A 56951-nucleotide genomic window follows, 5' to 3' on the forward strand; every position below is an offset into this window, starting at 1 on the left:
TGCACAACCCCCCCTGGACCGGGGCCTACTACAGCATTCCCTACCCCCGAGCCCCCACACCCCCGGTATTCAACCGCTGTGGGGGGCCCCCGGGGCCGCCCCGGCCGCCCCCACACTGCTGTTCAATCCCGGTGTGTGCGCTTGTTCCCTCGGTCAGACGGATGCGGGGGTACCGAGCATCGCGGATGCTTTCTGAACCGCATCCAGGGCGCGGACGGGTGCGGCCTTGGGAAGGGTGCGGCACGTGAAGCCGAGCTGGGCCATGGCACGGAGGACCTCGGCGGCGGTGAAGTCACGGCGGTCCTGACGGGTGATGACCTGGCCGACCTGCTTGACGGGGTAGTGGCGGCGGCCGACGATCACAGATTCGCCGGTGCCCGGCTCGGGCTTGATGCCCTTCATCGATTCCAGCACGCCGCTCTTGGTGAGCTCGAAGGGGAAGCGGGCGATGACGCAGCGCATGTGGCCTCACAGGGAGAAGTAAGGGGGGACGGTCCGACCAGGGTGAGACGGTTCAGCGGGAGAGGGCGAGGACGCCCAGGGCGCGGCCTTGCTCGTCGACCACCGGCACGGCACCGAGCCGGAGGAAGCGCATCGTGTGCTCGGCTTCGGCCGCAGCGGTCACCGGCGACACGGAGGAGCCGTGGTCACCGAGGATGTCGCGCAGGCGGACGCGGTCCGTGTAGGCGGAGCTGTCGCGGATGGCGACGAGTTCGGTCTGGGTGACCAGGCCGGTGCACTCACCGTCCTGGTCGCAGACGAGCAGCCGACCCGTGCGGGCGGCGGCCATCACGGACAGCGCCACCTCGACGCTCATGTCGTCACAGACCTGCGGTCCGCCCGTCTCCATGACCTCAACCACCGTCCCACGCGTGAGGTCGGCGCTTGCCGACCGGGACTGCATCTGAATCAGCGTCACAAGGTGCCTCCTGCAGAGATGCGTCAGTTTCGATCGGTCCCCACGGCCGGCGGGTCTCAGCACGCTGTTCGGCGGTGCGGGCGAGCAGCGCGGGGGTGATCGTCGTGGGGAGCGCGAACTCGCCCTGCCTCGCAGCGGGCCGGTCCTGAGCGGCGGCCGCCGATTCCGGCACGGAACATCCCCAAGGAACCTCCGCGGCAATGGGCACCGCAGAGAATTACTGATATGAGCCGACAGTAGAAGAAAACAGCTCCGGTCGGCGGAAAAGATGCCCGGGATTCCTCAGCATTGTCCCGCAGGTGAACCGCGGCGGAAATGCGTGCAGCTGGGGCCCGCACCCCGAAGGATGCGGGCCCCAGCTACGAAATGTGCGTCAGCGTCAGGCCGGAACGATGTTCTCGGCCTGCGGGCCCTTCTGGCCCTGCGTGACGTCGAAGCTGACCTTCTGACCTTCCTGGAGCTCGCGGAAGCCCTGGGCGGCAATGTTCGAGTAGTGGGCGAACACGTCAGCGCCGCCACCATCCTGCTCGATGAAGCCGAAGCCCTTTTCCGCGTTGAACCACTTCACGGTGCCAGTAGCCATGTCATATCTCCTTTGGGGCAGTACATCGGAATCCGCACTGCGCGGACACCGTGTCGCCGCGATGATTACCCCGTCCGGAATGACCGGAAATACAAAAGTGCTCCCACCCGGTAAGAACCGAGGGGCACACTTGGAGTTCTGGGAACCACAACTGCAACAACTGAGATCGACAGTAGCACGCCGCAACGGCCTGCGTACGTCGAGCAATTCCGCTCCGGCCGCAGCTGCAATAACTCTCACCGCACGGCCCGTAAGAACTCTCCCCTCACCGGCACAGATATTGGTGCACAGCCCGACGAAGGAAACCTCGGTCTCGGCACGGCCCGACGTTCAGGTCAACTGGTCTTTCCCACAACGCCGCCCTCAGCAGCGTTGCCTCTGTGAGGGCGGCGTCGCGATGTCGTACGCGGCCGCGTATTCGGAGGAGATCTGGTAGAAGCCGGGTTCGTGGACGGTGAGGCGAGTGAACTCGCCCTGCTGCCGCAGGCATCCGCCGTTGTCGGCGTGGAGCCATGGCGAGTAGGCGATCCGTACGGTCACCGAACCCGGCCTCGGCAGGTGGACGACGGTGTACGCCTCCGATGCGCTGACAACCTCCGCGGGTCCGGCCACGAGCGGCACCGCGTCCCGTACCCGGTACAAACGCCAGTGCGCGTCGCTCCACACCGGCTCCAGCCAGGCCGGTCCCGCACGCACCAGACGCGCCTCCGCTGCCCCGTACCGGTCGGGCTCGGCGTCGGAGACGGCCACGTAGCCGACGGCCCACCGGTTCAGCCAAGCCCGGTAGGTCGTGGCGGTGAGGGTGCCGTCGTAGAAGAGCCGACCGCGTTCCATGTCCAGCTGAGTGTTCCAACCGCGGGCCATGTTGACGTGTGAGGACAGCAGGGCGGCCTCGCGGTGGTCCTCGGCCGGGACGACCTCGACCCGTGAGCGGTTCGCGTCCAGCCTGTCGAGCGTGCGGACGAGCCCGTGGGTGTCGGCGGCCCATGCCGGGACGGCGCCCGAGCTCCGCAGGAAGGAGACCGGCGTGCCCGATGCCAGCCAGAACAAGGAACCGGCCACCGCCAGGGCGAGAGCCCCGCGTCGATAGCGGGCGGGCCGCTCCACGCCGAGCAGGGCGGCCAGCAGTACGGCGGGAGCGAACAGCAGCGCCAGGCGCTCGACGTTCGAGCCGATGGGGGAAGGGGTGAAATAGGTGAGGGCGACGCCCGCCGCGTACACGGCACCGCCGCAGCGGACGACCCGCCAGCCACGCGGTGCGCACATCGCCACGGCGAGCCCCAGCAGCGCGGGCCACCAGATCCGCCCCGCGGCCATCGGCTGCTCGCCGTCGAACGGAAACAGCAAGGTGGTCGCCCCGACGACCACGAACGGCGGGACCGTGAGCACGGCGGCCCGCCCCCAGTCGCGGACAAGGCCGTAGGCCGCACCGGCGACGACCAGGAACAGCCCTGCCACCGGACTGGCCATGGTCGCCAGCATGGCGTACCCGGCGGCCAGCGCCAGACGCCGTTCGCCCACCAGCAGCACACACGCGGCGAGCGCGAAGGCGACCCCCAGGGCGAACGTCACCCGGCCCGCGGCGATGTCCACCCACAGCCCGAACGCGGCCAGCAGCGCCGGTGCCTGCGGACGTCGTATCCCGGATCGCACGAACAGCACCGCGGCCAGCCATCCGGCGGCCAGCCCGGAGGCCACAGCGATCGTCCGCACGCCGAAGAAGCCCATCAGATACGGCGAGAGCAGACTGTAGTTCGCGGTGTGCAACCCGCCGAACCAGAACAGTCCGTACGCCGAGTCGCCGTGCTCGGCGGCGAAGCGCGCCCAGGTGTCCTGGGCCGCGAGGTCTCCTCCGCCGTTGGCTCGGAAGAACGCCCACACGAGATACAGCGGGAGCGTTGTCGCCGTGGCGAGCAGCGGTACGCGATGGCGGTGCAGCCAGCCGGTCAACCCCCGGTGGCCTCTCGGTCGCCGCACAGGGGCACGGCTGCGGACGTCGGCGGGCGGGGCGACAGCGACCTTCATGGGGGCGTCTCCGTTCGGCGATGGGCAAACTCGACGGCGACACGCGGGCGGGCGGGGCGAGGGAAGGGGTGGAGGCGTGGTCTCGGCGGGATCGGCACCGCGAGCGCCGTGCGGGATGTCACCGGCCGTCATCCGAATTCTTCGCTGGAGCCCCAGTCGCGGACATCAGCCGTTCGACCGAGCTATCGGCGCGAAACCCACGCGGGAACCGGCAATACGGCCGATGCGTGGGCGGCCCGGGCGGAGGCGGCGCGAGGAAAGCCGCTGCGGGAGCGGCTCTGGCGAGGGCGATGGCTCAGCGTTGCTCCGGCGGAGAACCGGCGCGGAGGGAATCAGCCGCGGGGCGCCAAGCACCGGGTCGCCCACACGCTGAGGGAATCACCCCTGTTCAGCGAAAGCTGCTCGCGCACTCCACGCGCGGCACCGAGGGGAACCCCAGCCGACGCGCGGCTGGGGTTCCTCAAGGCGGTGCGTATCGGTCAGCAGGTGGAGTCGCCCGTGCCGTAAACCGCTCGGCTACGCGTCGGCGGACCGCACGACATCGCGATCACCGTGGATCAGTCGGGTCAGCGCTGCAGAGTGAGGAGGCCCGGCCGGTACGGCAGTTGCAGGTAGCCGGTGTTCGGCGGCGTGTTGGTGGCATAGCCCTGGTAGAGGAACTGCAGGTTGCAGGGGTCGACGGTCATGGTCTGGTCGGGGTTGTTGCGGACCAGGTCCCCGTGGCTGATGCCGTTGGTCCAGGTGGCACCGCTATTGGCCTTGCCCGCGAAGGGGTTGCTCTCGGTGGCGGCCTGGGGGGTCCACGAACCGTTCAGGCTGGAAGCCGTGAACGAGCGGAAGAAGCGATCCTCATTGGCACCCCGAGCCTCAACAATCATGAGGTACTGGTTCTGCCCCTGGACCTTGTAGACCTCCGGCGCCTCGAACAGGTTCTTCACCGTGTCGCTCATGACCGTCGTGTACGACGAGCCGAAGCTGGCCGGGAAGTTCCCGAGCGGCATGGTCGAACGGTAGATCTTGCCGTTGTCATCGGCGAAGAACAGGTACATGTTCTGGTCGTCGGCGATCATGGTCGGGTCGATCGGGGTGCCTCCCGAGCCTTCGGGGAGGCTGCCGGTGAACAGCGGCTGCGGGGCGGACCAGCCGTTGGGATTGGTCGGGTCGCTGGACGTGCGGTAGGCGAAGGGCCAGTTGGTACCCCACCCGTTTGAGGCCAGTACCCAGATGTTCTTGGTGGAGAGGTAGAACAGTTTGGGCGCCACCGTGAGCTGGTTCATCCCGGTCTGAGTGGCTGTCGCCATGTCCGACCAGTTCGTGAAGGGACTGAACCCCATCGAGCCCCACGACGATCCGTTGGAGGTGGTCCCGTAGACCAGGTGCCTGCCGTTGTACGTCACGGTGGTGAAGTCCTTCAGCGCGAGCTGCCCGTTCGCCGGCTGCGCCAGCGGACCCGTCGAGGTCCATCGGTAGGTCGACGGAAGAGCGCACGTGCCGCCCGTCCCGGACAGGCCGGTCCACTTCTGGTTGGTGCCGCCGTGGCACGACCAGAGCTGCACCGCCGTGCCGTTGGCCGTACCGCCGCCCGAGACGTCCAGGCACAACCCGGACTGCACGCCGACGATCGTGCCGTCGGAGTTCACCCGCCACTGCTGGTTCGCACCGCCGTTGCAGGTGTAGATCCGCACCGGGGTACCGGACGTGGCGCCGCCCGGGACGTCCAGACACTTGGTGCCGTACACGGTCAGCTGGTTGCTGTCCGTCGACGTCCACTGCTGGTTGGTTCCGCCGTGGCAGTCCCAGATATGCACGTTCGCGCCGTCGGCCTGGCTGTAGCCCGCCACATCGAGGCACCGGCCGGAAGCCACACCGCGCACGTCGCCAGTGGTGGCCGCCTGAGCCGGGCCGGCGACAAGCAGGGCCGCCAGCGCGGCCAGGGCCGCAACCGCGGCGGCGAGCGCCGCGGACGGATGTCTGCGACTGAAACTACGTCTGCGCATAAGGACCTCGTCATCCTTGAGCAAGCGGCTCCGGTTCGCCCCGTCCGGGGCTATCCCGATGTCGGTGTGAGCGGCCCCAGATGTTCGACATTCCGAACGAGGGTCGACGTATCGATCAGGATCATAGGGTTCCGATGATCAGCGTCAATACCTCTCGCAGAATCCGCGAGCCGGAACGCTCACAGGACCAGCTGCCCTCAAGTTCCTTCGCTGTACGCGCCTTTGGCGTGAACAGCCGACCCGGGCCGGACAGGACATCGCCACTCTCAAGCCCACACCGCGACGGTCAGCGTCACGCCCCCGCCGCCCCGAAGGGAAGGAGCTCGCCGGAGCGCAGGTGCTCCCTCAGCCACTGCTCGGTGTTGCTCACGTGCAGCAGCGCGGCGGCCTGACTGAGGGCGGAGTCACGGGCGGACAGGGCATGGAAGATCGCCTCGTGCTCGGCGAGAGTGCGGCCCGCGGCCTTGTCGTCGACCAGGCCGCGCCAGATGCGGGCACGCAGGGTGCGGCCCGAAATCCCTTCCAGGAGGGTGAGGAGGGTCTCGTTGCCCGTGGCCGATACGACGGCGCGATGGAAGGCGGCGTCGTGGGCGTTGAGCTGTTCGACGTCGTCGCGAGCCTCGCGCATGGCGTCCAAGTGCCGCTGGACCTCGGCCAGTTGGGTGTCGGAAATTCGGGTGGCGGCAAGTGCCGTGGCCATGGGTTCGAGGAGCCGCCGTACCTCCATGAGGTCCTGCAGGGCGACCGAGTCCCCCTGGAGCAGTTCCACCGCGCCGCCGAGCCCCTCCAGCAACAGGCTCGGCTGAAGGCTGGTCACATACGTGCCGTCGCCCCGCCGGACCTCCAGGACCCGGGCGACGGCGAGCGCCTTGACCGCCTCGCGGGCGAGGTTGCGGGACAGTCCCAGCTGAGCGGCCAGGTCCGGCTCCGGTGGCAGCTTCGACCCCGGAGGCAGGGCACCGGTCTGGATCAGCTCACGGATCTCTTCAATGGCCTTGTCCGTCAGAGACACCGCTCACCCCTCCCCCACCGTGCCCCGTGAGCACGTTCGACCTGATCAGCCCCTGAGCGCGGCGATCGCCCCCCAGTGACCGTCCGGGATGCACTGATCATGCAGTTCACGTTTCGTCCGACCTGCTCCGGCGGGCCAATGCCGACAGTAGCGCCGATGATAAAGCGATGCGTGCGGTGGTAGTCGATCACGGCGGGAGTGGGTGCCGTGCGCCGCGCAGACCGCATCGATGGCCCGAGCGCGGACCGGTCGCGGGAGAGCAGTCCCGAGTCGCACTCCCCCACCGGCGAAAACATGCCATGTTTACGCGGTTGCAATGCATGCCATACAGGGCATATCCGGCAACTGTCCCGACAGCATGGGCACTTTCATCCCTGCACGCTGGTTGACATCCCATGACGGCATGGCCCACCTTCATGCGTGGCCCTGCATTCCCCCTGCCCCCCTTCCGTATCAGGGATGTGTCCATGCCGAGCTCGATCAACAGACGTCAGCTCCTGGCCTCCGCAACCTGCGTGGCCACGGCGGCCGTCGCCGGAGACGTGGTCGGTGCCGGTGCCGCCCAGGCGGCTCCCCTCGCGTACACGCCGGACTGGGACTCGGTCGACCAGCACCCGCCGGCTCCGGAGTGGTTCCAGGACGCCAAGTTCGGGATCTACTTCCACTGGGGCGCCTTCAGCGTTCCCGCCTACGACAACGAGTGGTACCCGCGCAACATGTACCAGGCCGGCAGCAACGCGAACCGGCACCACATCGCGACCTACGGCCAGCCGTCGGCGTGGCCGTACCACTACTTCATCGACGGGGCGAAGGATCTCGCGGGCAACACCGTGAAGTTCGCACCGAAGCTGAAATCGGCCGGCGGGAAGTTCGACCCCGAGGAGTGGGTTCAGCTGTTCGTCGACGCGGGCGCCAGGTTCGCCGGCCCGGTCGCCGAACACCACGACGGCTTCTCCATGTGGGACAGCCAGGTCAACGAGTGGAACTCGGTGAACAAGGGCCCGGGTCTCGACCTGCTGCGGCTGTTCTCCACGGCCATCCGCGCCAAGGGTCTCAAGCTGCTGGTGGCCATGCACCACGCGTACAACTTCACCGGTTTCTACGAGCACGCCCCCGCCCAGACGGACGCCAGTCTCAAGAAGCTCTACGGGCAGCTGGGTTCGACCGCGGAGAACCAGCTCTGGTACGACAAGCTCAAGGAGGTCGTCGACCGCGCTCAGCCCGACATCCTGTGGCAGGACTTCAACCTGGACGCCGTCGACGAGCAACGACTCCTGAACTTCCTTGCGTACTACTACAACCAGGCCGACAGCTGGGGCCGTGAAGTCGTCGCCACCTACAAGGACGGCATGCACGCCAAGGGCGCGGTCTTCGACTACGAACGCGGCGGCCCGGCCGATCTCACCGACCCGTACTGGCTGACCGACGACAGCATCTCCAGCAGCAGTTGGTGCTACACGCAGGGCATCGGCTACTACAGCGTCCAGCAGATGCTGCACTCGTTCCTCGACCGGGTCAGCAAGAACGGCAACGTGCTGCTGAACATCGCGCCGATGGCCGACGGCACCATCCCCCAGGCCCAGAAGGACATCCTGCTCGGTATCGGCGACCACCTGAGGCGCTTCGGCGAGTCGGTGTACGCGACCCGGGCATGGACGGCATACGGCGAGGGCCCGACGAAGATGGGCGGCGGATCGTTCACCAATCCGACCGCCGGCACCCCGCAGGACATCCGCTTCACCCGCAACAAGGCGAACAACGTCCTGTACGCGACCGTCCTGGGCTGGCCCGGCGGCTCGCTGACGATCAAGACCCTCGCCTCGGACCGGATCGATCTCTCGTCGCTGACGTCGGTGAAGCTCCTCGGCCCCACCTCGGGCACCTACATCGATCTGCCCGCACCGACACAGAGCGCCTCCGGCCTCACCGTCACCCTGCCGTCCTCGGCGCCGTACAGCGCGGGCGCCTTCGTCCTGAAGCTGACCTTCTCCGGCACGATCCCGGCCCTGCGGCCGCTCGTCGGCGCCACCGTCTTCACGGACGTCAACTACACCGGCAGCGCCGCCGTTCTCGCCCTCGGCGACTACACCGCGGCCGACCTGACCGCAGCCGGGCCGGGCCCGCGCACCCTCTCCTCCCTCCGGCCGGCCCCCGGCTACCAGGTGATCGGCTACTCCGGGGACAACTACACCGGCACCGCCTGGACCTTCACCGCCGACAACCGCGACCTCCGTGTCACCGGCAACAACGACCTGATCACCTCGCTGAAAGTGCAGTTCAACCCGGCGACGTACTTCCGGATCACCAACGCCACCAACGGACTCGCCCTGGACAGCGGCGGCGACGTGGCATCCGGCTCCAACCTCAAGCAGTGGACCTCGGGCGGCAGCACCAACCTGCAGTGGCAGGCGGTGGCGGTCGCCGGCGGCTACTACAAGCTGGTCAACCGCACCAACGGCATGGTCGCCGACGGCTGGGGAACCACCACCGATGGCTCACCCGCCCGGCAGGCCCCCTGGAACGGTGGCACCAACCAGCAGTGGACGATCACCCACCGCGGCAGCGGCCGGTACTCCATCGCCAACCGCACCACCGGACTGGTCCTCGACGGAGGCGGCAACGTCGGCTCCGGCTCCGTCACCAAACAGTGGACCTACGACACCAGCACCAACCTGCTGTGGACCTTCATCGCACTGTGACCGACCGATCCCGCCGCCACTGACGCGGCGGCGCACAGGCTTCAGCGCACTGCCGCAGCCGCGCAGCCGTTCTCCATGGATGCCAGCGCCACGGATCGTGGCGCGTGGCGGCCGCCGGCAACGCACCCTGCCGCCGAGGACCTGCGCAGCGACGTCGCCCAACGGCCCTCATTCTCAACGTGTTTGTGCCTTGCCTCAGCGGGGCGAGTCGGGGGTACCGTCCACGCTCAGCGAAAGGCCACGAGCACGAAGGGGTGACATGTATACGACATTCAATGCGTCGTCGTGGGGACGCTTGAGGCGTGCGGGGGCGCCGGCCACGGTGACTGCCTTACTGGCGGCGCTGGTCACGGGACTGGGCGCCACGGAGACGGCGCGGGCGGCAAGCGTGGACGGCGTCGAGGTCGTGCAGTTCGCCGACCCTGGCGGAGCCATCCAGCAGGGGCAACTGGTCCGCGCGACAGGGGTGCTGGCACGAGTGCACACCGCGGGGCGGGTCAAGGACACCGGAAACACCGTGCAGTACAGCTGGCCCGGCGTGTACTTCGAGGGCCGCGTCCGCGGCACCGGCGTGGGCATCAGTCTCAACGACTCGGCCGCCGACTACGACGTCCAGATCGACGGAGCCACCGTCGCCACGCTCGTCACGCCCGGCAACACCACGCACTGGATCAACGGCCTGTCGAACAGGACACACACCGTCCGACTCGTCAAGCGCAACGACACCCCATGGGACACCAGCGCATTCGGAGGCTTCATCGCCGCGCCCGGCGGTGCCGTACTGAGCAGACCGGCCGCCCGCAACCGCCAGATCGAGTTCATCGGCGACTCCCTCACCGTGGGCTACGGCAACCTCTCGACCTCTCGCACCTGCACCTCGGACCAGCTCAAGCGGAACACCAACTCCGATGTGAGCTACGGCGCCCTCACCGCCCGGCGGCTGAACGCCGACTACCAGATCAACGGCTACTCGGGCCTCGGCATGGTGCGCAACTACAACGGAGGCCGGTCGGACGTCACGTACCGGACCTTCTACGACCGTGCCCTGCTCAACGTGTCGGGCGACGCCTGGCAGAACCCGGGTACCTGGCGCCCCCAGGTCGTGGTGATCAACCTCGGCACCAACGACTTCTCGACCGCCCTCAACCCCGGCGAGCCGTGGACACCGGAGAGCCTCGCCGCCGGCTACCGCAGCGCCTACGGCGACTTCGTCCAGAAGCTGCGCACGCGCTACGGGGCCGGCACGACCATCGTGGCGGTGGGCGCCGGCCAGTACGCCGCCCACGTCCAGCAGGTGGTCAAGGCGCGCAACGACGCCGGCGACAGCCGGGTCCGCTACTGGTTGCTCGACGACTCGGGCCTGGACTTCCTCGGCTGCGACTGGCACTACTCGGCTCGCGACGACCGGCTCATCGCAGACCGGCTCACCTCGTTCATCGGCGGTCTGCCGACAGGCTGGTGAAGGCCCCGCCCGCCCACGAGCACCACGGTGACCCGCGTCCAGCCCTGTTGATCTGGCAATCACTCGCAGAAGAGGACAGCCTGCATGAGAAGACCTTGGCTTCTCCCCCTGATCGCACTTGTCGTTGCCGCGCTCGCCATGACGGCGGCTGGTGTGACGCCTGCTTCCGCCGCCTCGACCACGCCTTTGCGGGTCATGCCGTTGGGTGACTCGATAACCTGGGGTGTGGGAAGCAGTACGGGCAACGGCTACCGGGCTCCGTTAGGGAACACGCTCGCGACAGACGGCCATCCGCTGGACTTCGTGGGCACGGGGCGGGCCGGTTCGATGTCCGACCCCGACAACGAAGGTCACTCCGGATACAAGATCCATCAGATCGCCGCGCTCGCCGACGCCTCGCTGACCCGCTACCGGCCCAACGTCGTGACGCTGATGATCGGCACCAACGACCTCAACGAGAGCTACCAGGTCTCCACCGCCACCGCCCGGCTGAAGTCGCTGGTCAACCAGATCACCGCCGCCGCTCCCGACGCAACCGTCCTCGTGGCCTCTCTGGTCGTGTCCACCAGCGGCTCGGAAGAGCAGTACCGTGCCGCGTACAACCAGGCCATCCCCCAGATCGTGAGCGAGGCTCAGGCCGCGGGCAAGCGTGTCGCATACGTGGACATGCGCAGCCTGACCACGGCCGACCTGGCCGACGCCCTGCATCCCAACGACTCGGGCTATCAGAAGATGGCAGACGCCTTCCACCGCGGCATCCAGTCCGCGGACAACGCCGGATGGCTGAGGAACCCCGCCCCCGCCCCCGCACGCGTGCAGTCCGACCTGGCCGGCAAGTGCCTGGATGTCAACGGCGCCGGCACCGCCGACGGGACCGCCGTTCAGATCTGGAGCTGCGGGGGCGGTGCCAACCAGCTCTGGTCCGCCTACACGGACGGCACCCTGCGCTCCATGGGCAAGTGCCTCGACGCCGCCGGCGGGGGTATCGCCAACGGGACCAAGGTGCAGATCTGGACCTGCCACGGCGGCGCCCAACAGGTCTGGCAGCCCTACAACGGCGGCTACCGCAACCCCGCCTCCGGCCGCTGCCTCGACATTCCGGGCTACTCCACGACCGATGGCACACAGCTCCACCTGTGGGACTGCCACGGCGGCTCCAACCAGAAGTGGACCACCCTCACTGCCGGATGACCCGCGCTCCCGGGACCCGAGTTCTCTCCGGGCTCGGGTTCCCCAGCGGACGGGTCCAACTTGAGACCGGCCGCGGGAAGTGTCGCCGTCGTGGCGACGGGTTGGTCAGCGACAGCGGAGCAGGGGGCGGCGGCCGTTGCCGCGTACGCGGGTGAGGGTGATTCCGCCACCGAGGTTCGTCCTGTGCGATCGCCTGAACCCCACCGTCCCAGGTGGACACGCGATCAGCATCCCTGGCAATCGAGCCAGACACCGGTGTCTCTCGGAAGTCGAGGTGGTACTGACTCCGCAGCGGGATATCGAAGCGCTTCGACGATGCATCCTTCCCCGGAAGCTGTCAATGGCCCTGTAGAGGAAAGTATCTCGCGGCAGAGGCCCTTGATTCATACGAAACTCGTCCGTTACCTTGCGCTGGAAGTGAAGCGCTTCGACAGTGCCGCCTGCGCCCGGAGCAACTCGCCGAGCAACACGCATCCGCCCCCACCACCGCCTCCGGCGCCGCACAGGAACTGGGCCGCGTCACGGCCGAGCAGACGATCGGCGGGTCGAACGCCGCCCTACCCGGCGAACGACCTGAGAACGAACGAGTACCGCTGTCATCGGCCCTGACGGCTCGACAGAGCACGACTCGACTCCCCGCACCCGAGGAACCGTCCATGACGACTCACAGCATCACCGACCGCCTGGGCGGCCTGGCCTTCGGCGGGGACTACAACCCCGAGCAGTGGGACGAGCCGGTGTGGAAGGAGGACGTCGAGCTGATGCGCAGGGCCAGGGTCAACCTGGCCACCGTCGGTGTCTTCTCCTGGGCGCTGCTGGAACCGGAGGAGGGCCGCTACGACTTCGCCTGGCTGGACGCCCACATCGAGCGCCTGCACGCGAACGACGTGGCCGTCGACCTGGCCACCCCCACCGCCTCCCCGCCGCCCTGGTTCACCCTGGCCCACCCGGACGCGCTGATGGTCCAGCCCGACGGCACCCGTCTCGTCCACGGCAGCCGGGACACGTACTGCCTCACCGCACCCGCCTACCGGCACGCGGCCCGCCGGATCGCCGGGGCGCTCGCCGAACGCTACGGCGACCATCCCGCCCTCGCGCTGTGGCACGTGCACAACGAGTACGCCACCCTGTGCCACTGCGACCACACGGCCGCCTCCTTCCGGGTGTGGCTGCGTGCCCGCCATGGCTCGCTGGCCGTTCTCAACGAGGCCTGGGGAACGGCCTTCTGGAGTCAGCGCTACACCTCCTGGGAACAGGTGCTGCCGCCGCGTGCGACCAACTGGCACAAGAACCCCGGCCAGGAACTGGACTTCCGCCGCTTCTGGGCCGACGAGGTCACCGCCGCCTACCGCGAGCAACGTGACGCGATCCGCGCGCACAGCGACCGGCCGGTGACCACCAACCTGATGCTGCCCGCGTACCAGAACACCGACGTGTGGGCCCTCGCCCGCGAACTCGACGTGGTCACCATCGACCAGTACCCCGGCGCACCCGGCCTGGCCGCAGCCGCCGACGTCGCCTTCCACGCGGATCGCGCCCGCTCCCTGGGCGGCGGCCGGCCCTGGCTGCTGATGGAGCAGGGCACCAGCACCGTCTATGACGGCGACCGCGTCCTCGCCAAGGACCCCGGTGACATCCTGCGCCACACCCTCGGCCACATCGCCCGCGGCTCGGAGGGGGCCCTCTTCTTCCAGTGGCGCCAGTCCCGGGCCGGCGCCGAGACCTGGCACTCGGCGATGGTGCCGCACGCGGGACCCGACAGCCGGATCTTCCGCGAGGTCACACAGACCGGGGAGGCCGTCGCCCGCCTCGGTGAGCTGGCGGGATCGACCGTCTCCGCGTCAGTGGCGGTCCTGCACGACCCGGACGCCTGGTGGGCGCTCGGCGTGGACGGCCTGCCCTCCCCCGAGCTCGATTACCACGCGACCCTCGGTCGGGCACACCGCACGCTGTGGGACGCCGGCGTCACGGTCGACTTCGCCCACCCCGAACACGAGTTGAGCCGCTACCCGCTCGTCGTCGCACCGGCCCTGTTCCTCCTCTCCGACGCTGCGGCCGAGAACCTGCGCCGTTACGTCGCCGGCGGCGGGACGCTCCTCGTCCAACACGCGAGCGGCTACACCGACGAGCGCCTCCACGCCCGCCTCGGCGGCTACCCTGCCGCTCCCCTGCGCGAGGCACTGGGCATCCGCGTCGAGGAGTACCGGCCGCTGCGGCGCGGTGAGCTGATCACCCTGTCCGACGGAACACAGGGCAACGCCTGGAGCGAGTCCCTGCGCACCGAGGGCGCCGAGATCCTCGCCGCCTACACCCACGGGATGCTCACCGGCAGCCCGGCGCTGACCCGGCACCGTTTCGGCACCGGGCAGGGCTGGTATCTCTCGACTCGACTCGACGACGCCGGTTACGGCGCCCTGGTCGCCCGGCTGCTCGACGAGGCCGGAGTGAGCCCCGAGGTGCCGGGCCTGCCCCCGCAGGTCGAGGCCGTCACCCGGCGGGCCCCGGACGGCCGCCGCTGGCGCTTCCTGATCAATCACAGCGCTGAACCCGTGTCCTTGCCAGAGCCCGCCCACGACCTGCTCACCGACGCCCTCGCCCGCGAACTGGCGCCCGGCGGCTGCGCGGTGCTGCGCGCGCACTGACCTCGAAAGGGCCACATGACCAAGGAACAAGGGACCGTCCGCTGGACCGACGCCACGGCGACGCTTCACCTCCCCCACCTGCGGGACACCGCCGCATCCGTCGACCTGCTCTACCCCTCGCTCAGCCGGGCCGTTCCCGCCTGGAGTCCCGACACGGCTGAGCTGCGCCTGACCCTGCCCACCGCGCCGTCCGCCGTCCTGCTTCGCGTCACCCCCACAGGCCCCGGCACTCCCTGACCCCACCGCCCGCACCACGAACCGAACCGACGAGAGGACCCATCGGGTGCCCCCTCTGCACCAGCCGCACGAACGCCCCACGAACCCCGTGATCCCCGGCTTCCACCCCGACCCCAGCGTCTGCCGCGTCGGCGCCGACTACTACCTCGCCTGCTCCAGCTTCGAGTACTTCCCCGGCGTACCCCTCTTCCACAGCCGTGACCTGGTGCACTGGACGCAGATCGGCCACGCCCTGGACCGGCCGGAGCAACTGCCCCTGGCGGACTCTGCGTCCTCGGGCGGGATCTACGCCCCCACCCTGCGCCACCACGACGGCCGCTTCTGGCTGATGGTCACCAACTGCAGCGAGGGCGGCGGCAATCTGATCGTCACGGCCACCGACCCCGCCGGACCGTGGTCGGACCCCATCTGGGCGCCCGGCGTCCCCGGCATCGATCCCGACCTGGTCTGGGACGAGGACGGCACCTGTTGGTGCACGGTCGCCGGAGTCTCACAGGTCCGTATCGACCCGTCCACCGGGCAGACGTACGGCACGCCGCACAGCCTGTGGTCCGGCGGGCCCAGCACCAAAGCGCCGGAGGCCCCGCACCTGTACCGGATCGGCGACTACTGGTACCTGCTCATCGCCGAGGGCGGCACCGAGCGCTGCCACGGCGTCTCGATCGCCCGCGGCCGTACGCCCACCGGCCCGTTCGAACCATGCCCGGACAACCCGATCCTCACCCACCGCGGCACCGACCACCCCGTCCAGAACACCGGGCACGCCGACCTGGTCCAGGGCCCCGACGGCTCCTGGTGGATGGTGCTGCTCGGCGTCCGGCCGGGCGGCGGCACACCGGGCTGGCACGTGCTCGGACGGGAGACCTTCCTGGCCCCCGTGACCTGGGTGGATGACTGGCCGGTCGTCGGCGAGGTCGCCCTGGACCTGCCCGAGCTCCCGTGGCCGCTCTCTCCCGGCCCTGTCGAGGAGCAGCGGGACGACTTCGAGCTCGCCGGACTGCGACCGTCCTGGATCTCCCTGCGCGACCGGCCCGCCGAACACTGCACCACCAAGGAGCGCCCCGGATGGCTGACGCTCCGGGCACGGGGCGGTTCCCTGGACGAACCCGACGTGGTGTTCGTCGGCAGGCGCCAGCAGCATGCGACGTGCCGGGCACGCACTCTGGTCGATGCCGCGGAGGGCAGCGGCGGCCTCGCCGTCCGGCTCGACGAGCGGCACCACTACGCGATCGAGGTGTCCGGCACACAGGTCCGAGTGACCGCGCGCGTCGGCTCGTTGCGGACGGTCGTAGCCACGCACCCCGTGCCCGCCGGGCCGGTGATCCTCGCCGTCACGATCACGACCCCGCCGCCTCCGCACGGACCGTGCACCGGACCCGACGTCGTCTCCCTCGGCGTCGAGCAGCCCGACGGCACGTTCACCGAACTCGCGGCCCTCGACGGCCGCTACCTGTCGACCGAGGTCGCCGGCGGCTTCACCGGCCGGGTCATCGGCATGTACGCCGCGCAGGACACCGTCCACTTCGACTGGTTCGACTACGCACCCCTCAAGGACTGAGCCGACCGAAAGGAATGACACGTGAAGCTGATGCGGCAACCCGCACGCCTCCGCAGCCGCGGCCCAGGCCGCCTGGCCGCTCTGCTGCTGAGCCTGGTCGTCATGTTGGGGCTGACCGGCGGCACCGCGCTGGCCGTGCCCGACGGCACGGACAAGGCGTCACCGTCGGCGCTCAGAGTTCCGGCTTCCGCCATGGACGCCGTCGCGAGAATGCAGCCCAGCTGGAACCTGGGCAACACCCTGGACGCCATACCCAATGAGGATTCCTGGGGCAATGGGCAGACCAGCAAAGCGACGTTCGAGAAGATCGCCAAGGACGGGTTCCGCAGCGTCCGGATCCCGGTGACCTGGAGCGATCACCAGTCCGCTACCGCGCCGTACACCATCGACGCCACCTACATGGCCCGCGTCAAGCAGCTCGTCGACTGGGCGCAGGACAGCGGCCTGTACGTCGTACTCAACGTCCACCACGACTCGTGGATGTGGATCTCGAAGATGTCCACCGACCACGACAACGTGGTCGCCCGCTTCAACTCCACCTGGAAGCAGATCGCCTCGGCGTTCCGGGACGAGCCGCGCTCCCTGCTCTTCGAGGGCATCAACGAGCCGCAGTTCGACAACGCCACACCCGCGCAGAAGACCGAGTTCCTGAGCGAGCTTCAGCTCTCCTTCCACTCGATCGTCCGCTCCTCGGGCGGCGCGAACACGAACCGCATGCTGTCACTGACCACCCAGTTCGGCAGCGGCGACCAGGCCCTCATGGACGACCTGTACAAGACGATCTCCTCGCTGAACGACCGTCAGCTCGTGGCGCAGGTGCACTTCTACAGCTGGTACCCGTTCAGCGTGAACGTCGCGGGCGGCACCCACTACGACGACGTCGCGCAGAAGAACCTGGAGGATTCCTTCGCCGCCATGCACCGCACGTTCGTCGCCAAGGGCATCCCGCTCTACATCGGCGAGTACGGTCTGCTCGAGTACCCCAATCACTTCCACCCCTCCCGCGTCGAGCGCGGCGAGGCCCTGAAGTACTACGAGCACGTGGGCTACGGGGCACGCAGGTACGGCATCACCACCGCCCTGTGGGACCCGTTCTCGTATCTGAACCGCGACACCCTCGAGTGGCGTGACCCGGCCCTGTTCGCCGCGATCAGGTCGAGCTGGACCACCCGCTCGGGTACGGCTTCCTTCGACAAGGTCTTCGTGCCGAAGTCCAGTCCGGTCACCGCCAAGTCGCTCACCCTCAACCTCAACGGCACCTCTTTCCGAGGCGTGTGGCAGGGCGAGACCAGACTGCTCCCGGAACGGGACTACACCGTCTCCGGCACCACACTGACCTTCACCGCCAAGGCGCTGACCCGCCTGGTCGGCAACCGCGCATACGGCGTCAACTCGACGCTCCAGGCCCGGTTCACCCGTGGGGTGCCCTGGAACATCGACATCGTCACCAACGACGTTCCGGTGCTGTCGGACGCCACCGGGACCACCGAATCGTTCACGGTTCCCACCCAGTACCGGGGCAACGACCTGGCGACGATGCACGCCACGTACGCCGACGGCGGCAACGCCGGCCCGACCGACTGGACTCCGTACCAGGAGTTCAACAAGGCGTTCTCGCCCGACTACGCGAACGGCACGATCGTCCTGACCCCCGACTTCCTCAAGACGCTCCGCGACGGGGAACCGGCGACGCTGGTCTTCCACTTCTACAGCGGTGCCAAGGTCACCTACCACGTCACCAGGTCCGGAAGCTCGGTCACCGGCATGGTCTCCTGACCGGCCGCCCCCCTTGCGGCCTGGCCGCCCGCTCCCCGGGCGGCCAGGCCGGCGCTCACTCGTCGTGGCCCGGACACCTCTCCGGTGTGCCGGAAGGTGTGGATGGGGTCAGCCTGGATACGCGGACCCGAGAGCCTGGATCCATCCGGAAGGTATGTGCGCCATGGGAAGCCAGAACGACGACGTCATGGGTGACGAGGTCTACCAGCCCCAAGGCACCGACGACCGTGAGGACGAGGGCGTCCTGGATCCGGAGGACACGCTCAGTGACCGGGTCAGCGACCCCTACGACGAAGGCTGGTCACCTCCCGAGCGTCCGCTCGCCGTGGACCATCTGGGCACCACCGGTCGTGAGCAGCACGAGGGCGAGAGTCTGGACCAGAGGCTGGCCGAGGAGCGTACGGATCCGGCGCTGGAGGAGCCCGGCGCGGACGATCTCGTAGGGGACCTTCCGGGCGGGCAGGGGGACCCGCTGGACGCGGAGGTGGGTGCGGACCGGGCGGGCCTCCTCGTGGCTGAGGACGAAGGCGCGCGCGAGGACGCCGAGAAGGACATGATCGCCGACGACATCGGCATCGACGGCGGCGCGGCCTCCGCGGAAGAGGCCGCCGTCCACCGTGTCCCGGACGAGGACGACACCTTGCTGTAGCTCTCGTGCCCCCCTTTTTCGAACGCCGTGTCCCCACGGCCTTTACGTACGGGAGGTCTCTATGGATTCCGACGCCGCGCGCGCTACCTCCGCCTCATCCGGCAGCCATCACTCGGACGTCACTCTGCGGGTGAACGGCAAGCCGCACACGCTCACCGTCGACCACCGTTCCGTTCTGCTGGACGTGCTGCGTGAGGACCTCGACCTCATCGGCGCCAAGAAGGGCTGTGACCACGGCCAGTGCGGCGCATGCACGGTCCTGGTCGACGGCCGCCGTGCCAACAGCTGCCTGCTGCCCGCCGTCGCCCTGGACGGCGGCGACATCACGACCGTCGAAGGACTCTCGGGGGACGGCGAGGACCTCCATCCGCTCCAGCGCGCCTTCCTGGACCGCGACGCCTTTCAGTGCGGCTACTGCACCCCAGGACAGATCTGCAGCGCCCTGGGCGCGGTCGCCGAGGCGGCGGCCGGCCATCCCTCCCACGTCACCGACCCCGCCACCCCCTCCGGACAGCCCGTACCGCTGGGCGCGGACGAGATCCGTGAGCGGCTCAGCGGCAACCTCTGCCGCTGCGGCGCCTACCCGCACATCGTCGAAGCCGTCCAGGACGTGATCTCGTGAAGCCCTTCGGATACATCCGCGCGGGCAGCGCCGAGGAGGCGGCCGACGCGTACGCCTCGCATCCCGGCGCACGGTATCTCGGCGGCGGCACCAATCTCGTCGATCTGATGAAGCTCGGCGTGGAAGAGCCGGCCACCCTCGTCGACGTCAGCCGGCTGCCCCTGGACTCGGTGGAGGCGCTGCCCGACGGCGGGCTGCGGATCGGGGCCACCGTCCGCAACAGCGACCTCGCGGCCCACCCTCTGGTCCGTGACCGCTACCCGGCGCTCTCACAGGCGCTGCTCGCGGGCGCCTCCGGGCAACTGCGCAACATCGCCACCACGGGCGGCAACCTTCTCCAGCGCACCCGCTGCCCCTATTTCCAGGACACCGCCAAACCCTGCAACAAACGCGAGCCGGGCAGCGGCTGCGGCGCCCGGGACGGCGTCCATCGCGACCACGCGGTACTGGGGCATTCGCCGCAGTGCGTCGCCACGCATCCCTCCGACATGGCCGTAGCCCTGTCCGCCCTCGACGCACGCGTCGAGTTGTACGGGATTGACGGCGAACGCTCCGTCCCCGCCGCCGAGTTCCATCGGCTGCCCGGTGACCACCCTGAGCGTGACACCGAGATCCGCCCCGGCGAACTCATCACCGCGGTCGTCCTACCGGCCGCCGCGGCCGGGCTGCCGTCCCTCTACCGCAAGGCCCGCGACCGCGCCTCGTACGCCTTCGCCCTCGCCTCGGTCGCCGCGGTCCTGCACATCGGCGACGGCGTCGTCCAGCACGCCGGGATCGCTTTCGGCGCGCTGGCCCACCGGCCCTGGCGCGCCCGGCGCGCGGAGGACGCCCTGCTGGGCGCCGCGCCCACGACCGCCGCCTTCGAGCGTGCCGTGGACCTCGAACTCTCCGCCGCCCAGCCCCTGCGGGACAACGCCTTCAAAGTGCGTCTGGCCCGCAGTCTCGCCCTCGACGTCCTGACCAGGCTGGCGCCGCCGGCCAGCACCTGACAGCCGACTCGCCACTGGCAGCCCCAGGAGGACTCCATGGCCGACACCGACACCGCGCTGGGCGCGCCCGCCGAGCGCCGGGAGGGCCGTGACAAGGTCACTGGCGCGGCCCGATATGCCGCCGAACATCCCGTCTCCGGCCGGGTCCACGCGTGGCCCGTGGCAGCCGCCATCGCAAGTGGTTCGGTCCGCACGATCGACACCGGCGAGGCCCTGCGGCTTCCCGGGGTCCTGACCGTACTCACCCACGAGAACGCTCCCCGGCTCGCCGACCCCGACGACCCCACACTCGCCGTCCTGCAGAACTCCCGAGTTCCGCACCGCGGTTGGCCGGTCGCCCTGGTCGTCGCGGAGACGCTGGAAGCGGCCCGGTCCGGTGCCGCGGCGGTGCGTGTCGAGTACGCCGCACGGGACCATGACGTGACTCTCACCGAGAACCATCCGGGAGCGTACGTCCCCGACGAGGCCAACGGTGGCTACCCGGCCCAGCGGGAACAGGGCGATCCCGAGGGCGCGTTCACAGCCGCCGCGGTCCGCGTCGACGCCGACTATCGGGTGCCGCCGCTGCACAACCACCCCATGGAACCGCACGCGGCCACCGCCCACTGGGACGACGACCGGCTCGTCGTGCACGACTCGAGCCAGGGCGCCACGGTCGTACGAGCCACACTCGCCGCGCTGTTCCGGCTTCCCGAGGACCGGGTCACCGTCATGTCCGAGCATGTCGGCGGCGGCTTCGGATCCAAGGGCACCCCACGCCCCCACGTGGTGCTCGCCGCGATGGCGGCACGGCAGACCGGACGACCTGTCACCGTTGCCCTGCCCCGCCGCCTCCTGCCCGCCCTCGTCGGCCATCGCGCGCCCACCCTGCACCGCCTCCGCCTCGGCGCCACCGAACAGGGTTCCCTCACCTCGCTCCGGCACGAGGTCACCACGCACACATCCCGCATCAAGGAGTTCGTCGAACAGGCAGCTGTGCCCGCCCGCATCATGTATGCCGCGCCGAACAGCCGCACCGGCCACCGTGTCGTACCGCTGGACGTTCCCAGCCCGTCCTGGATGCGCGCGCCCGGCGAGGCACCGGGCATGTACGCCCTGGAATCGGCCATGGACGAACTCGCCGTGGCACTCGGGATGGACCCCGTCGAGCTGCGCATCGCGAACGAGCCGGACACCGAACCGGACAGCGGCAAACCGTTCAGCAGCCGGCACCTCGTCGAGTGTCTGCGTGAGGGCGCCCGGCGCTTCGACTGGTCGCACCGGGATCCGCGGCCGGGCACCCGTTCCGCGGGCCCCCTGCTGCTGGGATCGGGGGTGGCGGCCGCGATGTATCCCGTGCTGATCCAGCCCTCCACCGCCAGCGCGCAGGCGCGGCCGGACGGAAGCTTCGTCGTGCGGGTCAACGCGACCGACATCGGCACCGGTGCCCGCACGGTCCTCGCGCAGGTCGCCGCCGATGCCCTCGGTGTCCCGCTGGAGCGGGTCCGTACCGAGATCGGGAACAGTGACCTGCCGTCGGCATCACTGGCCGGCGGCTCCTCGGGCACCGCCTCGTGGGGCTGGGCGGTCCACCTGGCGTGCACACGGTTGCGCACGGTTCTCGCCGAACACACGGGATCCCTGCCCGAGCCGGGCCTCACCGCGAGCGCCGACACGGAAGGCAACGCGGACGCCGACAGCGACTACTCGCGGCACGCCTTCGGCGCCCACTTCGCCGAGGTCAGCGTCGACACGGTCACCGGGGAGGTCCGGGTCCGCCGCCTGTTGGGCGTGTACGCGGCGGGGCACATACTCAACGCCCGTACCGCCCGCTCCCAGTTCATCGGCGGCATGACGATGGGCCTGGGCATGGCCCTGACCGAGGGCAGCACCATGGACGCCGCGTTCGGCGACTTCACCGAGGCGGACCTGGCCGCCTACCACGTACCCGCCCATGCCGACGTGCCCACCGTCGAGGCCCATTGGATCGACGAGGACGATCCCCATCTCAACCCGATGGGCAGCAAGGGCATCGGCGAGATCGGGATCGTGGGAACGGCTGCGGCCATCGGCAACGCCGTCCACCACGCCACCGGTGTCCGGTACCGCGAACTCCCCCTGACGCCGGACCGCGTGCTGGCCGGGCTCCCGTAGCTCGGTTCCTTCGCTCACTGGGGGCCGGTGTCACCGGTCCTGTGCGGCAGGCCCCGGTGCGGCGGCGAGGACGCGGACATCCCGGGCACCGAGCCGCACGGGCGTTCCGGCCGGGACCGCGCTGGCGTCCAGGGCGTCGGTCAGGTCCGCCGGGGCCTGGGCGGTGGCCGGCTGCCAGCTCCAGTTGTGAACGACATGGACGCGCCGACCGTCGGGGCGGTGCCCACGCACGTGACGCGGCCCGCGCCGTGGCGTCGGGTGGTGACGGCGGGCCAGCGCCCGAAGTACGGGTGGTCGTACTCGGCCAGCACGTCGGCGTCCTCGACGGCCAGACCCTCCGCCCACCGGGTGGCCACCGCGTCGCCCGGCAGCTGGAGCGAGCCGTCCGGTGCGGTGCGAAGCGGCAGGTCGGTGTGCAGGTTGCTGAACTCGTCGTACCGGACGCCTGCGGCCCTCACCAGTCGCGCCGGTGTCACCTCGTGGCGGGCCCGCGCCTCGTGGTCGCCGTAGCCGGTGCGGGGACGAGGACGAGGTGGCCGCCCGCCTGCGCGTAGGCGCCGAGCCGGTCGAGCGTCCCGTCGTCGGCCACGTACAGCCCCGGTGCGATGAGCACGGGGTGCCGTTCGGCTGCCAACTCCGGTGCGACGCGAGGGCGTTCACCGCTTGGGTCGTGCAACGGGCGGGAGTGCAGGATGCGTACCTGCCGTCCCGCCTCGAACGCCCCCCGGTAGAACGGTTCGAAGATCCCCTCGTACGCGTGCGCGTCCGGCCCACCGTCCGGGTCCGCCAGCGGCGGGTACTTGCGCATCAGCCACTTGCTCGGCGCCGAGTACACCATCGCGATGTCCGCGTCCGGTGTGAGCCCGGCGACCAGATCTCCGGCACGCTCGAACTCAACGCCCGGCCGGGCGAGTTCGCGGTACGCGCGCCCCGGTTGTCCGCTGTGCGGGAGGATTCCGCCCCAGTACGTCTCGGTGCCGAAGTGCAGCGTGTGCCAGTGCCAGTACTCGATCATGCGGGCTCCGCGCGACCAGCGCCCACGCCGCCTGCCGCCACTGCCCGTCGAAGGCGGGCCGGTTGTCGGACGTGCCGCCGATGGCCTGGGCGTTGGTCTCCGTGATCAGGAACGGTTCCTGGCGCGAGGAGTAGATCCGGTCGGCGCTGTGGTGCAGCGCCCATGCCCCGTACGCCATCCATTGCCCCGGCAGCTTCTCGTGCGGCGGCTCGGGCATGGTGAGGCTGTCCTGCATGTCGTAGTACGGGTTGCCCGCAGTGACGTCCAGGCTGTCGGTGAGCTCGTCGTCCTCCAGGCCGGGAAAACCGCGTAGGCGAGGCACATGGTGACGAACTGGCCGGGCCGGGCGTACTCGCGCACGATGCCGGCCTGCCACGTGATGAACTCGGTGGTCTGCCGCGCCTCGAACGCCTGCCAGGTCGTACTGGGGCTGGGCATTGCCCTCCGGCCTCCACAGGTCCGCCCAGGTGCTCAGCCGGTGCGACCAGTACGTCAGACCCCACTCGCGATTGAGGTTCTCCATATCGCCGTAGCGCTGCCGCAGATGGGTGCGAGGCGTGCCGGGCGACGATCCGGCGGATCACGCGCTCCGCGTGGAAGCGGAACGCGGGGTGGGTGTAGTCCACGTCCTGTCGGCCGCCCCACGCCGCGGGCTTTCCGGCCGCGTCCTCGGAGGCTGTCTCCGGATACTGCCGGGCGAGCCAGGGCGGCACCGCGTACGTCGGAGTTCCGAGGACGACGGAGATGCCGCGCTCGCGTACTCGTGGTAGTAGGCGGCGCCGAACAGGACGCGCGCGGGCAGATCGGCAGTCATTCGAAGCCCTTGGGAGACGTGTGGATCCCGGCGGCCGGGACGAGGACGCGGAGCAGTCGAAGCGCTTCAATCGAAGATGAACGCTAATGAGGAATTTCGGACGGAACTAGGGGAGCGAGTCGAGGAAACCCTCTTCCTTGGCAGGGCATTGACATGACATCTTGGACGATGACAGCGTCGAAGCGCTTCACCATCTGACCCTTCTCCTTCTTGTGGAGGTGTCCCTCCGTGGGTGCTTTCCTCCCCGCCGGCTTCCGCTTCGGAGCCGCGACCGCCGCCTACCAGATCGAGGGGGCCCACGATCAGGACGGCCGCGGCCCCTCCATCTGGGACACCTTCAGCCACACCCCCGGCCGCACCCTCGGCGGCGCCACCGGCGACACCGCCTGCGACCACTACCACCGCCACCGCGAGGACATCGGCCTGCTGCGCGGGCTGGGCGTCGACGGCTACCGGTTCTCGATCGCCTGGCCCCGCCTGCTGCCCGAGGGCACCGGGCCGGTCAACGCCAAGGGCCTGGATTTCTACGACCGGCTGATCGACGAGTTGCTGGCCGCCGGTGTCGCACCCGCCGTCACGCTCTATCACTGGGACCTGCCCCAAGCCCTGGAAGACCGCGGTGGCTGGCGCGTCAGGGAGACCGCCGAGGCCTTCGCGCAGTACGCGGCCCTCGCCGCCGAGCGTTACGGGGACCGGGTGGAACGCTGGATCACCCTCAACGAGCCCTACTGCTCCGCCTTCGTCGGCTACGCCGAGGGACGGCACGCGCCCGGCGCCCAAGAGGGCCGCGGCGCGCTGGCCGCCTCTCACCACCTGCTGGTCGCCCACGGCCTCGCCGTACCCGCGCTGCGCGCCGCGGGCGCCCGGGAGATCGGCATCACCCTCAACCTCGACCGTATCCACGCCGCCTCCGACCGGCCCGAGGACCGCGCCGCCCTGCGTCGCGCCGAGACCCTGCACAACGACATCTGGACGGAACCGCTCCTCGCCGGCCGCTACCCCCTCCATGAGGACGAGACCTGGGCCGGACTCGCCGACGGCCCCTGGCGCCTGCCCGGCGACCTGGACCTGATCGGCGCCCCGCTGGACTTCCTGGGCATCAACTTCTACCGGCCCCTCACCGTGACCGACGCGCCCCATCAGGTGGCCGACCCCCAGCAGCGCACCGCCGTGGACGTGGGCGTTGCCGAACTGGACCCGTACGGCACCCGGCACACCACCATGGGCTGGCCGGTCGTTCCGTCCGCGTTCACGGAACTGCTCCGTGACCTCGACGCCCGCTACCCGCACCTGCCCCCGATCTGGATCACCGAGAACGGCTCCGCGGAGGCCGACACGGTCTCACCCGACGGCCTCGTCCACGACCCCGACCGCATCCGCTACCTGACCGACCACCTCGCCGCCGTGGCCGACGCCATCGCCGCCGGCGTCGACGTACGCGGCTACTACGCCTGGTCACTGCTCGACAACTTCGAGTGGGCGCGCGGTTACGACCAGCGCTTCGGACTGGTCCACATCGACTACGACACCCAGAACCGCACCCCGAAGGACAGCTACCACTGGTACCGGGGCCTGATCAGCGCGCACCGCGCGCGGACGGAGGAAGCCGCCCGATGAAGTTCACGGACGGATACTGGCTGATGCGTCCGGGCTGCACCGCCCGCTACGCGGCCGAGGTCGCTGACGTCCGCGCCGAGGACCACCGGCTGACCCTGTACGCACCCGTTAAGCACGTGAGCCGGCGCGGGCAGACCCTCAACAGCCCGCTGCTGACCGTGGAGTGCTGGTCCCCGGCCGAGGGGATCATCGGCGTACGGACCACCCACCATGCCGGATCGGTGCGCCGAGGGCCGGAGTTCGCGCTGTCCGGTGCCGATGCGGAGGCCGGCAAGGTGCACCAGGACGGCGCGGTACGGGAGCTGACGTCCGGTGAACTGACGCTGCGGGTGGACACGGAGCAGCCATGGCGGCTGGAGTTCACCGCCGGTGGGCGCGTCCTGACCTCCGCCGGCGAGCGCGGCACCGGTTTCGTCACCGACGCCGAGGGCCGTCACCACATGGTCGGCCAACTCGCCCTGGACGTGGGGGAACTGGTCTACGGGCTGGGTGAGCGATTCACGCCGTTCGTCAAGAACGGGCAGACAGTGGACATCTGGCAGGCCGATGGTGGCACCAGCAGCGAACAGGCGTACAAGAACATCCCCTTCCACCTGACCAACCGTGGGTACGGCGTTTTCGTGAACCACCCCGGCAAGGTCAGTTACGAGGTCGGCTCGGAGAGCGTCGGACAGGTCCAGTTCAGCGTCGAGGACCAGTCGCTGGAGTACTTCATCGTCTACGGGCCGACCCCGAAGCAGGTCCTGGAGCGCTACACCGCGCTCACCGGCCGCCCGGCGCTGCCGCCCGCCTGGGCCCTGGGCCTGTGGCTGACCACGTCGTTCACGACCGATTACGACGAGGCCACGGTGGCTCGTTTCATCGACGGCATGACCGAGCGCGGCATCCCGCTGAGCGTCTTCCACTTCGACTGCTTCTGGATGCGCGGCTACCAGTGGTGCGACTTCGCCTGGGACTCCGACACCTTCCCCGACCCGGCCGGCATGCTGAGCAGGCTCCGGCAGCAGGGGCTGCGGGTCTCCGTCTGGATCAATCCGTACATCGCGCAGAAGTCGGCGCTGTTCGAGGAGGGCATGCGCGAGGGCTACCTGGTCCGGCGCCCGGACGGCAGCGTGTGGCAGTGGGATCTTTGGCAGCCCGGCATGGCTCTGGTGGACTTCACCAACCCGGCTGCGCGCGACTGGTACACCGGCAAACTGAAGACGCTGCTCGACCAGGGCGTGGACTGCTTCAAGACCGACTTCGGCGAGCGCATCCCCACCGACGTCGTCTGGCACGACGGCTCCGACCCCGAGCGGATGCACAACTACTACACCCACCTCTTCAACCAGGCCGTCTTCGAACTGCTGCGCGCCGAGCGGGGTGAGGGCGAGGCGCTGCTGTTCGCCCGCTCCGCCACGGCGGGCGGCCAGCAGTACCCGGTCCACTGGGGCGGCGACTGCGAGTCCCACTTCAGAGCCATGGCCGAGTCGCTGCGCGGCGGACTCTCTCTCGGTCTGTCCGGCTTCGGTTTCTGGAGCCATGACATCGGCGGCTTCGAGGGCACCCCGACCGCAACCGTGTTCAAGCGCTGGGTGCAGTTCGGGCTGCTCTCCTCGCACAGCCGCCTGCACGGCAGCAAGTCGTACCGCGTGCCGTGGGACTACGGCGAGGAGGCCGTCGACGTCACCCGCGAGTTCACCCTGCTCAAGCACCGCCTCGCCCCGTACCTCCAGCGTGCCGCGCAGCAGGCGCACACCACTGGTGTTCCGGTGATGCGCGCCATGGTGCTGGAGTTCCCCGACGACCCGGCCGCCGCCACCCTCGACCGGCAGTACATGCTCGGCGACGATCTGCTCGTCGCCCCGGTCTTCACCGACGACGGCACCGTCGAGTACTACGTACCGGAGGGCACCTGGACCAATGTGCTGACGGGCGCTCAGGTCACCGGCCCCAGCTGGGCCCGTGAGCGGCACGACTTCCACACCCTGCCGCTGCTGGCCCGCCCGGACTCGGTCATCGCGCTGGGCGCCGAGGACCAGCACCCGGTCTCCGCCTGGGCGGACGGCGTCGAACTGCGGGTGCATGCCTTCGCCGACGGCGCCGAGCGCACCGTGGTGATCCCCAACACCGACGGCCCCGGTGAGACGGCACGCTTCCACCTGCGCCGCCGGGGCGACCGCCTGCACGTGAGCACCGACAGCCCGCACGCGTGGCAGCTGCGGATCGGTGGCCCGCACGCCACCGTGCACACCTGGCCCGTCGGCACGCCGGAGGCCGAGCTGCCGTATCCGGCCTGATCTCGACGGACGGGACGGAATGCCCTCAGTCCGTCCACCGTTGCAGCAGCCCCTGGAACGTGGGGCGCGCCGGCGCCGGGCACGCCCAGGTGCCGACCCTGCCCGGGGCCACGCACAGCGTGACCTTTCGTCCGGAGTGTTGGAGTTCGCCCGACGGGGCTGATGGCCTGGCCCTCTGGGCATTTCGGTCGGGTGTCAGTGGTGTCTGGGACCGTGTGCGTCGTGGATGAATTCGTGGAACGTGTCGATGCTCAGGACCGAGCGCTGGGAGTGGTCAGCCGGAGGGAGGCCGTCCGGGAGGGCTGGCTGCATCGGGTGGGCGTGGTGGTGTGCCGCGATGGGCAAGGTCGCTTTCTCGTCCATCGGCGTGCCGAGCAGTTGTCCCGTTTCCCAGGGCACTACGAACTCGGTGTCGGGGGCGCTGCGGGAGTCGGCGAGTCCTATGAGCAGGCGGCTGCCCGCGAACTCAGTGAGGAGCTGGGGGTGCGGGCGACGGTCTGCCTTCGGTTCAAGTTCCTCAACCGGGGCGGGCTCAGCCCTCACTGGCTCGGGGTGTGCGATGCCGTGCTTCCCGAGATCGGCGCCCCCGATCGGGGAGAAGTGGCCTGGCATGGATGGCTCAGCGAGTCCGAGCTGCGGCGGACCCTGCAGCAGTGGACCTTCACTCCTGACAGCCAGGCGATTTTCGGTCGGTATCTGACCTGATGCACCGTCAGGAAGCGTGGGCAGCGGCCCTTTGACCACTCCACTCCCCTTCAGGGCCCCAGTACAGTGGGCCAACCATGCCCGGACTCTTCGGAATCAACCACCTGACGCTGTCCACCCCCGACCTCGACCGGCTCGTGGCCTACTACACGCAGCTGCTCGGCGCGGCGCTCGCCTTCGAACGCGCCGCAACCTCTTCTGATCCGCGCATCGCGGTTCTCGATGTGGGCGGAGACGACCATCTCATGATCGTCGAGACCGCCACCGTCCCCGCGACCGGTCTCGACCCACTCCAGAAGGCAGGATGGGGGCTGCGCGTGGGATCCCACGAGCGACTGTGTGAGGTCCGGGCGCACATCCTGGCCGCCGGGTGGCCGGTCGGGCCGATCGAGACACTGCCCACCCAGTGGACGATGACGGCCCGGGACCCCGACGGACGTCCCGTGGACATCCGGGCCCACCGCCCGCGCACCGCGTCGCCGCGGCCCACCGGCTGACCACAGACGCCCAGCAACAACGTCCCTCTGCCACAGCACCAGAGGCGCGGCCAACGCAGCGCAGGCCCCCTGTTGGGCAGGGTCCCAGCGGTCGCAGGACGTCGGCCGGCCTCGCAGGTGGCTGTCATGCCTTCCGGATCACGGATACGACCACGGCTTCTCAGAGCGAGTACGCCAAGTCGGCCGCGCCAGTGCCGCCGGCCGGACGGTCATCGCGTAGCGCCAAAGCGGCTGCACCGCCACAGGGCAGACACGGCGTCCCGGAGCCGTCACCCACTCGATGTCGTTTCCGTCCAAGACCCCCGCCCCCGCCGCGATCTAACCTCGTCCCAGAAACTCGGCCCGTGATGAGGAGACAGCAGATGCGTACCTTGGTCTACACCGGATTCATGTCGCTCGACGGCGTTCTGGACTCACCCGGAGGACCTGAGGAAGGGCACCGCAGTGGCGGCTGGGTGGTGAAGGACCTGGAGTTCGTCCCGGAGGCCTGGGCGCTGAAGGGCGAGGAACTTTCCGACACCACGGCGCTGATGTTCGGCCGCCGCAGTTACGAGGCCTTCGCGTCGGTCTGGCCCGCCTCGGAGGACCACGCCTCCTACAAGGAGCTGCCCAAGTACGTGGTGTCGAGCACGCTGTCGGACGATGCCCTCGTCGATGGGTGGGGGCCGACGACGATCCTGCGCACGACGGAGGACATCGCAAAGCTCAAGGAGAGCGAGGGCGGCTCCATCTACATCCACGGAAGCGCGGAACTGGCGCGCCGGCTGTCGGAGGCGGGCCTGATCGACCAGTACAACCTGCTCGTCTTCCCCGTCCTGCTCGGCGCCGGCAAGAGCCTGTTCCACCGGGCCGACTCCGACAAGCAGATGCTGTCGCTGCGGGAGTCGGAGAGCTACTCCAACGGGATCATGAAGCTGATCTACGACGTCAAGCGCTGATCCAGGTCGAGCGCGATCGCCCCGCCGATGCCGTCCCGCAGTTGTCCGACGGTGCGTCCCACGTAGGTGCGCAGCGCCCGGGCGAGGTGCGGCTCGTCGAAGTACTCGAGCTTGGCGACGACGTCGGCGGCCGTATCGCCGGCCGCCAGCAGCTCCGCCGCGGTACGGGCCCGCTCGATCTGCCGGACGGCGCCCCGCGTCAGGCCGGTGGCGGCCCGGAAACGGCGTTCGACGGTCCGTCCCGACACGTCCGGCTCGTGGCCTCGCAGGACATCGGCGACGAGCAGGTCACGCACCACGATCCCGGACTTGACCAGCCGCTCCACCAAGGCCTCGGCGTCATCGGCGCCCGGGGTCTCCCAGCGCGCGCCGTCCAGCAGGAACGTCCGGCGTGTGGTGTCGGGGAGCTCGACGCCGCCGTCGACCAGCTCCGGCGTGGGCAGGGCCCGAAGCGAGGTGCCCACGGCGAAGTCGATGCCGGTGAAGACAGCGCCCTCCGGGACCGGTGCCGTGCTGGTCCGGGTCTCGGGGCCGGTGACGGCCGCGTAGGAACGGCCGTCCTGCTCCCAGAACACCAGGCCCCAGCGCACCACCGCCACGGATGTCATCGCCGTGACCTGCTCGCTGGTGCAGGTCCATACGCTGTCGACCCACGGCGAGTTGGACCGACGTATCTCGAAGCGCAGCTCCACGAGCGCAGAATACGCCGCGCGGGGCTGTGGGCACCGGTCGGCAACGGGTCGTGACGGGCCTCGCGGACACCTTCGACGGAGGGACCAGCGGCTTCGCGATCGCTCGCCTTCGCCGACAAAGCCCCGAGACCGGTGACCGTCCCGCAGGACATCGGGCGCGGGGTCGACGGATGCTGACGGCTCGCCCCGCTGCAAGCCATGATCAGCGGTAGCGTCTGCGGGCGATGAGGTGGCAGGAGGTAGAACGTGGCCGAGTTGACCAGCCGCCGGGAGTACGACGTCGACGTCGACTTCGGTGGCTTCGCACTGCAGGACGCCGACGACCGCCACGTGCCGGTGCGGTTTCCCGAGGGATTCCAGCGCGGGACCCTCCTTGCCGCGCTTCCGTCCTCGGGACAGCTGCGCCAGCGATCCGTGGCAGGCGGTCCGATGCCCGACCGGATCCCCCTCGCCGATCACTCCAGCACCTGGTCGGTGCGGGTGGTGTGCACCGGCCGTGCCGCCATGGCAGAGTACGACGAGGAAGACCTGGCAGAGGGCATCGAGCAGTATCTCGCCCAGTTCTGGCCCGCGGCCTGAGCCGCGAAGGCGGCAGGCACCCGGCCAGAGGCGGCACACCGCCAGGCCCGAATCGTGCGGGCCAGCGAAGACGTACAGGCCGCCCAGATGCAGTGCGCGAGGGGCATCAGGGGGTGGCCCCGCCGTCAGCCCTTCTGCGCCAGGGCGCCGTTCTGATCACGCGGAAGAGGAGACCTGTTCGCGTACCCATGCAGGGTCGGGGTTGGTGTGTGGACGACCCGCCACGACGACGGTCGGCACGGTCTCGTTGCCATTGTTGGCTGCCCTCACCGCTGCGGCTCCTGCCGGGTCGCGCCAGATGTTGACCCAGTGCAACTGGCGGGCGCTGCGGCCCAGCCGGATGCGCAGTCGCATGCAGTACGTGCACCCTGGCCGCCAGAAGACGACAGGGCGACCGTCGACCGCGCTGCGGCGTTCTGCCTCCTCCGCACCGATCGACCTCGGGTAGATCAGGGGCGAGTTGACACCGGCGAGCGCGAGGAACGCCAGCAGGAGAGCTGAGGCTGTGGCGAGGCTCCCCTCGGAGATCAGCTCAGTCGCGACGGCTGAGCCGCAGAGCACAAGCAGCATCGGCAGGATCCAAGCGCGCATCATGATGACGCAGGCTATCGATGAGTCGAAACGCTTCTGGAACCAGGCCGCTCACCTGGGGCATGGCGCGGGCTGTCAGTGGTCCGCGCAGCACGGGGTCGGTTCCGGCACCTCGAACGGGACGAGGGCTCCCCCAGCCGCCGGCATGGCCGTCAGCACGAGCTCGCCGCCCTCCCATTGCGGGCGCACGTGGTCGCGCGTCACCAGCAACGTGCCGGGAGCCGGTGGGCCGTGGACGCCCAGTACCGTCACGCGGTCGATCGCGGAGCGCGAGAGCAGCTCCGTGACCGTCAGCGTGCCGGTGAGGGCGGCGGCCCCGGGGTAGAGCACCGCACGGCCCACCGGGTCGGGCAGACCGTCCCGCACCTCGTGGCCCCGGTCCGTGAGCCGCTCCTTGACGGTGCGCAGGAGCGGCTCGGACGGCACCGCGAGAGAGAGGGCGACACGCGGGCGGTCTCCCCGCACCAGGTGCGTACAGCCGAACACGCCTTCAGTCAGGGCGAGTTCGGCGGCCACCTCCTGGAGCAGGTGATCGGCCGCACGCAGATCGCGGACCCCGGGGTCCACTGTGAGGGCGTACCGCGTCACGACGGCAGGACCCAGATCGGGTTGGAGTAGAACCACAGGTCGAGCCACGGGTCGGCGTCGCCCACGACGTCGATCGCGGGGCCCGCCGGGTCGACCGCCGCGCCCATCGCTCCGACGGCGGTCCGGTTGCCGTCGCTGCCGCGCAGACGGACATACAGCGGGCGGTCCACGCGGCCGAGCTGGTGGGTGAGCCGGACGACGCCGGAGGACTCGTCCACCTCGTACGAGCGGACCACCTTCGCCGTCGGTGCGGTGAACGTGTCCTTGTCCGCGACCGGTCCCGTGACACCGCCCTGGATGACGTCCACGCGCGCCAGCTTCGGGACGTATCCGGCCCAGTTGGGGCCGTCGGCGAGCACCACGTCGACCGTCAGCGTGACGTTCGTGCCCTTCTTCACGTGCAGGGCGCCGCCCAACGTGGCCCAGCGTCCGCCGCCCGACACTCGGGCGTCCAGGCCGCTGAGGAGCTGTCCGTGGTCGACCCAGACGCGACCTCCACGGATGCCGTCCATGACGGCGGCGTAGGAGAAGCCGTCGGCGCCGACATGCGTACGGCTGTACTGGCCGGGCCAGTAGTCGCCCTGGGTGATGTCGATCTTGCCGCCGTAGACGGGGTCCTCGTGCCGCCCGTTGACGGTGAAGTCCCCGCCGGGTCCCCGCACGGCGGTGTCGCCGTACACCTGGTGGCTGTCGCTGTTGGCGGTGATCCACCACGGCTTGCCCTCGGCGAGGAGACTGTCCCAGAGTCCGCCGACCGTGGCGGTCATCCAGTCGAAGCCGCCCCAGGTGCGGTAGCTCTCCAGCGGGTAGCCCGCAAAGGAGCCGGCGCTGGGGCTGTTGTCGTAGATGCCGCGGGCGCGGGCCATGCCGAGGGGCGCGGGCAGGCCGGCGGCCTGGTGGCCGGGGGCGCCCTCGAAGCCGACGGCTATCTGGCGGCCCGAGCCGGTCGCGTCCCGCCAGCCCCGGATCTCGTGCGGGGAGTCGACACCGCGCCGAGCCGGGTGGTTGGCGAGCATCAGAGCGTCCTTCACCTTGCGCCGCTGCACCTGCTCGGCGAGGAAGTTGAGGCCCGCGATGGCCAACGCCTCGTTGGCGGGCGTGGAGTCGCTCGCACCCTTCACACTGCCGTCGTAATCGGTCTCGAACTGCTTGAGGACGGCGACCTCGTTCTTGCCCGGGTGCACGAAGACGGTGCCGTGCTCGGCGGCCGGGATGTTCCACTCCAGGCCCTGGAAGACGAGCGTGTCCTTGTAGGCGGCGCGGGCCTCCTTGATGTCCGGGTTCACCTTGTCGACGCCGATCTTGGCGTGCGTGGTGCTGCCGTGGTCGGTGATGACCATCCAGTCCAAGCCGTACCGGGCGCCCTGGCGGACCTGGTCGACGACGCGGTACTTGCCGTCGCTGCTGTACTGGGTGTGGATGTGGTGGTCGCCGGCCAGCCACAACAAGCCGTGGGACCGTCGGCCGGCGGAACCGGCGGCGGGCGCGGCGGCGGCCGGCGTGGCAGCGGCGAGGACGTTGCCGGCGGCCAGTCCCGCGCCGAGCAGGCCGGCCCGGCGCAGCAGGGTGCGGCGGGACTGCTCCTCGGGCGTGAGGGCCTCGTCGGGCACAGAGGGGTCGAAGGTCGCGGGCAGGGCGGAGGCCGCCTCGTGCGCATGACCGTGATCGTCATCGTGTCCGTGGTGGTGATGTCCGTGCCCCATGACGCCTCCTGGTTGCCGCTGCCTTCTGCGGCTGCCTTCCGCCGCGCGACCGCGCCGCGTATGTGGAGGATCAAGGCGACAGATGAACGGTGAACGAGCGGGGAATGACCGACGGGCGCCCCGCATGCGGCAGATCGTCACTCCGGCCCTTACCCAACGGCCTTGCGGATAAGGCTGGTTGACCGGCGCGTGCGCGATCGTGAAGGAACCACGGAGGCCAACGATCAACCTGGGAAGGCTGGAGCTAGATTCTTCGCATGCCTTCGCATCTCAGTCACGGTGCTTCCGGAGCCCTCCGACGCTTTGCCGGATGGCTCGCCCGGGGGTCCGCGGGCCACCCGATGCTGGAAGGCATCGACTACTGGGAGGAATTGCGTGACTCGCCTTCCCAGATGGAGATCTGCGTCGCCATCTTCGCCAACGTCCTCGAACTGGATGAGCAGGGAGAACCGGTCAACGAGAAGTACGCGGAGCGCCGGGCCGCAGCCTGGCTCTACCGGTACTGCACCGGGGAGCTGCCTCCAGGGGAGCCGGACATCGAGCCATGGGAATGCCGACTTCATTGACCAATGGCCAGCCCGGCTCGAGCTTCCCCCCACCGCGGTGGGTGCCGGGAATGAACGACGACCTTGATTGTTGAAAGCGGTATGAAAAAGATCGGGTTCCTGTCCTTCGGACACTGGACGCCATCGCCGCACTCGCAGACACGCTCCGCGGCGGATGCGCTCCTCCAGGCGATCGACCTCGCAGTCGCGGCGGAGGAGCTGGGCGCCGACGGCGCGTACTTCCGGGTCCATCACTTCGCGCGGCAGTACGCCTCGCCGTTCCCGCTGCTCGCTGCCATCGGCGCGCGTACCAGCCGGATCGAGATCGGCACCGGCGTGATCGACATGCGTTACGAGAACCCGCTGTACATGGCCGAGGACGCGGGCGCAGCGGACCTCATCTCCGGTGGCCGGCTCCAGCTCGGCCTCAGCCGGGGATCCCCGGAACAGGTCATCGACGGCTGGCGCCACTTCGGGCATGTGCCGTCCGAGGGGATGACCGACGGCGACATGGCACGCGCCCACACCGAGCGCCTCCTCGATGTGCTGAAGGGCGAGGGGTTCGCGCAGCCCAACCCCAATCCGATGTTCTCCAACCCGCCGGGACTGTTGCGCGTCGAGCCGCACTCCGAGGGCCTCAGGGACCGTATCTGGTGGGGATCGAGCTCGAACGCCACCGCGGCGTGGGCGGCCACACTCGGGATGAACCTGCAGAGCTCCACCCTCAAGGACGACGAGAGCGGCGAACCGCTGCACGTCCAGCAGCGCAAGCAGATCGAGGCCTACCACGACGCCTGGCAAAAGGCGGGTCACGCCCGCCGGCCGCGGGTGTCCGTCAGCCGCAGCATCTTCGCCCTCGTCGACGACCGTGACCGCGCCTACTTCGGCCGCGAGTCCAACTCGAAGGACCAGATCGGCTACATCGACGCCAACACCCGCGCCATCTTCGGCCGCTCCTACGCCGCGGAGCCCGACATGCTGGTCAAACAGCTCGCCGAGGACGAAGCAGTCGCCGCCGCCGACACGCTGCTCCTCACCGTGCCCAACCAGCTCGGAGTCGCCTACAACGCCCACGTGATCGAGAGCATCCTCACGCACGTCGCTCCCGCACTGGGCTGGCGCTGACAAGCAGGACAGGGCGCGCTACGGCATGATGCGACCGGCCGGTGCCGTCGCACGGGCTCATGCACCACACGCCCGAACGTCGCGTCCACCGGCCTGGTCGCCTGCCGTCCCCGAAGAACCTGAGCGGTCGGCTCACGCAGACCACGGTGCGCGATGTCGGGGACGGCCTGGGTATGACAGCAGCGCGTGATGCCACTCGGCGGGACACCACCCTTCCGCGGCGCAGCCCCAGGCACCTTGGGCACGTCGCGGGCGCCGCACCGCCACCGAAACAGGTACGGCGCCATCGGTGAATCAGGCGATGGCGCCGTTCCAACGGATGGCATCTCAATCAGGACTCTGGTCACCCTGCCGATCTCACTCGCTGTCAGTCGCCGCCGCGTCGGAAGCCGGCCCATGCGGGCGCTCGCCTTGCGGCAGACCGGCGACGACCAGGTCGTACGAGTGCTCGACCGCATCGTTGATCAGCTGTTTCGTGATGCCCCGCCCGGGCCCCAGCGAGACCCAGTGCCGCTTGTCGAGATAGCGGCCCGGGGTGATCGACGCGTAGCCGCGCTCCAGTGCCCGCGCGTGCTCGGGCTCGCACTTGACCGTGATGATCTGGTCGTCCGGGTCGTCGGTGACGATCAGGAACACCTTGCCCGCGACCTTGTACACGTCGAGTCCCGGCGTGAAGGGGCGGCCCTGGCTGACGTCGGGCAGGGCGAGCGCCGCCTGTCGAGCGGTGCCCTGGAGGCGGTCACCGGCCGCGCTCACCGGGCCGCCCGTGTGCTGGTGCCGTAGGTGCGCGGGTCGACGGGCCGCTCGGCTTTGGGCAGATGGGCTACGACGAGCAGGTAGGAGTCGGTGACGAGTTCCCCGATGAGCTTCTGATCGACGCCTGTCCCGCCCTCCACAGTGATCCAGTGCTTCTTGTTCATGTGGTAGCCGGGGGTGATGTGGCTGTACTGCTCCCGCAGAGCGTGGGCCTCGCCGGGGTCCGCTTTGAGGACCACGACGGGGCGCCCCGGAACCTCGGTCATCAGCATGAACACCTTGCCTCCTACCTTGAAGACCTCCCAGTCCGGGCCGAAGGGATGTTCCAGCCGGGTCCCGGGAAGTCCCTCCGCGCACTCGGCGGCGAACATCTGCAGGGTCGATCCGTTCATGAGTGTTCCCTTCCTCGGGTGGTGGCGGACAGAGGCGTCGGCCAAAGGCGCGGACAGCGCTCTTCATCCTTTCCGGCGACGCGAGCGAAACAGTGGGTAAACTGCGGACACGTGATGGTCAGTAAGCGACACTCCAGGCAGTCTGCACGCGTCGGACGCAGCGAGCAGGCCGATCAGGCTGCGGTTCCGCTGTACGGCTTCCAGCCCCCGGTCGGCACTCCGTACGGCCTTGAGGTGAGCACCGTCGAGGACTTCTTCGCCGAGCACGACGACTGGCCGTGGAACCCGCCCCGGCCGGGCCGTGCCACCTTCCATTACCTGATCCTCGTCACCGAGGGCGAGCTGCTCCACGACGTCGACCACGTCACGCGGACCGTCACCTGCGGGCAATGGCTGTGGGTACGTCCCGGGCACGCGCAGTGCTGGCATCCGCCGGGTGCCGTACGCGGCTTGTTCATCCTGTTCGAGCCGGACGTGCTGACGTCCGATGCCGCCCGTCTGCTGGCCCCGCTCACCGCGCACGAGGCCCCTGCCGTACTGAGCCCGCACCCCGATGACGCGGCCTGGCTGCGGCAGACGGCGCTCCAACTCCTGGACGAACACCGTGCACTCGGGCGGCGCCGCCTCGATGTCCACCACGCCCTGCGGCGCAGCCTGCTCGAATCGCTGCTGCTGCGCCTTGCCAACTCCCCGGATGTCACCCCCGCCGGCGCGGCCGCGGACGGCACGGGCCGCAAGGACACGTACGCACGGTTCGTGGACGCCCTGGAGCTGCACTTCCGGGAGCTTCACCGGGCTGCGGACTATGCCGAGCTGCTCGGATGTTCGGTTCGTACCCTGAGCCGCGCGGCCCGGGACGCCGTCGGCAAGGGGGTGCGTGAGGTCATCGACGAACGGCGGCTGCTCGAAGCCCGGCGTCTGCTGGGAGGTGCCGGTTGGGACGCACGGGCTGTGGCCGTGCATCTCGGGTTCACCGATCCCGCGAACTTCGGCCGCTTCTTCCGTGGCCACACCGGTCTCACCCCGGCCGCCTTCGCGGCCCGCGAAGCCAGGACCGGCATGTGAGGCGGTCTCGGCACAAGCCCGCGCTCCCCCCGGCCGACCGATCGCCGGCTCGACGGGTCTGAGGGTGCGAGCACTTCGCGCAGGTAGCGGGCGGTGACGCTGCCGGGGCTGTCGACGGTCTGGTCGGGGTGCCGGTAGCGGTGATGCGTCCGCCTTGCGCGCCGCCGGGGCCCACTGCGTGCACCACGCCGAGGGCGAGCGAGAACCTGACCGAGCCGCAGACGTCGGCGATCGCGACGAGCTTGCCCAGGGGGGTTCCCCGGTCAGGACGCGATCGCGTCTGTCGCGGTCTGGGCGAACGCCCAGTTGGAGTGCACGATGCGCCACTCGCCGCCGATCAGCCGGTACGCCTCGGTGGCGTTCCAGGCGCGCAGCTGCCGCTCGTCGCCGTTGCCGTCGGGCACGTAGGTGTCCAGGTTGTAAGCCAGGACCGCGAAGTCACCGCCGTCGCTGACATGCACAACGGGGTTCAGGTACTCGTTGCGCACGATGTGCGGGTTGGAGTAGATCGCCTCGATGTGGGCGATGGTCGCGTCACGGCCGACGATCAGGTCCTTTTCGATCGGGTCGAAGTAGCTGATGCCCTCGGCGTAGTTGTCGAGGTAGCCGCGGTTGTCGCCGACGCTCCACCGCTCGTTGAAGGACTTCTCCAGTTCCAGGATGGTCTTGCTGATTTCTTCCTTGTTGACGCCCATGGCAGTGCCTTTCGTGCATGCCTCGGTCGGCCGGCTCCGGCCGACGCGGGTGTGTGTTTCTCAGCGGATGGGTGTGCTTCTCAGTCGTCCAGGAGCACCACGTGCTTGCCCGGCGTCATGCCGACCTCGACGTCTGCCTGGGCATCGCGAACCTGCTCCAGGCCGTGGTAGACCTTCGCGACCGGGGCCTTGAGCCGTCCGGCGGCGATGTCTTGCAGGTGCTGCTGGAACACCTGCGGGGGCAGGTCGGTGGCCCCGCCCGCGTAGCTGGTCAGCCCCACCCCGCTGGGGATCATGAACGGGGTGAAGTCGGGAATCGTCCACTGGCCTGCCAGGGCTCCGGTGAAGCAGACGGTGCCGTGGCGGCGGACGGTGCGGAAGGTGTCGGCGAGAACCGAGCAGCCCACCAGTTCCAGTACGGCGTCGACGCCGTCCGGCATCAGCTCGCGCACCTGGTCGGCGATGGTGCCGTTGTCGACCAGTGGATGGTCGACGCCGATGGCCCGCAGTTCCCCGGCCCGGTCCGGGCTGCGAGTGGTGGACAGCACGGTGGCTCCGAGGTCCTTCGCGATCGTGGCCGCGCTCAGTCCGACCGTGGAGGTGCCGCCGCGGATCAGCAGCGTCTGCCCCGCCTGCAGACCGAGGCCCGTGGAGAGGGAGCCGTAGGCGGTCTGGAACATCTCCGGCAGCGCGCCGGCCACTTCCCAGGGGAGCTCCGTGGCGAACGGGACGACCTGTCTCGCGGGGACGGTCACGTACTGCGCGTACGAGCCGTCGAAGGACCGGCCCATGCCGCCCATCATCGTCGCCACCTGCTGGCCCGGGCGCAGCCCGCTGCCCTCGTCGGCCTGATCGACCACACCGACGCCTTCGATGCCGGGGATGCGCGGGTAGGTGACCTCCGCGTCGGACTCGCCCTTGCGGGTGGTGACCTCGGACTCGTTGACGCCGAACGCCTTCACCTTGATGCGCACCCATCCGGGCTGCGGCTCGGGCATCGGCACCGTGGTGACCTGAAGGGCATCCAGGCCCCCGGGCCGAGTGACGACGACCGCTCGCATCGTCGCAGAGGCGACGCCTGCAGACCCTGCACGCTTGTCCATGCCAGCTCCTTACCTGTCGAGTACGACCCGCAGGGTCGCCACGCCGCGGCCCGCAGAGGGGTGCTCGCCGCAGCACCTCTCGATCTTCTGTCGACATCCAGCAAACGCTGAGTCAGTTGCGGACGTCTGATCGTCAAGGGAAGACATCCGGTGCAGCCGGCTTCGCAGGGCCTCGGGAGGGACAGGCTCAAGGCGTCCCGGTCAGGCCGCCGGGCGGCGAGGGACGGGACGCGGACCTTTCACCGGTGCCGTGACCAGCTCGTCGGTGTACCGGGCGAGGGCGTCCTCGGCCGTGGGGACGGGGCCGAACAGCTGCTCCTGGCGGCGGGGGTCGGCGACGTAACGGCCCGTGTCGAACCAGGCGAACATCGCGGTCATGTCCTTGACCAGGGGCATGAAGCGGCCGGCGACGGCTCCCACGGCGCGGGCGACGACGGAAGGGACGGCCCACACCCTGATCTTCGTTCCGGCTCTGTCGCCCATGAGGTCGGCCATCTCGCGCATGCTGATCGGACGGTCCCAGCCGATGTCGATGCGCGCTCACCGTTATCCGCCTCCGCGTCGACTGCGGCCGCCAGACAGGCCGCGAGGTCGGACATGAGGACGAAGGTCAGCGGAACGGTGCTCTTGCCGATCCAAGAGAAAGTATGGCTGGCCACATTAATAAGAAGCGGCGAGCGGACGGTCGGAGACTGCCCCGACGTCGGCCGCCTGGAACTGGGGTACCGATCCATGGACCTGCCTGTGTCCGACCGTGCGGTCTACGACCTGACCGTCTATACCGCCGAGCCCGGCACCTCTTCCGAAGCCCGGCTCAGGCTCCTTGCCAGTTGGGCAGCGACACAGCCGTCAGCCGCAGAGCCCACCTAGCCGTATCCGTCGGACCTGACCGACGGGGTGTTGGAGCCGCTTGGTGCCGTGATGGTGGATGCGGACGCGGTGGGCGGCCCATTGGGTGCGGAACTGGGGGCTGAGCGTGGACAGTTCACCGATGAGGTCGCGCAGGGGCCGGTCGCGGGGTTCGCGCCCGGCTTCTGCGCGCATCAGCGCGACGGTGGTCACGGCGGCGGCCTGCCAGTCCACGAAGAGGCCGGCTCAGCCCGGATCGAGGAAGAGGTAGCGGACGATGTTCGGCCGCCCGCGCCGGTCGATGGTGTCGTTGTCGAACATCGGCGCGTGCAGAGCACGGAACAGTGCGTTGTGGGCGACGACCTCCATGCGGCCGTTGCGTACGAAGGCCGACGACTTCGCCATGGAGTCGAGCATCCACTGGACGGAGGGCGAGACCTCGACATCCCTGCGGCAGCGACGTGCGCGCCGGGTGGCGCCGGCTGCTCGGGCCAGGTCGAACAGGTATCTGCGCTCGCCCTCGTCCAGTCGCAGGGCGCGGGCGATCGCTTCCAGAACGGGGCCGGACGCCTGCATGCGCCCCTGTTGCGCGACCTCCTCGCGCCGCAGCCCGGGTTCTCGGCGGGGTCCGCTGATGTGCAGTCCGACCAGTCGGCGGCATGGACCTGTTGTGGTCCATGCCGCCGGCCAACAAGTCAGCGCGCACTGAGCGGTTCGGCGCTCTCGGCCCCCTCATCGCGATCGGCGGCGTGATGTGGTGTTCGAGCCACGACTCCGGCGCGGCTGCGCGGCAGGCGATCTAGTACCAGGCGGTCTCGGCCAGCCGCTGGTCGTTGCAGAACAGCACCGCCTTGCTCAGCCGGCCGTCCAGGTTGTTGATCACCTTGGTGTAGGCGTAGTCGATTCCCGGGTCGACCGTCTCGAGTACCCACACGATCGTGGAACCGTCGCGGTTGCTGTGCGCAGCACAGCCCTGGGGCGCGTTCTCGATGCGGGCGAACGAGCCGCAGCCAGGGCTGTAGAAGTACTTCAGGGTGATGGTCCGCCCGGCGTAGACCGCCGTCTTCGTCGCGCCGCCAGGCACGTTGGGCTGGTAGTAACGTCCCGAGCACGAGGTCTGCTCGGGGTACAGGCCCTCGTTGGGCAACGTGCCGTACGACGCACTCTCCTTGGAAGCCGCCTGGGCCTGGAGCGGCGTCAGCGCCGCCAGGCCGAACGCGAGGGCGACGCCCAGCAGCGCGCGCAAGGTCAGCCGAGCCCGTGTCGTCGTCTTTCGATTTTCGACTCTCTGCAAGGACATGCTTCGCCTTTCGAGAACTCCGTGTTCAGGCTTGGTTGCGACCTATGAACGGCGTACGGCCGCTCTCTGTCCGTGCTCCGCCGGCTGATCCGCGCGTATCGGATGGCTGGCACGGCCCGGATCCGTCATGGTCTGGCGGAGAGGCACTGGGAGGAAACCGTCCCCGATGTCGGCCCGAACGGCACGACGCAGGACGGCGGTGTGACAGCTCACGGCGGGACCGGAGATATGTACCCGCTGGTCAGGTGACGTCCGTCTGCTGTACCCGGCACCGGTCACTCCCGCCGAGCGGCTCAGCATTCGCCCCGCCAGGTAGCCTCCCCGATCGTCGCGTAGATGATGTTCGCCTTGTACTGGCCCGGGCCGGGGTTGTAGTGCAGACAGATCCTGCGGACCGACGTGGTGTAGCCGTAGACGAGTTGGATGTGGTCGGCGCCTGGGGCCACGTACCCGTTGTTGAACACGGAGCCGACGCTGTGGATCTCGCCCTTCCAGTTGCCGTCTGTCGCCAGCAGCAGTGCGCCGCGCTGGTCCGGCTCCGAGTAGGCGCAGAAGTACCCCTTCGGGCAACCCGGCGGGTTGGGCTCGGCAGTGGCTGTGGGCGCGGTGACTATGACGGCCGCGAAGGCGGCGGCTCCGGCCAGTGTGCTCATGGCGCGCTTGCGCACAGTGGGTTCCTTCCCTGTCAGGACGGCATGGTGCTCGGTGTAACGGCTCCGACGGCATGCGACGGGGCAGCGGCGCTCGCCGCGCCGGCTGATACCTCGACGACCCACGTCCAGATGGCGTGGTGCCCCTTGCACTCGCGCCGAGGTGCGGTGGACGCACTCGGACGGCACTGCTGGACGTCGCGGTTCGATGTCTGAGCTCAGCGTTCTCGTTTGCGGAGGGCCTCAACGTAAAACGCGGTTGGAGAGAGGTGCTAACTTTTTGAAGACCGTCAAAACGTCTGGCACGGCAGCCTGATTGCCGTCACCGACGTGCAGGTCGCTGAATGAGGGTGTCGCGCGTCGTCAGGGCTGGCCGGCGAGCCCACACTCACCAGGGGAACGCGCCCGACCCCTGGAAGGAAGCCACGAAGTAGATCACCAAGGCCAGGAGGGCGAGGACAAACGCGGCAAAGACCTTCGCCCACATCGCTGTCTTACCGGGACCTTGGGACGACATGCTCGCTCCGGACGGACGCCTGGGCGTGGACGGTTGCCGACGCCGTGAGGATGGTAGCTCTCAGGGTGGATGCGTCCGAAGGACGCGGGCCTGTTCGGCCCGGTCGGGCGCAAGAACAGCTGGCAGTTGGCCGAGGACGCCAGTCACGACGGGCCGTACCGGCTGCGCCACTTGCTGTCGCGAAGCAGTGCGGATCCCGGCCAACTCCGGGACGACGTGCAGGCGTACGTGGCCCAAGGGCTCGGCACCCCGGACGTCGTCCCAGAGCATGGACGACACCGGATTCCTCAAGAGGGGTGTCTTCTCCCCGGGTGCAGCGGCAGTGCTCCGGCACGGCCGGGATGACCGAGATCCCCCAGCGGGAGTGCCCCCAGCCAGCCCAGGTGACAGGACACTCCAGCCGAGGTGTTCGACCCGGCGATCCACTGAGGCCAAGCACCCCCTCACCTGCGAGGCTGCCGCGTCCGGTCAGTGCGTCGGCGCCCGCATCGTCGTCCACCACCTCGATTGACCGCGGCGCCCGGAAGTGGTCCTGGAGGCAGCCGATCTCGCATATTTCGCCGGTCTGGTCACCGGTTCGCAACGGACGGCGTCAGGGTGATCGAAAGCGCCACGGTGTGGCTGAATATGGTCTCTCCAGCTCACGCGGTTACGCAGGCAACCGCTGCCACCACCTTGGGGGACACATCATGATGATCACGCATCGCCGCAGACAGACCGCGTTCCGGACGCTCGCCCTGACTGCATGGGCAGCCGGCGTCCTGGCGCTCACCGCCTGCTCCTCCACCTCCTCGGATGCGGAGGGTACGGCGGCGGCTGCCACTTCCTCACCGGCCAAGGGGGAGAACAGCGCCGAGGCAACGGCGTCCGCCAAAGCACTCCCCGCCGGGAAGGTCTCGGCGTCGCCCGACGGCAAGGTGCCCTCTCCCCCGGCATCCGCGACCTCACCGAAGGCATCGGCCGAGGGCTCGCCGGCTGCTGCCGGGACCGATGGCGAGGACGACGGCTGCGACCACAAGATGCCCATCTCGCCCGACGAGATCGCTGTCTACCGCTACACGCCCGAAGGCGGGTCCCTGAGCCTGATCATCCGGCACGGCAACTGGGGCTGCGGCACACCGGATTCCGATGGCGCGCCGTTCGAGACAGTCGGCAAGGAGACCTATCTGCCCCTGGATCAGGCGGCGTACATCACCGTCACCAACCCCATCGTGGCGAGCACCGAGAACCAGCCCATCGGTGTCCAGGAGTTCCTGGACTGGCTGGAAGCACACCCCGACAGCGGCCTGGTTTTCCAGTACCACCTCGGCGCGGACGGAGCCATCGACAACCTTGAGCAGATCTTCACCCCCTGACGCGGACGGGTCACCTACCCGCGCACCCGCCGACAGGGCCGAAGAGAAGAAGCTCTCCCGCTGCGGTACGGCAGCAGGGCCCGCGCTGCGCTGCCGGCGGTAGGTCCTCCCCGCCCGAGCAGAGTCGCGCGGCTGGCTGGTGCCGCGTCGACGGCCTCCACCATTTTCGCCTGCGCCGGGGGTTTCGACACGATCGCATGGCGAACCGTCGGGTCGTCCGGCCGCTGGCAGTCCGCAAGGACACTGAGCGCAGCGGCCGGACGTCTGTCCGCTCCACCGTTGGCGCGCAGTCGAGCCGGCAAGCCCCCGAGCAGGGTGCGCCCCCAGAAGCCGCCTTTGCTCACGCTGCGATCGTGACCCCGGCTACTGGCGACCCGGTTCTCCACATCGAAGCGGATGAGGCGAAACCGCCGCCCAGCTGTCACTTGAAAGCTCAACTGTGTACCGCTTCAGTGAAATACGGGTCAGCAGCGGAAGCAGAGTGCTACACATCGGAACGATCCGATCCGAACAACGCACTGTGACCGTCTCGTTGTGGAGAGTGTCGAACACGAGGCGGATCCGAGCCGATAGGACGACCGTGTCGCACACCCCCACTGCCACGGGCCGAAGATTCAATGCCCGCAACTTGCGTGTGGCCCAAAAACTTCAGGCCATCCTGCTGATCCCGGTGCTCGTCGCCCTCGTCCTCGGCGGCGTACGCGTCAAACGCTCCGTCGACACCTGGCAGACCGCCAAGGACGCGGTCCGCGTGGCGGAACTGGTCCAGGCGGCGAACACCTACGCCAGCGACGCCATCAACGAACGCGACGTCTCCGTCATCCCGTTGGTGAAAGGCGAGCGCGACTCCGACACCGTCGCCAGAGCCCGGCAGATCACCGACCAGGACGCGAAAAAGTTCGACGAGGCGGTCGCCCGCATGCCGGGAACCGCCAGCCTCGAGCGCCGGGTCCAACTCGTCCGCGCAGGCGAGAAGCGCCTCGCCACGGTACGCGCCAACGCCTTCACCGCCAACCTGACCGGCGTGCAGACCGAGGAGAGCTACCACGCCGTCCAGCACCCGCTGATGGAAATCTCGAACGAACTGGGCTTCGGCATCAGCAGCCAGGCCACCTTCGGCCGCACCCTGTACGCCATCTCACTCACCCAGGCGGCCGAGTCGCTGATCCGCGCCATCGGCACGCACCTCCTCGTGGAGGACCGCAGCAAGCTCGCCCAGGGTGAACTCCAGTCCCAGCTCGCCTCGTTCAGCTCCTACGTCTACCTCGAGCAGGTGGCGCTGCAGGAGTACGCCGGCTTCGCCGCCACCGACGATGTGGCCCGGTTGCGCAAGGCGCTCGCGAACGCGGAGGTGAAGGGGCGGCAGCAGATCGTAGAGGCCCGGGCGCAGGCCGAGGCAGCCGGGCGGACCTTCGTCCCCCCGCCGAGTCTGGACACGATGACCAGCGCCATCGCCTCCGGCGCCACGGCCACACGACTCACCCAACGCGGCGTCACGCCCGCGACGTTCTTCGCCGCCTCCACCCTCAGCTTCGACGCCTACCGCAGCGTCGAGGTATACCTGACCAGCACCGCGCTGTCCGAAGCCCACGACATAGCCGACGACGCCCGCAACGACGCCATCGTCAACGCAGCGCTCGTGCTCGCTTCCATCCTCGTCGCCTTCCTCCTCGCGAACTGGGTGGCCCGTACGATGAGCACCAGCATGCGCCGCCTCAGCGCCTCCGCCCATGCCATCGCCGCAGAGCGGCTGCCGGACCGGCTGACCCAGCTCACCCGCGCCGTCCCGGGCCGGGTCGACTCCGACGTCGAACCGATCCCTATCACCAGCACGGACGAGATCGGCGAAGTAGCCCGCGCCTTCGACCACGTCCACCGCGAAGCCGTCCGGCTCGCCGCCCAACAGGCCCTGCTGCGCGCCAACATCAACACCATCCTCGGCAACCTGGCGCGCCGCAGCCAGCCTCTCATCGAGCGCCAGCTCGCCATGATCTCCGAACTGGAGGGCAGGGAAGCCGACCCCGACCAGCTGGAGAACCTCTTCCACCTCGACCACCTCGCCACACGTGTGCGCCGCAACGGCGAGAACCTCCTGGTGCTCAGCGGCGAGACCCCCGCCCAGCAGTGGGACCAGCCCATGCCTCTCGTCGACGTCGTGCGCGCCGCGGTCTCGGAAGTGGAGCAGTACGAGCGCATCCAGCTCTCCGGCATCCCGGAAGCCCAGATCGATGGGCGCGCCATCAACGACCTGGTCCACCTGCTCGCCGAACTCCTGGAGAACGCAGCAGCCTTCTCCTCCCCGCACGTCCCGGTCCACATCACCGCCGCACGGCTGCCCGACGGCCGGACCATCCTCGAGATACACGACCGGGGCATAGGCCTGCCCCACGAGGAGCTAGCAGACATCAACCGCATCCTCGCCGACCCGCCCACCGTCGACGCCGCGATCTCCCAGCGCATGGGCCTTTTCGTGGTGGGTCGACTGGCCGACCGACACGGCATCCGCGTTCAACTACGCCCCGCCCACGAGGAACAGGGGACCACGGCGCCGGTGATGTTGCCCCAGACGATCACCGATCGACCGGCGAACGAGGAACCCGATGCCGCCACCATGGCCCTGGTCGCGTTCGTGGACAGTCCCTTCACCAAGGACGCCCCGCACACCAGTGAAACGTGGAACACCCAGCCGTCCTGACGCAGGATGTCCGGTCAAGGAGCCCAACCGGGGCGGACGGCACGGTGCTGCGCGCTCGAAGCAGCCGCCGACGTCGGACTACGTCAGGACGAGAGGCACGGTGATGGTGAGGTGTTCGTCGGTGGTCGGCCGGGCGGTGGCAAGAGCGTTCATCCGAGCCGCGAGGTGGCCGATCACCCGGCTGGTCAGTTCCTCGTCCCACCGCGCTGTGCCTTCCGGCGGCAGGAACATCTCCTTTTCGGCAGGCGGGTTGCCACCGAGATAGCGCGCGGTGTCCATGTTGACCACCCAACAGGCCAGTGCGATGTCCACCTGCCCGGGTGCCGCCCACTGCGCCCGTAGGTGGGCACACATGCTGAAGTCGTCCCCACCGAATGAGACCGTCGTGTCGTGCGACCTACCACGGGGGTATCGCCGTAGCAACTGAAGCACTGCCGGTTCCACAACGGCTCGCGCCATAGGTTCCGTAAACACCGTCCCCCCTGTCCATACTGGCCCCCAGCATCCCAGACGGGGCCTGCGACGGACAGATCGGCTTCGGCGTCGGCGGCGTTCTGCCGCCAACCGGCCGCCGCCCGTCCCGGCCGCGGCGGGCTGGACTTTGTAGAGACGGTGGATGCGCCAAGTGCCTTGTCCCTAGGATGTATTGCCTGATGCACCGGTCAGCTCGGTGCGGTACACGACTGGGGAGACGATGGAGTCCGGGAAGCGGTTGTCCACCAAGATCGACGCCACGGTTCCGACGGCCGCGCGCATGTACGACCACTACCTGGGCGGCAAGGACAACTACGCGGTCGACCGTGCCGCCTGCGAGGAGCTGGACAAGGTGGTGCCCAGCACCCGGGCGCTGGCGCTGAACAACCGGCGCTTCCTGCAGCGGGTGGTGGGGACGCTGGCGCAGGAGTACGGCATCCGGCAGTTCCTGGACCACGGGTCCGGTCTGCCCACGCAGGACAACGTGCACCAGGTGGCCCAGCGCATCGATCCGACCTCGCGCGTCGTGTACGCGGACAACGATCCGATGGTTCTGGTGCACGGCCGGGCCCTGCTGGACCAGAACGACCGCACGGCCGTGATCCAGGCCGACCTGCGCGACACCGACGTGATCTTCTCCCACCCCGACACCCAGCGGCTGATCGACTTCTCTCAGCCCGTGGGCGTGCTCTTCAACTCGGTGTTCCACTGCATTCCGGACAGCGACACGGAAGGCCCGCTCGCGGTGGTGAAGCGGGTGACCGAGCGGCTCGTGCCCGGCAGTTGCCTGGTGATGTGCCAACTGGTCAGCGAGGACCCCAAGGTGCGGGAGTTCGTCACCGACTTCATGGACAAGGCCACGCAGGGGCACTGGGGCCGGGTGCGCGAGGAGAAGGACGTCGCGCAGTGGTTCGAGGGGCTGGAGATCCTCGAGCCCGGCCTCGTGGAGGTGTCCACCTGGCGGCCCGACACCGAGGTGGCGCCGCGTCAGCTGACCCAGGAATGGGTCGAGTTCGGGGGATGTGGCCGCATCCTGTGACGGAGCGGCACCGGCTCACGGGCCCCCGTAGCGCAGCTTGGCGGTCTCGCGCAGGCAGTCAAGAGAGTCTCGGGGGCTGAGCGCGTCGTCGGCCAGTTGGTCGAGCGCCACACGGTACTGCTCGGTCTCGTCACGGTCCTCCAGGAACGTGGCGCTCCTGATGTGCTCCAGGTAGACGATGTCCGGGAGATCGAGGCCGCCGAAGCGCAGGTACGTGACCGGGATGGCCGGTGCGGACGCGTTGGTCGCGTCCAGGGGGACGACCTGCACGACGACGTGCGACTGCTCGGCCATGGCGATGAGGTGTTCCAGCTGTTCGCGCATGATCTCGCGGCTGCCCAGGACCCGCAGCAGCACCGACTCGTCGACGATCGCCCACAGCTGTGGCGCGTCCGGCCGCCCCAGCAGTTCCGCCCGCTTCATGCGCAGCTCCACGCGCCGGTTCACCTCGCGGCTCGGAGCCGAGGGCAGACCGCGCTCCACGACGGCGCGCGTGTAGGCCGGCGTCTGGAGCAGTCCGGGAACGTACTGGATCTCGAACGTACGGATGAAATCGGCCGCTTCCTGCAACCCGACGAGCCGGTCGAACCACTCCGGCACCAACCGTTTGTCGAAACGCTGCCACCACCCGGGCTCACCGGCCCGCCGCAGCAGTTGCAGCAGGACGGACGCCTCGTACTCCTCCGTCTTGTAGAAGTCCAGCAGCGCGCGGACATCATCCTCGGTGGGTGGACGGCGGCCCTTGCCCGCCTCGATACGGGACAGTTTCGCCGGGCTGAACCCCACGGCCCGCGCCGCCTGCTCCTGCGCCATGCCCGCATCCTCGCGCAGACCCGCCAACTGCACGCCGACCAGCATCTTCAGCAAAGTCGGCGCGGGCTCGGTGCGCTGCAGGTACGGCTCGAGACGGGAGACGCGAGGCGACTCGGAGGGCATCCTGACTCCCGGTGGGCAGAAGGCAACAGCCTGCATTATCGCACCGGTTGGCCGCTGTGCGCATGTCCGGGCCTGCGCCCGGTACGGACGGCGCGCATCACCTTTCACATGAGGTCGTCGAACTCGCCATCCTTCACACCGGCCAGGAAGGCCGCGACCTCGGCGGACGTGTAGATCAACGCGGGACCGTGCGGATCACGGGAGTTGCGTACCGCCACGCCTCCCTCGGCCAGGGACGCCACCTCCACGCAGTTGCCTTCGGCGTTGCTGTGGCGGCTCTTGGTCCAGCGGACCTCCAGTGAACTCGCTTGCACCCCATTCGGAACTGATGGCACTGCAGTCTCCTCGCGCATGACTGGCTCGATCCACGCGTGCAATTTCTCGTGAAATTGCACGGACTGGCTGTCGACGTGGATAATAACCCCGTCGCCAACGTCCGTGCTGGCGCCTAGTCCAGACGTCCTGACGCCACTTCAGGAGATGCCGTGTCGCAGCCCGCGCGCCCAGCACCCTGGTCTGGCCCGGCCGTGCTCCCGGCACAGCGGGCCGCGGCCCTCGCCTCCGCTTCGCGCACCACCGGCAGGAGCGCCACCCTGCGCCTGCCCGGCAGCAGCGAGGGATGCGCACAGGCACGCGAGTTCACCGAACGCGTCCTGGACCAGTGGGAGTTGGACGAGTGCCGGGACGACGCGCTGACCGTCGTCTCCGAACTCACCGCCAATGCCATGCTGCACGGCCGAAGCAGCGACACCCTCGACGACACCGAGTCGGAGGTGTGGCTGCGGCTCACGCGCCGCACGGCCCACCTGGTGTGCGCCGTGACCGACCAGGGCGACGGACTTCCGCACACGGCGCAGGCACCGAACATGCTCAGCGAACACGGCCGTGGCCTGTTCATCGTCGAGGCCCTCGCGCAGCACTGGGGCTGGACCCGCCACACACCCCGGTACAAGACCGTCTGGGCCATGCTGCCCACAGGTTGCGCCTGACATGAAGCCGCGTACCGAGCTCCGAAACGGTCAGCGAGCCGTGCCTTCGCCACAGCCGGCTACCACGCTCCGGGACGTCGGTCTCGTCTCCTGGGGCGACATCGAGGACTCGTCGGGATCTGCCGCCGCCATCCCCTACCTGCTCGCCGCCATCGCCTCGGGCGACAAGTCCGCCTCGCAGCACGCGCTGGACCGATTGCGGCACCGGATCTGCCGGCACGGCTTCGTCGTCGGACAGGCAACGGCCGTCACGGTCCCCTTCCTGTGGGACCTGGCCCAGCGCCCGCAGACGTCGTGCCGCGTGCAGATCCTGGGCCTGCTGCGGAACATAGCCGACGCCCGGCAATGGGAGACCACGGCCGCCGCCTACCCGAAGCTCCGACGCCGCCACGGTGACCATGTCGAGTGGGAATCGGCCGCCCGCCGGGCCGTGCACGCCCAGCGCAGCATCATCCCGCGCCTCCTGGCCGAGAAAGACGACGAGCTCGTGGACGCAACCGAGGCCCTCGCCTCCACACTGACCGAGTGAGGACCACGGAGAGACAGACGATGCGGGAAGCAGCCCCGGCGAGATGCCGCTGAGCTCCGAATCCCTGCGCCTGAGGACTTGCGCGATCTCCGTGGCCCCGTGGCAGCAAGCACTCCGCTCCGTTTCAAGGCGTGCGCTCAGCTGTCAACAACATTCTCGCCGGTGACATTCACACTGGATTCCTCAAGGAAGATCACCTTTACCGTAGGTCGATCTTTTGTGACTCCGATCGGGGTTTTCGCGGTGGACGCGGGAGCTGAACACCAGTTCGCAATCAATCCCGAAGGTTATCTCACCGTGATCTTCCGGTACGTCAGATCGACATGACGGATGCCGAGCCGGGCAGCAGGCTGACGATATCCGACATACCGCAGGACGAGCCGGTACCGAGCGCGTCGGCCTCGTCCTGCGCGGACTCCGGTGACGTCGCTCTCGTCCTGCCGGAGGTGTCCGCCGGGGACTCCGTGACGGACACCGTGGCCAAGCTGTCGTCCGCCTGCCTGCAGGTGCAGTACGCCTCCGAGGCGGCGGACGTGTCGGAGGGTTCGGTAACCCGCGTTGTCGTCCCCATGACCGTCCCGGACGGTTCGGTGCAGCTCCCTCCGACCGGGGACGGGTCTCCCGGGCCGGGCGACAAGGTCAAGACGAGCGCGGTCTGGGTCCAACTGCTTCTCCAGAGCGGCGACACGGGCTGGGTCACGGCCACGGCCCTCAGCGGCGACCCGGAGACCGTCGTGCCCACGCTGTGCGGAACGGAACTCAGCGACTGAGCTCGCCGGGCTTCACCGCGTGCGGCAGGTCCGCGAGGACGTGGGGTGTTGTGGTCCTGGCTATCTCGTGGGGCTGCGCGCTCTCACGGAGGTGGATGCGGTTCGGGGCATGTGCCGGGATGTGTTGCGACTCTTCCCACGTACGCCGCCAGCGCCGCATCGACCGCACCGTCACCCGCAACTCCCCCGCGCTGGGCCCGGTTTGGCCCCCTGCGTGAACCGTTCGGCGACCTCCAGCCGCAGCCGATCCCGCATCTCCAACAGCCCCGGGGACTACGTGAGTTCGCCAGCTCCTCTCGCAATCGTGACCACAACAGAATCGGGGCATGCGCGACGGATCACGCCAAAGCCATGGACGGGTCTCTGGTGCGACGACTGCGCCGTCCGCCATCCGGCACCGCAAGAGGCATGATTCAAGGGACAGAGCATCAGGAGGAGCAGCGTGACCAACACCAGCGACACCCGCCCAGCGGACGATGAAGCGCAAGCGGCCCGACCGAGCCGACTGCACCGGCTGATGCGCTACATCCCCCTGATTGCACCCATCCTGCTGTGGACTGTGCCCTGCTGGGTACTGCTGTACTCCGGCCAGCACTGGCCTCTGCCCGTCACTCTGGTCGGCACCGCCCTGTTCGTCCTCGGTCTGATCGGTATGCCGATCGCGATGATGCGTGGCCACGGCCGGCGCCAACAGGACTGGGCGGCAATCACAGGTGACACCCTGCTGGGCAGCAGCTGGGTCCTGTTCACCTGGTCCGTTCTGCTCGGCGTCCTGCTGCGGCTTGCGCTGACCGTGGCCGGCGTCGGGGACGGGCAGGATCGGGCCCGCATCGTGACCTGGACCGTCCTCGGTGTGGCCGTCGTACTGCTCGCCTGGGGGTACGCCGAGGCCCGTCGCGTACCCCGCGTACGTGAACTGGACGTGCCGCTCCCCCGCCTGGGAGCCGGACTGGACGGCACCCGTGTCGCTCTCATCACTGACACGCACTACGGCCCCCTCGACCGCGCCCGCTGGTCGGCACGGGTCTGCGAGGTGGTGAACACACTGGAGGCCGACCTCGTCTGCCACACCGGCGACATCGCGGACGGCACGGCCGACCGCCGCCGCGCCCAGGCCGCCCCGCTCGGCACTGTGCGGGCCACCCGGGCCCGGGTCTACGTCACCGGCAACCACGAGTACTACAGCGAGGCACAGGGCTGGGTGGACCTGATGGACGAGTTGGGCTGGGAACCGCTGCGTAACCGCCATCTGCTGCTCGAACGTGGCGGCGACACCCTCGTGGTCGCCGGCGTGGACGACGTCACCGCCGAATCCTCCGGCCTGGCCGGCCACCGCGCCCACCTCGCCGGAGCCCTGGACGGCGCCGATCCCGATCTCCCCGTTCTGCTGCTGGCCCACCAGCCGAAGTTCGTCGACCGGGCGGCAGACGCGGGCATCGACCTGCAACTCTCCGGCCACACCCACGGCGGCCAGATCTGGCCCTTCCATTACCTGGTCCGTATCGACCAGCCCGCCGTCGCCGGCCTCAGCCACCACGGCACGCGCACCCTCCTCTACACCAGCCGCGGCACCGGCTTCTGGGGCCCGCCGTTCCGCATCTTCGCCCCCAGCGAGATCACCCTGCTCGTGCTCCGCTCCCCCCAGCAGCCCACCGCTCCTTAGCACCGGACTTCCGGCGGGCGCGCGGTCCGGGCGTCGAGGACGAGCCACGGCCCCTGGCGGACCAGGCACTAGCGGCAAGGGCAGGCCATCGTGAAGTCTGGCCGCACATGCCTGACAGCGGGCTCCTCCCACCAGGGTGTCGACACGACGACGGAGGCAGCAGTCGATGGATCGAGCCGACGACGCACGCAAGATTCGCAGGGATCGCACCGGACCCGTCTGCCCGATCGACCGTGGGGACGACGGTACGTGGCAGGTACGCGGCTATCAGGCGGCACGCGCCGTTCTGCGCAGCACCGACACCGTACAGGCGGGCCTCGGCATCGAGACCGTTGAGAAGATGCCGGCTCGGATCCGGCGGCCCGTGCTGTACCGCGACGGCCTTGAGCACCGCGAACACCGCCGTCAGACCGCCCGCTACTTCACACCCCGCCGCGTGGACGAGCACTACCGGGAACTGACCGAGCGCATCGCGCGCCGGCACCTCGACACCCTGCAGAGCGAGGGCGAGGCGTGGCTGGAGGACCTCACCTTCGGCGTCTCGATCGACGTGGCGTGCGGGGTGATCGGCCTGACCCGCAGCAGACGCGGGATCCAGCGGCGGCTGGAGCGCTTCTTCCCCGAGGAATTCGGCAGGCCCGGGCTGACCAGTTGGCACGGGATCTACTGGTTGTTCCGCCAGAACAGCAACTGGCTGCGGATCTACCTCGCCGACGTCCGCCCAGCCGTCCGCGCCCACCGCGAACGGCCCGCGGACAACCTGATCTCGCACCTGATCGCCGAGGGTTGTTCCCATGCCGAGATCCTCGGCGAGTGCCTCACCTACGCCGCCGCCGGCATGGTCACCACGCGGGAGTTCATCAGCGTCGCCGCATGGCATCTGTTCACCGACGCCGCACTGCGCGAGCGCTACACGACCGGAAGTGAGAGCGAACGCCTGGCGGTGATTCACGTACTCCTGCGCCTGGAGCCCGCAGTCGCCCGCCTCAAGCGGAGGACCACCGGCGCCCTGAGCCTGCCGAGCACGGACGGGCAGGTCACCGTGCCCGAAGACGCGCTGGTCGAGATTTTCGTGGACGAGGCGAACACCGACCCGGAGGCCGTGGGCGACACTCCGACAGCGGTCCGGCCCGACAGGCCGACGACGACCGGCCGATACGCGGCCGCTCTGTCCTTCGGCGACGGACCGCACCGCTGCCCCGGTGCCGACATCGCGTTGATGGAGGCCAACGTCTTTCTCGGTCACCTCTTCGCTCTTGAGGGCATCCGCATGATCACTCCGCCCCGCGTCACGTTCCAGGACGAGATAGGGGGCTATGTGATCCGCGGACTCCGAGTGGCTGTCGACCGGCGGTGAGGCCCGGCCAGGGCCAAGGTGAGCCGATACGGACACCGGCAGGCATTAGCAGGGCCTGACATACCAGACGGGCGTCCAGTCATAGCTCGCGTGGCTGAAGGGAGCAGTAGTACAAGGAAATTCGGTCACGCATGCCCAATTCCTGGCGGTACATGCAGAAATAGTCCTGGTCGCACTCCCACTGTGCCGCCGACACGGGTTCCTGCCGACGTGCTCAGCTCACGCATGTATCGCCCACCGGGGTATCGAATCCTCAACCCGCCTGGGGCGGCACCGGTGGAGTGTCGAGCGCACCGTGAGCCGGCCGCACCGGTGCTACGAGGCCAAGGCCGAACACTTCCTCACCTTCACCGGCATCGCCGCAACCCTCATCCGCTACCGCCGGACCCGCCAGACAGCTGAACTGGACGTTCCCGGTCAGCGCCACTCGGGCGGAATGTTGGCGAGCTGCTTCATCACGTCCCAGTCGGCTGGCCGGAACTTCGGATCGTGCCACAAGTCGCCGCTGGCAACCCAGTATCCGCGCAGCTCACGGACCTGTGACACGTTGTCATCGCCAATACCGGACTCGTTGTAGCAGCAAGGGCAGATGACGTACTGCGGCACTCCGTATTCGTTGAACACCGCGTCGCCGTCGTCGTATCCGCAGATCCGGCAGGCGGTCTCCATCTTGTCTTCCATACTCATCTCGACCGCAGCCTAGCCGCCAACACCGATGTAGCGGCGCCCTATCCGGGTTCATGGTCCCTGGGACTGAACCACCGCAGGCCACGACGTCGGCGACTCCGTCAGTAACGTGCTATTCCGTGGATGGTGCGACCCGCGTGGGTGAGTATCGCGTCATGGAACGCATCGTTGACCTTGATCGGGCCGCCGTCGAAATCACCGAGCGTCGCCGAGGCTGGGAACGAGCCGGACTGCTCGTGGAAGCTGTGACCTGGCGGGATGAGGCAGCGGCGTGGCCGCAGGTCCTGCAGACGGAGCGCGGCCGGGTTCAGGATCCCGATTCAATCGGTGTGCTGATCTCAGACCCCAGCGAGGCAGAGCTCGGCGTCGTCCTGTTCCGAGGGGGCTGGGCGGATGTTGACGCTCTCACACTCACCGGGGACGTTGTGGCCGAAGCTCCGGCAGTGGACTCACCTATGCGGTTCGGGGTGCTGCTCGACAACTGTGTGCTCCGCACCTTCGGTGTCCAGGCAACCTAGGCGGTCACCTACGCGCGTGCCAGTGCGCATCGGCCCACACGCGCGGCGCCGTGCAGGACGCCACCCTCACCACCCCCCGTTCATCACGTACACCGCGTACGGGATCAGGAGTGCCGGCAGGGTCAGGAGGCGTGGCGTGAGGGGGCGGCCGGTGTACAGGGGGCGGAGGACGTCGAAGAGGAGGAGCAGGAGGAGGACAAGAGCGCCGAAAAGGATCATGGCGATCAGAGCGAAGTCGCCGTTCTCGATCTGGTCGTAGGTGCAGCCGTCCAGGTCCCGGCGCCCCAGGTCGGCGTACTCGCAGTGGCCGTAGGCGATGTACCAACGCGTGCAGAGAATGGCGACGGCCGCGGGGACACCTATCAGGAGGTGAACCAGCAGAGGCGGCAGACAGCCGCGCAGTGCGGGAAGGACGGTACGCATTCAGTCA

53 protein-coding genes and 3 pseudogenes are annotated in these 56951 nt (G+C 69.1%); 31 read left to right on the forward strand and 25 right to left on the reverse strand.

The annotated features are described in order from the left end of the window. Window positions 1-153 precede the first annotated feature (153 nt). From ACIOHP_RS30405 to ACIOHP_RS30430, 6 genes are all read right to left on the reverse strand, one after another. The gene (locus tag ACIOHP_RS30405; protein WP_361556571.1) at window positions 154-462 is read right to left on the reverse strand and encodes an SCO5918 family protein; all 309 of its coding nucleotides are present in this window, start codon (window positions 460-462) and stop codon (window positions 154-156) included. Window positions 463-514: 52 nt separating this feature from the next. After that, the gene (locus ACIOHP_RS30410; RefSeq protein ID WP_401892426.1) at window positions 515-919 is read right to left on the reverse strand and encodes a CBS domain-containing protein; all 405 of its coding nucleotides are present in this window, start codon (window positions 917-919) and stop codon (window positions 515-517) included. Between the two features lie 379 nt (window positions 920-1298). After that, window positions 1299-1502, reverse strand: a complete 204-nt coding sequence (locus tag ACIOHP_RS30415) for a cold-shock protein (protein ID WP_034275260.1) — start codon at window positions 1500-1502, stop codon at window positions 1299-1301. A gap of 363 nt (window positions 1503-1865) precedes the next feature. Continuing rightward, window positions 1866-3527 (reverse strand): hypothetical protein, encoded by a 1662-nt coding sequence (locus ACIOHP_RS30420; RefSeq protein WP_401892428.1) that lies wholly within the window; start codon window positions 3525-3527, stop codon window positions 1866-1868. Window positions 3528-4093: 566 nt separating this feature from the next. After that, window positions 4094-5524 carry a non-reducing end alpha-L-arabinofuranosidase family hydrolase gene (locus ACIOHP_RS30425; RefSeq protein ID WP_401892430.1) on the reverse strand — a complete coding sequence of 477 codons (1431 nt, stop codon included), beginning with the start codon at window positions 5522-5524 and terminating at the stop codon, window positions 4094-4096. A 292-nt stretch (window positions 5525-5816) separates the two neighbouring features. Continuing rightward, window positions 5817-6536, reverse strand: coding sequence for a FadR/GntR family transcriptional regulator (locus tag ACIOHP_RS30430; RefSeq protein ID WP_401892433.1), 720 nt, complete (start codon window positions 6534-6536; stop codon window positions 5817-5819). Window positions 6537-7003: 467 nt separating this feature from the next. On the opposite strand from ACIOHP_RS30430, the gene ACIOHP_RS30435 reads away from it, so the two are divergent. The 11 genes from ACIOHP_RS30435 to ACIOHP_RS30485 all read left to right on the forward strand — a co-directional run bounded on the left by ACIOHP_RS30435 (window position 7004) and on the right by ACIOHP_RS30485 (window position 22494). Continuing rightward, complete coding sequence (locus ACIOHP_RS30435; protein ID WP_401892436.1) at window positions 7004-9235, forward strand: alpha-L-fucosidase; 2232 nt, start codon at window positions 7004-7006, stop codon at window positions 9233-9235. A 322-nt stretch (window positions 9236-9557) separates the two neighbouring features. Beyond that, entirely contained in the window at window positions 9558-10697 is a 1140-nt protein-coding gene (locus ACIOHP_RS30440; RefSeq protein ID WP_401892437.1) for a GDSL-type esterase/lipase family protein, read from the forward strand. 84 nt (window positions 10698-10781) lie between these two features. Continuing rightward, entirely contained in the window at window positions 10782-11888 is a 1107-nt protein-coding gene (locus tag ACIOHP_RS30445; RefSeq protein ID WP_401892439.1) for a ricin-type beta-trefoil lectin domain protein, read from the forward strand. A gap of 656 nt (window positions 11889-12544) precedes the next feature. Next, window positions 12545-14530: a beta-galactosidase gene (locus tag ACIOHP_RS30450; protein ID WP_401892441.1), complete on the forward strand. Its 1986-nt coding sequence runs from the start codon at window positions 12545-12547 to the stop codon at window positions 14528-14530. 15 nt (window positions 14531-14545) lie between these two features. Beyond that, window positions 14546-14767, forward strand: a complete 222-nt coding sequence (locus ACIOHP_RS30455; RefSeq protein ID WP_401892443.1) for a hypothetical protein — start codon at window positions 14546-14548, stop codon at window positions 14765-14767. Window positions 14768-14813: 46 nt separating this feature from the next. Then, on the forward strand, window positions 14814-16325 hold the full coding sequence (locus ACIOHP_RS30460; RefSeq protein WP_401892444.1) for a glycoside hydrolase family 43 protein: 1512 nt from the start codon (window positions 14814-14816) through the stop codon (window positions 16323-16325). Between the two features lie 21 nt (window positions 16326-16346). Continuing rightward, window positions 16347-18101 carry a cellulase family glycosylhydrolase gene (locus ACIOHP_RS30465; RefSeq protein ID WP_401892447.1) on the forward strand — a complete coding sequence of 585 codons (1755 nt, stop codon included), beginning with the start codon at window positions 16347-16349 and terminating at the stop codon, window positions 18099-18101. A gap of 163 nt (window positions 18102-18264) precedes the next feature. Further along, window positions 18265-18750 (forward strand): DUF5709 domain-containing protein, encoded by a 486-nt coding sequence (locus ACIOHP_RS30470; protein ID WP_401892449.1) that lies wholly within the window; start codon window positions 18265-18267, stop codon window positions 18748-18750. A gap of 61 nt (window positions 18751-18811) precedes the next feature. Beyond that, window positions 18812-19372, forward strand: coding sequence for a 2Fe-2S iron-sulfur cluster-binding protein (locus tag ACIOHP_RS30475; RefSeq protein ID WP_401892452.1), 561 nt, complete (start codon window positions 18812-18814; stop codon window positions 19370-19372). Beyond that, a complete protein-coding gene (locus ACIOHP_RS30480; RefSeq protein WP_401892454.1) occupies window positions 19369-20361 on the forward strand; it encodes an FAD binding domain-containing protein in 993 nt (330 codons plus the stop codon). The genes ACIOHP_RS30475 and ACIOHP_RS30480 overlap by 4 nt, the downstream gene beginning before the upstream one ends. A 36-nt stretch (window positions 20362-20397) precedes the next feature. Further along, window positions 20398-22494 (forward strand): xanthine dehydrogenase family protein molybdopterin-binding subunit, encoded by a 2097-nt coding sequence (locus ACIOHP_RS30485; protein ID WP_401892456.1) that lies wholly within the window; start codon window positions 20398-20400, stop codon window positions 22492-22494. Window positions 22495-22634: 140 nt separating this feature from the next. Here the strand turns inward: ACIOHP_RS30485 and ACIOHP_RS30490 are convergent, their stop codons facing one another. Together ACIOHP_RS30490 and ACIOHP_RS30495 are read right to left on the reverse strand one after the other, a co-directional pair. Beyond that, a complete protein-coding gene (locus ACIOHP_RS30490; protein ID WP_401892458.1) occupies window positions 22635-22952 on the reverse strand; it encodes a beta-galactosidase trimerization domain-containing protein in 318 nt (105 codons plus the stop codon). Window positions 22953-22966: 14 nt separating this feature from the next. After that, a pseudogene (locus ACIOHP_RS30495) lies at window positions 22967-24222 on the reverse strand (beta-galactosidase). 329 nt (window positions 24223-24551) lie between these two features. On the opposite strand from ACIOHP_RS30495, the gene ACIOHP_RS30500 reads away from it, so the two are divergent. The 5 genes from ACIOHP_RS30500 (at window position 24552) to ACIOHP_RS30520 (ending at window position 30359) form a co-directional block, all read left to right on the forward strand. Then, the gene (locus tag ACIOHP_RS30500; RefSeq protein WP_401892459.1) at window positions 24552-25940 is read left to right on the forward strand and encodes a GH1 family beta-glucosidase; all 1389 of its coding nucleotides are present in this window, start codon (window positions 24552-24554) and stop codon (window positions 25938-25940) included. After that, complete coding sequence (yicI, locus tag ACIOHP_RS30505) at window positions 25937-28219, forward strand: alpha-xylosidase (protein ID WP_401892460.1); 2283 nt, start codon at window positions 25937-25939, stop codon at window positions 28217-28219. The genes ACIOHP_RS30500 and yicI overlap by 4 nt, the downstream gene beginning before the upstream one ends. Before the next feature lie 162 nt (window positions 28220-28381). Beyond that, a complete protein-coding gene (locus ACIOHP_RS30510; RefSeq protein ID WP_401892462.1) occupies window positions 28382-28924 on the forward strand; it encodes an NUDIX domain-containing protein in 543 nt (180 codons plus the stop codon). 77 nt (window positions 28925-29001) lie between these two features. After that, window positions 29002-29421: a VOC family protein gene (locus tag ACIOHP_RS30515; RefSeq protein ID WP_401892463.1), complete on the forward strand. Its 420-nt coding sequence runs from the start codon at window positions 29002-29004 to the stop codon at window positions 29419-29421. Window positions 29422-29783: 362 nt separating this feature from the next. Next, on the forward strand, window positions 29784-30359 hold the full coding sequence (locus ACIOHP_RS30520) for a dihydrofolate reductase family protein (RefSeq protein ID WP_361556517.1): 576 nt from the start codon (window positions 29784-29786) through the stop codon (window positions 30357-30359). Here ACIOHP_RS30520 and ACIOHP_RS30525 read toward each other — a convergent pair. Continuing rightward, window positions 30341-31051, reverse strand: a complete 711-nt coding sequence (locus ACIOHP_RS30525) for a helix-turn-helix domain-containing protein (RefSeq protein ID WP_401892465.1) — start codon at window positions 31049-31051, stop codon at window positions 30341-30343. The two genes, ACIOHP_RS30520 and ACIOHP_RS30525, sit on opposite strands and share 19 nt — an antisense overlap. Before the next feature lie 246 nt (window positions 31052-31297). Between ACIOHP_RS30525 and ACIOHP_RS30530 the strand changes: the two genes are divergently transcribed. Then, window positions 31298-31630 carry a hypothetical protein gene (locus ACIOHP_RS30530; RefSeq protein ID WP_401892468.1) on the forward strand — a complete coding sequence of 111 codons (333 nt, stop codon included), beginning with the start codon at window positions 31298-31300 and terminating at the stop codon, window positions 31628-31630. 156 nt (window positions 31631-31786) lie between these two features. Here ACIOHP_RS30530 and ACIOHP_RS30535 read toward each other — a convergent pair whose 3' ends face one another. From ACIOHP_RS30535 to ACIOHP_RS30545, 3 genes are all read right to left on the reverse strand, one after another. Next, entirely contained in the window at window positions 31787-32224 is a 438-nt protein-coding gene (locus ACIOHP_RS30535; protein ID WP_401892469.1) for a glutaredoxin domain-containing protein, read from the reverse strand. A 72-nt stretch (window positions 32225-32296) separates the two neighbouring features. Further along, window positions 32297-32809: a hypothetical protein gene (locus ACIOHP_RS30540; RefSeq protein WP_401892472.1), complete on the reverse strand. Its 513-nt coding sequence runs from the start codon at window positions 32807-32809 to the stop codon at window positions 32297-32299. Then, entirely contained in the window at window positions 32806-34512 is a 1707-nt protein-coding gene (locus tag ACIOHP_RS30545) for a PHP domain-containing protein (protein ID WP_401892474.1), read from the reverse strand. Before ACIOHP_RS30545 ends, ACIOHP_RS30540 begins: the two co-directional genes overlap by 4 nt. Window positions 34513-34769: 257 nt before the next feature. On the opposite strand from ACIOHP_RS30545, the gene ACIOHP_RS30550 reads away from it, so the two are divergent. Further along, on the forward strand, window positions 34770-35078 hold the full coding sequence (locus ACIOHP_RS30550; protein ID WP_401892475.1) for a hypothetical protein: 309 nt from the start codon (window positions 34770-34772) through the stop codon (window positions 35076-35078). An 81-nt stretch (window positions 35079-35159) separates the two neighbouring features. Beyond that, complete coding sequence (locus tag ACIOHP_RS30555; RefSeq protein WP_401892477.1) at window positions 35160-36182, forward strand: LLM class flavin-dependent oxidoreductase; 1023 nt, start codon at window positions 35160-35162, stop codon at window positions 36180-36182. Window positions 36183-36539: 357 nt separating this feature from the next. Here the strand turns inward: ACIOHP_RS30555 and ACIOHP_RS30560 are convergent, their stop codons facing one another. Further along, window positions 36540-36938 (reverse strand): MmcQ/YjbR family DNA-binding protein, encoded by a 399-nt coding sequence (locus ACIOHP_RS30560; RefSeq protein WP_401892480.1) that lies wholly within the window; start codon window positions 36936-36938, stop codon window positions 36540-36542. Next, window positions 36935-37330, reverse strand: a complete 396-nt coding sequence (locus ACIOHP_RS30565) for an MmcQ/YjbR family DNA-binding protein (protein ID WP_401892483.1) — start codon at window positions 37328-37330, stop codon at window positions 36935-36937. The genes ACIOHP_RS30560 and ACIOHP_RS30565 overlap by 4 nt, the downstream gene beginning before the upstream one ends. Window positions 37331-37564: 234 nt before the next feature. Between ACIOHP_RS30565 and ACIOHP_RS30570 the strand changes: the two genes are divergently transcribed. Beyond that, complete coding sequence (locus tag ACIOHP_RS30570; protein ID WP_401892485.1) at window positions 37565-38395, forward strand: helix-turn-helix domain-containing protein; 831 nt, start codon at window positions 37565-37567, stop codon at window positions 38393-38395. A gap of 263 nt (window positions 38396-38658) precedes the next feature. Here the strand turns inward: ACIOHP_RS30570 and ACIOHP_RS30575 are convergent, their stop codons facing one another. The 3 genes from ACIOHP_RS30575 to ACIOHP_RS30585 form a co-directional block, all read right to left on the reverse strand. After that, entirely contained in the window at window positions 38659-39090 is a 432-nt protein-coding gene (locus ACIOHP_RS30575) for a YybH family protein (RefSeq protein ID WP_401892487.1), read from the reverse strand. An 80-nt stretch (window positions 39091-39170) separates the two neighbouring features. Next, window positions 39171-40151: an alcohol dehydrogenase catalytic domain-containing protein gene (locus ACIOHP_RS30580; protein ID WP_401892924.1), complete on the reverse strand. Its 981-nt coding sequence runs from the start codon at window positions 40149-40151 to the stop codon at window positions 39171-39173. 243 nt (window positions 40152-40394) lie between these two features. Then, window positions 40395-40688 carry a hypothetical protein gene (locus ACIOHP_RS30585; RefSeq protein ID WP_401892489.1) on the reverse strand — a complete coding sequence of 98 codons (294 nt, stop codon included), beginning with the start codon at window positions 40686-40688 and terminating at the stop codon, window positions 40395-40397. Window positions 40689-40790: 102 nt separating this feature from the next. On the opposite strand from ACIOHP_RS30585, the gene ACIOHP_RS30590 reads away from it, so the two are divergent. Then, complete coding sequence (locus ACIOHP_RS30590; protein WP_401892490.1) at window positions 40791-41063, forward strand: hypothetical protein; 273 nt, start codon at window positions 40791-40793, stop codon at window positions 41061-41063. Here ACIOHP_RS30590 and ACIOHP_RS30595 read toward each other — a convergent pair. The 3 genes and pseudogenes from ACIOHP_RS30595 to ACIOHP_RS30605 all read right to left on the reverse strand — a co-directional run bounded on the left by ACIOHP_RS30595 (window position 41043) and on the right by ACIOHP_RS30605 (window position 43010). Then, a pseudogene (locus ACIOHP_RS30595) lies at window positions 41043-41618 on the reverse strand (hypothetical protein). The gene ACIOHP_RS30590 and the pseudogene ACIOHP_RS30595 overlap by 21 nt on opposite strands. Before the next feature lie 223 nt (window positions 41619-41841). Next, window positions 41842-42342, reverse strand: a complete 501-nt coding sequence (locus tag ACIOHP_RS30600) for a hypothetical protein (RefSeq protein ID WP_361556494.1) — start codon at window positions 42340-42342, stop codon at window positions 41842-41844. Window positions 42343-42635: 293 nt separating this feature from the next. Then, window positions 42636-43010 carry a peptidase inhibitor family I36 protein gene (locus ACIOHP_RS30605; protein ID WP_361556491.1) on the reverse strand — a complete coding sequence of 125 codons (375 nt, stop codon included), beginning with the start codon at window positions 43008-43010 and terminating at the stop codon, window positions 42636-42638. 1188 nt (window positions 43011-44198) lie between these two features. On the opposite strand from ACIOHP_RS30605, the gene ACIOHP_RS30610 reads away from it, so the two are divergent. Then, window positions 44199-44864 (forward strand): hypothetical protein, encoded by a 666-nt coding sequence (locus ACIOHP_RS30610; RefSeq protein ID WP_401892493.1) that lies wholly within the window; start codon window positions 44199-44201, stop codon window positions 44862-44864. A gap of 634 nt (window positions 44865-45498) precedes the next feature. After that, window positions 45499-47559 carry a nitrate- and nitrite sensing domain-containing protein gene (locus ACIOHP_RS30615; RefSeq protein WP_401892496.1) on the forward strand — a complete coding sequence of 687 codons (2061 nt, stop codon included), beginning with the start codon at window positions 45499-45501 and terminating at the stop codon, window positions 47557-47559. Between the two features lie 78 nt (window positions 47560-47637). On the opposite strand, the gene ACIOHP_RS30620 is transcribed toward ACIOHP_RS30615, so the two are convergent. Further along, window positions 47638-47913, reverse strand: coding sequence for a hypothetical protein (locus ACIOHP_RS30620; RefSeq protein ID WP_401892498.1), 276 nt, complete (start codon window positions 47911-47913; stop codon window positions 47638-47640). 340 nt (window positions 47914-48253) lie between these two features. On the opposite strand from ACIOHP_RS30620, the gene ACIOHP_RS30625 reads away from it, so the two are divergent. Continuing rightward, on the forward strand, window positions 48254-49072 hold the full coding sequence (locus ACIOHP_RS30625) for an SAM-dependent methyltransferase (protein ID WP_361556580.1): 819 nt from the start codon (window positions 48254-48256) through the stop codon (window positions 49070-49072). 15 nt (window positions 49073-49087) lie between these two features. Here the strand turns inward: ACIOHP_RS30625 and ACIOHP_RS30630 are convergent, their stop codons facing one another. Both ACIOHP_RS30630 and ACIOHP_RS30635 read right to left on the reverse strand, forming a co-directional pair. Beyond that, entirely contained in the window at window positions 49088-50008 is a 921-nt protein-coding gene (locus ACIOHP_RS30630) for a helix-turn-helix domain-containing protein (protein ID WP_401892501.1), read from the reverse strand. 104 nt (window positions 50009-50112) lie between these two features. Continuing rightward, complete coding sequence (locus tag ACIOHP_RS30635) at window positions 50113-50343, reverse strand: DUF397 domain-containing protein (protein WP_361556476.1); 231 nt, start codon at window positions 50341-50343, stop codon at window positions 50113-50115. A gap of 150 nt (window positions 50344-50493) precedes the next feature. On the opposite strand from ACIOHP_RS30635, the gene ACIOHP_RS30640 reads away from it, so the two are divergent. The 6 genes and pseudogenes from ACIOHP_RS30640 to ACIOHP_RS30665 all read left to right on the forward strand — a co-directional run. Further along, window positions 50494-50997, forward strand: coding sequence for an ATP-binding protein (locus ACIOHP_RS30640; protein ID WP_401892504.1), 504 nt, complete (start codon window positions 50494-50496; stop codon window positions 50995-50997). Between the two features lies 1 nt (window position 50998). Next, window positions 50999-51526: a hypothetical protein gene (locus tag ACIOHP_RS30645; RefSeq protein ID WP_401892506.1), complete on the forward strand. Its 528-nt coding sequence runs from the start codon at window positions 50999-51001 to the stop codon at window positions 51524-51526. A 323-nt stretch (window positions 51527-51849) separates the two neighbouring features. Continuing rightward, window positions 51850-52296, forward strand: coding sequence for a hypothetical protein (locus ACIOHP_RS30650; protein ID WP_401892507.1), 447 nt, complete (start codon window positions 51850-51852; stop codon window positions 52294-52296). Window positions 52297-52738: 442 nt separating this feature from the next. After that, on the forward strand, window positions 52739-53959 hold the full coding sequence (locus ACIOHP_RS30655) for a metallophosphoesterase (protein WP_401892509.1): 1221 nt from the start codon (window positions 52739-52741) through the stop codon (window positions 53957-53959). Between the two features lie 166 nt (window positions 53960-54125). After that, entirely contained in the window at window positions 54126-55316 is a 1191-nt protein-coding gene (locus tag ACIOHP_RS30660; protein ID WP_401892511.1) for a cytochrome P450, read from the forward strand. A 241-nt stretch (window positions 55317-55557) separates the two neighbouring features. After that, a pseudogene (locus ACIOHP_RS30665) lies at window positions 55558-55701 on the forward strand (IS5/IS1182 family transposase); the annotation flags it as partial. A gap of 32 nt (window positions 55702-55733) precedes the next feature. On the opposite strand, the gene ACIOHP_RS30670 reads toward ACIOHP_RS30665, so the two are convergent. After that, on the reverse strand, window positions 55734-56003 hold the full coding sequence (locus ACIOHP_RS30670) for a hypothetical protein (RefSeq protein WP_401892514.1): 270 nt from the start codon (window positions 56001-56003) through the stop codon (window positions 55734-55736). Window positions 56004-56158: 155 nt separating this feature from the next. Here ACIOHP_RS30670 and ACIOHP_RS30675 point away from each other — a divergent pair, with 155 nt between their 5' ends. Beyond that, window positions 56159-56521, forward strand: coding sequence for a hypothetical protein (locus tag ACIOHP_RS30675; protein WP_401892516.1), 363 nt, complete (start codon window positions 56159-56161; stop codon window positions 56519-56521). 66 nt (window positions 56522-56587) lie between these two features. Here the strand turns inward: ACIOHP_RS30675 and ACIOHP_RS30680 are convergent, their stop codons facing one another. Next, complete coding sequence (locus ACIOHP_RS30680; RefSeq protein ID WP_401892519.1) at window positions 56588-56944, reverse strand: hypothetical protein; 357 nt, start codon at window positions 56942-56944, stop codon at window positions 56588-56590. Window positions 56945-56951 lie beyond the last annotated feature (7 nt).

It is taken from the genome of Streptomyces sp. NPDC087859, from assembly GCF_044742595.1.
Classification (GTDB): domain Bacteria; phylum Actinomycetota; class Actinomycetes; order Streptomycetales; family Streptomycetaceae; genus Streptomyces; species Streptomyces canus_F.

Coding starts and splice junctions, on each gene's coding strand:
- ACIOHP_RS30405 (WP_361556571.1), bottom strand. CDS start 462: ATGCGCTGCGTCATCGCCCGCTTCCCCTTCGAGCTCACCAAGAGCGGC.
- ACIOHP_RS30415 (WP_034275260.1), bottom strand. CDS start 1,502: ATGGCTACTGGCACCGTGAAGTGGTTCAACGCGGAAAAGGGCTTCGGC.
- ACIOHP_RS30420 (WP_401892428.1), bottom strand. CDS start 3,527: ATGAAGGTCGCTGTCGCCCCGCCCGCCGACGTCCGCAGCCGTGCCCCT.
- ACIOHP_RS30425 (WP_401892430.1), bottom strand. CDS start 5,524: ATGCGCAGACGTAGTTTCAGTCGCAGACATCCGTCCGCGGCGCTCGCC.
- ACIOHP_RS30435 (WP_401892436.1), top strand. CDS start 7,004: ATGCCGAGCTCGATCAACAGACGTCAGCTCCTGGCCTCCGCAACCTGC.
- ACIOHP_RS30445 (WP_401892439.1), top strand. CDS start 10,782: ATGAGAAGACCTTGGCTTCTCCCCCTGATCGCACTTGTCGTTGCCGCG.
- ACIOHP_RS30450 (WP_401892441.1), top strand. CDS start 12,545: ATGACGACTCACAGCATCACCGACCGCCTGGGCGGCCTGGCCTTCGGC.
- ACIOHP_RS30455 (WP_401892443.1), top strand. CDS start 14,546: ATGACCAAGGAACAAGGGACCGTCCGCTGGACCGACGCCACGGCGACG.
- ACIOHP_RS30470 (WP_401892449.1), top strand. CDS start 18,265: ATGGGAAGCCAGAACGACGACGTCATGGGTGACGAGGTCTACCAGCCC.
- ACIOHP_RS30475 (WP_401892452.1), top strand. CDS start 18,812: ATGGATTCCGACGCCGCGCGCGCTACCTCCGCCTCATCCGGCAGCCAT.
- ACIOHP_RS30485 (WP_401892456.1), top strand. CDS start 20,398: ATGGCCGACACCGACACCGCGCTGGGCGCGCCCGCCGAGCGCCGGGAG.
- yicI (WP_401892460.1), top strand. CDS start 25,937: ATGAAGTTCACGGACGGATACTGGCTGATGCGTCCGGGCTGCACCGCC.
- ACIOHP_RS30510 (WP_401892462.1), top strand. CDS start 28,382: ATGGCCTGGCCCTCTGGGCATTTCGGTCGGGTGTCAGTGGTGTCTGGG.
- ACIOHP_RS30515 (WP_401892463.1), top strand. CDS start 29,002: ATGCCCGGACTCTTCGGAATCAACCACCTGACGCTGTCCACCCCCGAC.
- ACIOHP_RS30520 (WP_361556517.1), top strand. CDS start 29,784: ATGCGTACCTTGGTCTACACCGGATTCATGTCGCTCGACGGCGTTCTG.
- ACIOHP_RS30535 (WP_401892469.1), bottom strand. CDS start 32,224: ATGATGCGCGCTTGGATCCTGCCGATGCTGCTTGTGCTCTGCGGCTCA.
- ACIOHP_RS30545 (WP_401892474.1), bottom strand. CDS start 34,512: ATGGGGCACGGACATCACCACCACGGACACGATGACGATCACGGTCAT.
- ACIOHP_RS30550 (WP_401892475.1), top strand. CDS start 34,770: ATGCCTTCGCATCTCAGTCACGGTGCTTCCGGAGCCCTCCGACGCTTT.
- ACIOHP_RS30555 (WP_401892477.1), top strand. CDS start 35,160: ATGAAAAAGATCGGGTTCCTGTCCTTCGGACACTGGACGCCATCGCCG.
- ACIOHP_RS30565 (WP_401892483.1), bottom strand. CDS start 37,330: ATGAACGGATCGACCCTGCAGATGTTCGCCGCCGAGTGCGCGGAGGGA.
- ACIOHP_RS30575 (WP_401892487.1), bottom strand. CDS start 39,090: ATGGGCGTCAACAAGGAAGAAATCAGCAAGACCATCCTGGAACTGGAG.
- ACIOHP_RS30580 (WP_401892924.1), bottom strand. CDS start 40,151: ATGCGAGCGGTCGTCGTCACTCGGCCCGGGGGCCTGGATGCCCTTCAG.
- ACIOHP_RS30585 (WP_401892489.1), bottom strand. CDS start 40,688: ATGGCCGACCTCATGGGCGACAGAGCCGGAACGAAGATCAGGGTGTGG.
- ACIOHP_RS30590 (WP_401892490.1), top strand. CDS start 40,791: ATGAGGACGAAGGTCAGCGGAACGGTGCTCTTGCCGATCCAAGAGAAA.
- ACIOHP_RS30600 (WP_361556494.1), bottom strand. CDS start 42,342: ATGTCCTTGCAGAGAGTCGAAAATCGAAAGACGACGACACGGGCTCGG.
- ACIOHP_RS30610 (WP_401892493.1), top strand. CDS start 44,199: ATGATGATCACGCATCGCCGCAGACAGACCGCGTTCCGGACGCTCGCC.
- ACIOHP_RS30620 (WP_401892498.1), bottom strand. CDS start 47,913: ATGTGTGCCCACCTACGGGCGCAGTGGGCGGCACCCGGGCAGGTGGAC.
- ACIOHP_RS30625 (WP_361556580.1), top strand. CDS start 48,254: ATGGAGTCCGGGAAGCGGTTGTCCACCAAGATCGACGCCACGGTTCCG.
- ACIOHP_RS30630 (WP_401892501.1), bottom strand. CDS start 50,008: ATGCCCTCCGAGTCGCCTCGCGTCTCCCGTCTCGAGCCGTACCTGCAG.
- ACIOHP_RS30645 (WP_401892506.1), top strand. CDS start 50,999: ATGAAGCCGCGTACCGAGCTCCGAAACGGTCAGCGAGCCGTGCCTTCG.
- ACIOHP_RS30650 (WP_401892507.1), top strand. CDS start 51,850: ATGACGGATGCCGAGCCGGGCAGCAGGCTGACGATATCCGACATACCG.
- ACIOHP_RS30660 (WP_401892511.1), top strand. CDS start 54,126: ATGGATCGAGCCGACGACGCACGCAAGATTCGCAGGGATCGCACCGGA.
- ACIOHP_RS30670 (WP_401892514.1), bottom strand. CDS start 56,003: ATGAGTATGGAAGACAAGATGGAGACCGCCTGCCGGATCTGCGGATAC.
- ACIOHP_RS30675 (WP_401892516.1), top strand. CDS start 56,159: ATGGAACGCATCGTTGACCTTGATCGGGCCGCCGTCGAAATCACCGAG.
- ACIOHP_RS30680 (WP_401892519.1), bottom strand. CDS start 56,944: ATGCGTACCGTCCTTCCCGCACTGCGCGGCTGTCTGCCGCCTCTGCTG.